Raw genomic sequence first — 53063 nt, 5'->3', positions numbered from 1 at the left:
CACACGGGGATGCCGGTCGCCATGCCGGCCGCAACGCTGAGCAGGCCGACCACGACGGCGGGCCACCGCGACCCCGCGGGGAACACCAACCACACCGACAGCAGCATCACGAGGGCCGTCGCGATCGCGAAGCCGCTGAAGACCGAGAGACCCACCGCCGCGGAGTGATCGGACGAGAACGTGATCATGAGGGCGGCGACGGCGGCGAACAGCGCGCGCAGCAGTTGCACGTTGCGCACGGTGAAGGTGCGGGAAGGGGCAGACATGAAGATCCAGAGTCCTCCGGGGTTGTGCTCCCAGTCTACGCGGGGGCGCCGGGGCGGAAGGACGGGGGCTGTTCGCGGGGCCCGATGGATCTCCCCAGATCGATCATCGGGCCCCACGACTACGCAGCACGGGGGCATCGCTGCGCCCGATCATCCTCCGCAAGGTCGGGCACCCTGCCTGCGTCGAGACGATCACGTCGACCCCACTTCGTCACCCAGGTCCCCAGGGGTGGCCTCGTGCGGTCGTAAGCTCACTCTAAACAGCAGTTCTTCACATACCGGAGGGGGTCTGTGATGGAGAGTGAAGATTTTCTGAAGCCCTCGAACGGGCCCGGCTTCCCCGCCGCGTTCAGGGATGCGATCAACGCGCGCCGCGTGACGCTGTCGTGGGTGCAGGAGCGTCTGCGCGCCCGCGGAAACCAGGTGTCGATGGCGACGTTGAGCTACTGGCGCTCGGGGGCGCGGCATCCGGAGGGCGCACAGTCGCTGGCCGCGGTCGCCGATATCGAGGAGCTCCTGCACCTCGACCGCGGTGCGCTGACCGGGCTGCTGCGGTCGTCGCGAACGGGGCCGCTCGGACCGAACCTCTTCCCGATCGACGAGCACGCCATCGAAGAAGCCGTGAAGGAGGCCTTCGCGGCGCTCGGTGCCGAGTACCCCGACACCTCGCGCGAGCTGACGACGCACTCGGTGACGGACGTCGGGATCGAGGGGCACGTCGTGCAGAGTCGCACGCGCAGCATCGTGCAGTCGACGATCGGCACCATCACGGCGATCCCGTTCCTCGAGCTCACCCCCGGCATCCCCACTCCGGCGCCGGAGTTCGCCGCCGACTTCGGGGGTCGCATCGCGAATCGCTACTCGCACCCCAACGGCGAGGTGCACGGCGTGCTGTTCGAGCTCGACGCACCGCTCACGGCGCCGAACACGGCGATGGTCGAGTGGTCGGTGTCGTATCCGCCGGGGTACCCGCCGCAGCTCGAGACCGGGCACGCCGTCGCGCGCCAGTGCCGCGAACTGCTGGTGTGGACGAGGTTCCATCCCGAAGCGCTGCCGGACTGGTTCGAGGAGCAGGTCGACACTCCGCAGAGTCAGACGGCGACGCCGGTGACGCTGGAGTCGGGCACATCGATCCACCAGGTGCGCCGCGCGTTCGGGCCGGGCGCGCTGCTGCTGCGCTGGGGCTTCGGCGAGCGCGAACCCGAATCGGATCCGTCGGGTCAGCCGGGCTGATCGCCCGTCGCGACCGGACGCCCCGGCGTGTTCGACCACTGGCTCCACGAACCGGGGAAGACCTTCGCATCGATGCCGACCTCGTCGAGCACGAGCGCCGTGTGCGCGGCGGTGACGCCCGAGCCGCAGTACGCCGCGACGCGGGTGCCCTCGGCGATGCCGACGGTGGCCAGGTTCGCGCGCACGGTCGCGGCGTCGAGGATGCGTCCGTCGGCGTCGAGGTGCAGCATCGTGGGGAGGTTGACGGCGCCGGGGATGTGCCCGGCGATCGGGTCGAGGGGCTCGGTCTCACCGCGGTAGCGCTCGGGAGCGCGCACGTCGAGCAGCACCCCGGATGCCGGGAACGCCGCCGCCTCGTCGATCGACAGGGCGTCGTCGCCGATCTCGCGGAGCTCCGCGGTGCCCTCCTCGGGCGACTCATCGGCCGTGTCGACGTCGTGCCCGGCGGCGATCCATCCGCGGATGCCGCCCTCGAGCACGTGCACGTCGACGCCCGCCTGGCGCAGCAGCCACCACGCCCGCGCAGCGGCGAGGCCCTTCGCATCGTCGTAGGCGACGACCAGATCGCCGTCGTGCACACCCCAGCGGCGCACCGCCCGCTGCAGGGTCTCGGTCGACGGCAGCGGGTGCCGCCCCTCGGAGGCCTCGCCGTGCGTCGCGAGCTCGGAGTCGAGCGGCACGTACACGGCGCCCGGGATGTGGCCCTCGAGATACTCCGCGTGCCCGTCGGGGCGGTCGAGCCGCCAGCGCACGTCGATCACGCGCACGGGGGCACCCTGCTCGCGCAGGTCGCTCAGTTCGTCGGGGCTCACGAAGTTGCTCATGCAGCGAGGCTACCGACGCGTTCGATGCATCCGCTCGGAGCCGACATTCTTCGTGATCTTCCGGCATCCCGCTCGGCGCTATCCTCGATGAGGCAGCCGTCGAGAAAGGGCCCCGCGATGCCCACTCGTCTGCGCTGGATGCGCTTCCGCCCGCAGGAGGCCGCCCTCATCGCGATCACCGCAGTTTGGGGCAGCACCTTCCTGCTCGTTCACTGGGCGATGCAGCACTCCGGCCCGTGGTTCTTCGTGGGGCTGCGCTTCCTCGTGGCGGGACTGATCAGCGTCGTCATCTTCCACCGTGTGCTGCGCGGCATCCGCTGGCGGGACATCGGCGCCGGCGTCGCGATCGGCATCATGATCTATCTCGGCTACGGCCTGCAGACCGTCGGACTGCAGACGATCGACTCCAGCACCTCCGCCTTCATCACCGCGATGTACGTGCCGCTGGTGCCGCTCGCGCAGTGGGCGGTGTTCCGCAAACGCCCGCCCGCGATGGCGTTCGTCGGGGCGGCGCTCGCGTTCGTCGGGCTCGTGCTGATCGCCGGACCCGACGCGTTCTCTCTCACCCTCGGCGCCGGCGAGATCGCCACGATGATCAGCACTCTGCCGATCGCGGCCGAGATCATCCTCATCAGCGTGTTCGCCGGGCGCATCGACCTCGGACGCATCACGATCGTGCAGCTGCTGACGGCGGGCGTGCTCGGACTGCTGACGATGCCTCTGGTCGGCGAGGGGTTCCCTGCGTTCTCGTGGGTGTGGGTCGTGTGCGCGGTCGGGCTGGGCGCGGCGAGCTGCCTCATCCAGCTCACGATGAACTGGGCGCAGAAGTCGGTCTCCCCCACGCGCGCGACGATCATCTACGCGGGTGAACCGGTCTGGGCGGGCGTGATCGGGCGCATTGCCGGTGAGCGCCTGCCCGCCCTCGCCCTGGTCGGCGGCGGACTCGTGGTGCTCGGCATCCTCGCGAGCGAGCTGAAGTTCGTGCGGCGGCGGGACCGGGCGCCGTCACCCGAGGAGTCCCGGGAATAGACCCGGCCGCGCCGCGTTCTACCCCACATGATTGAAAGTTCAACCGTGGTTCCTCTCGCCTCCGAGCGGACCCGCGTGCGCGTACCGATGGCCTTCGCCGACGGGTACTCCACCACCGCCGACGTCGTCACCTTCGACGGCCTCGTCGACGGACGCGAGCACCTGCTCCTCGGTCTCGGCGACTGGCGCGCGGCACTCGACCGTGCAGCCGACGGCGGACCCGCCCCCCTCGTGCGCCCGCACAGCGAGTGCCTCACCGGAGACGTCTTCGGTTCGCAGCGCTGCGACTGCGGCCCCCAGCTGCGCGAGGCCGTCGAACGCATCGCCGACGAGGGCGGCTTCCTTCTGTACCTCCGCCAGGAGGGTCGCGGCATCGGCCTCTACGCCAAGCTCGACGCCTACGCGCTGCAGGACTCCGGCCTCGACACCTACGAGGCGAACGTCGCCCTCGGTCGCGGTGAGGACGAGCGCGACTACACCGTCGCCGCTCAGATGCTCGCGGCGGTCGGCGTCGACGGCATCCGCCTGCTCAGCAACAACCCCGACAAGGCGCGCCAGCTCGAGGACCTCGGCATCCGCGTGACCGAGCACGTGCCCACCGGGGTGCACCTCTCGGAGGCGAACACCCGCTACCTCGAGGCCAAGCGCGACCACACCGCGCACACCATCGACCTCTCGGCGGCGTGAGCATGGACGCGCGGATCGACGGACAGACGGATGCCGTGCGGCACCCGCGCCGGCTCGACGACGCCGAGATGCAGACGTGGCTGCCGGTCATCCGCTTCGTGCAGCTGCTGCCGCAGGTGCTCGATCGCGCGCTGAAGGACGAGGTCGGGCTCAACCACGCGCGGTACGCGATCCTCATCATGCTCGCCGGGCAGATCGATGGCGGGGCGACCACCATGACCGAGCTCGCCCGCATCGCAGGGCTCAGCCGGTCGCGCCTGAGCCACGCGATCGACTCTCTCGAGGAGCGCGGCTGGGTCGAACGCACGTCGTGCGGCGCCGACAAGCGCACGCTCTCCGCAGCCCTCACCCCTGCCGGGCGCGACCTGTTGCGCGAGGCGGCCCCCGTGCACGTCGAGCAGATCCGCGAACTCGTGCTCGACCCGCTCACCGACGAGGAACGCGGTCAGCTCGCCGGCATCCTCACGAAGCTGCTGCCCGGGGTGACGGCGGCGCTGTAGGGCACCGCGTCGCCGCGGCGAGCCACCTCCGGCGAGTTCTGCTCTGAGCAGAAACGATGGATGCCCGGGAACCGTGCGTCGTACCGTGAGGCATGGCCGACATCGTCCCCTTCCCACGCACGCCCCGCCCGAGCGACCCCGAGCCGCTGTGGCGCCACCTTCTCGGCGAGCAGTTGCGCCGACGCCGCCACGACCGCGGTGAGACCCTCACCGAGACCGCCGACACCGCGGGCGTCTCACCCCAGTACCTCTCGGAGGTCGAGCGCGGGCGCAAGGAGCCGTCGAGCGAGATGATCGCGGCGATCGCCGGCGCACTCGACACCAGCCTCATCGAGCTCACCAGCGCGGTGGCCGATGAGCTGCGCACGGCGTCGGTGCCGGCATCCGCTCGTGCATCGGTCTTCGCCCTCGCGGCCTGACTTTCCCGGGGGCTGGGGCGCTTCGACAAGCTCAGCGACCCAGGGTGGTGGCCCAACAAGCCTGGGTCCCTGAGCCTGTCGAAGGGCCCGCCCTACCCCCTTACCCCCGTTCCCCCAGCACCGTGTCGATCAGTCCGTAGGCCTGGGCGGCGGATGCCGTGAACACGCGGTCGCGGTCGGTGTCGGCACGCAGCTCCCGGGCCGTGCGGCCGCTGTGCCGGGCGAGGATCTCCTCCATGTCGGAGCGCACCCGCACGACCTCGTCGGCCGCGAGGATCAGGTCGGGGATCGCCCCGCGCGACCGCCCTGCCGGCTGGTGCAGCACCAGTCGGGCGTGCGCGAGTGCGGCACGCTCCCCCGGTGCTCCGGCGGCGACGAGCAGGGCGGCGGGTCCGATCGCCTGGCCCACGCACGTCGTCGCGATGCTCGGGCGGATGTGCTGCATGGTGTCGTATATCGCGAGCGCCGCCCCCGGATCGCCGCCTTCGCTGTTGATGTAGAACTGGATCGCGCTCTCGGGGCTGTCGGCGTCGAGGTGCAGCAGCTGGGCGATCAGCGCGTTCGCGACGCCCGCGTCGATGCCGGTGCCGAGGTAGATGACGCGCTCGGCGAGCAGGTGCGAGTACACGTCCATGACGCGCTCGCCCCGCGGATGCTGCGCGATCACGTTCGGGATCGTGTAGCCGCTCATGCGCCCGCCCCCAGTCCGACCCGCGCACGTCGACGCGGCATCACGTCGGTGAGCGATGACACGATCTCGTCGATGAAGCCGTAGCCGCGCGCCTGCTCGGCCGTGTACCAGCGGTCGTGCAGCGAGTCCTCGAAGATGCGCTCGCGGGTCTGCCCGGTGTCGTCGGAGATGAGTCCGAGCACCGTGTCGCGCATGTGGCGGAGGTCGTCGGCCTGCGTCTCGATCTCACCCGCCGATCCGCCGATCCCCGCCGAACCCTGATGCATGAGGATGCGCGCGTGCGGCAGCGCCCGACGCTTGCCCGCGGCACCCGCCGAGAGCAGGAACTGCCCGGCGCTGCACGCCAGCCCGAGCGCGAGGGTCGAGACGTCGTTGGGGATGAGCCGCATGATGTCGCGGATCGCGAGCATCGACGGCACGGAGCCGCCGGGCGAGTGGATCCAGAGGGCGATGTCGGTCGCGGCGTCCTCGGCCGAGAGGGTGAGCAGCTGCGTCATCAGCAGCGTGCCGTTGTCGTCGTCGAGGGCGCCGTCGAGCACCAGGACGCGTTCGTGGAACAGGGCGCGTCGGGCCTCGGGCCCGAACTGCGGGAGGGGGTTCTCTTCGCTCATGCCCCCAGCATCCGCCGGTCGCCCCTCGCGCACGCCGGAATCTGCCCTCGGCCGATCCGCCCTGGGCAGAGGGCCCCTTCACGGCGCGTAACACCGCCGACTCACGCGGTTCCTAGGCTGGAGGCATGGCCAAGCATGAAGCGAACTCGTGGTCCGAGGACGGCATCAACTTCCGCACCCGCAAGTGGGTGCGCCCGGAGGACCTCAACGCCAACGGGTCTCTGTTCGGCGGGAGCCTGCTGAAGTGGATCGATGAGGAGGCAGCGATCTACGCGATCGTGCAGCTCGGCAACTACCGGGCGGTGACGAAGCTGATCTCGGAGATCAACTTCGAGGCCTCCGCCGTGCAGGGCGACCTGATCGAGATCGGCCTGACGGCCACGCACTTCGGCCGCACCTCGCTGACCATGCGGGCCGTCGCGCGCAACATGATCACGCGCAAGCGCATCCTCACGATCGAGAAGATCGTGTTCGTGAGCCTCGACGAGGACGGCAACCCGACCCCGCACGGCTACCGCGACATCACCTACAACCGCGACCGGATGCCCACCGAGCGGCTCTCGACCGGAACGGTCATCCTGCCCAAGCTCTGAGCGGCGGGCGCGAGCCCGGCGAACGCGGTCGCGAGGTCGGCGATCAGGTCGTCGGCATCCTCGAGTCCGATCGACAGGCGCAGCACGTCGGCGGCAGGGCGCGCCTCGGCCGGCACCGGTCGGTGCGTGAGCGCGGCGGGGTGCTGGATGAGCGAGTCGACACCGCCGAGCGAAACCGCGTGGGTGAAGAGCGTGGTGCCCGAGGCGACGGCGGATGCCGCGGCATACCCGCCCTGCATCCGCATCGCGATCATCGCCCCGGTGCCGCGCATCTGACGGTCGAGGATGCCGTGCGGGTCGCCGTCGAGCCCGGGGTAGAAGACCTCGGCGATCTCGGGCCGGTCGAGCAGCCACGACACGATGCGGCGGGCGTTCTCCTGCTGGCGCTGCATGCGCACGGGCAGTGTCGCGAGCCCGCGGTGCAGCAGGTACGCGCCGAGCGGGTGGAGCAGGCCACCCGTCACGGCGCGTACGCGTCGCAGCGCTTCGGCGGTCTCCTCGCCGCAGGCCACGACTCCGGCGATCACATCGCCGTGCCCTCCCAGGTACTTGGTCGCGCTGTGCAGCGACATCGCCGCACCGAGATCGATCGGGTTCTGCAGGATCGGTGTCGCGAACGTGTTGTCGACGACGACCGGCACCTCGCCCGCCTGCCCCACGACCTCGGCGATGTCGGCGATGTCGAGCGTGGGATTGGCGGGTGTCTCGAGCACCACGAGGCCGGTGTCGGGACGGATGCTGCCCGCCACCTCGTGCGGATGGCAGTAGGTGACCTCGGCGCCGAGCAGCCCCGAGCCGAGCAGATGGTCGGTGCCGCCGTAGAGCGGGCGCACCGCGACGACGTGGCGCTTGCCGACCGCATTGGTGTGCGCGAGGATCACGGCGGTCATCGCCGCCATGCCCGACCCGAAGGCGACGGACGCCTCGGCGTGCTCCATCTCGGCGAGCGCCTCTTCGAAGCGGGCGACGGTCGGGTTCCACAGGCGCGCGTAGACGAGGCTGCCGTCGGCGGGCGGGCGCCCACCGGTCGCCATCGCCTCGTAGGAGTCGCCGCCGCGCTCGACGTCGGGCAGTGGGTTCGTGGTCGACAGGTCGATCGGCAGCGCGTGCACTCCGAGATCCGCGAGGTCGGAGCGGCCGCTGTGGACGGCGACGGTGTCGGGATGCAGCGGGGCGGTCATCCCTCCATGTTGCGCGAATCGCGGCGTGGACGGTGAGAATCGACAGCATCCGCCGCAGATCATGCTGATCTCGCTATTCTGAGCAACAACGGATGCCGAGGAGGACCCGACGTTGCCCAAACCCCCAGGATCGCCGCTCGACGAGACCGACCTCGCGTTGCTCGCCGTGCTCACCCGCGAGGCCGACATCACGAACAAGGCGCTCGCCCACCGCCTGAACCTCGCCGAGTCGACCTGCGCGCACCGCGTGCGGGCGCTGCGCGAGCGCGGGATCATCCGCGACACCCGGATCCGCCTCGACGAGGCATCCGTCGGCTATCCGTTGCAGGCGATCATCAAGGTGCGCCTCGCCAACCACACCGGCCCCACCGTCACCGCGCTGTTCGATGCGCTCGCGAGCGTGCCGCGCGTGCTCCAGGTCTTCCACGTCGCCGGGGTCGACGACTTCCTCGTGCACGTCGCCGTCGAGGACGCGACGGCGCTGCGCGACATCGTGCTCGAGCACATCACCGTGCATCCGGTCGTGCGCGGCACCGAGACGCAGTTGGTGTTCGAGCTACGCGACGGCGCCGGGCTGCTCGCGCGCTAGCGGCGGCATCGGCTCGTTCCGGAATCAGCCATTCGCGCGACGAGACCGACGCACCTGCGCGAGGATGGAACGCATGACCCGCAGTGCCACCGCCGCCACGCAGACCATCCGCGAGATGCGCGACTTCCTGTTCGCGAACGCGACCGACTACGACGCCGCCCGCGCAGGGTTCGCGTGGCCGCAGGTCGACGAGTTCAACTTCGCGCTCGAGTGGTTCGACGTCGTCGCCGGCGAGGCGCCCGACCGCCCCGCGGTTCAGATCGTCGAGGCCGACCTCTCGCTGCGCTCGTGGACCTACGGCGAACTCTCCCGCCGGTCCGACCAGGTCGCCGCGTGGCTGACCGGTCTCGGCATCCGTCGCGGCGACCACCTGATCGTGATGCTCGGCAACACGATCGAGCTGTGGGAGGTGATGCTCGCGATCACCAAGATCGGCGCGGTGTCGATCCCGACCTCGACGCTGCTGTCCGCATCCGACCTCGCCTACCGGATCGATCACGGCCGCGCCCGCGCGGTCGTCACGCTCGGCACCCTCGGCGACCGTCTCGCAGACATCGACGACGGCATCCTGCGCATCGGCATCGGCGACGGCATCCCGGCGGGCTGGGAGCCATTCGCCGACTCGGCGGATGCCCCGACGGTCTTCGAGCCCGACGGCCCGACGCCCGCCACCGACACCTCGCTGCTGTACTTCACCTCGGGCACCACCAACCGTCCGAAGCTCGTGCAGCACACCCACGTCTCGTACCCGATCGGGCACCTGTCGACCATGTGGTGGCTGGGCGTGCGCCCCGACGACGTGCACCTCAACATCTCGTCGCCGGGCTGGGCGAAGCACGCGTGGTCGAGCTTCTACTCGCCGTTCCTCGCCGAGGCGACCGTGTTCGTCTACAACTACGCGCGCTTCGATGCGAACACCCTCATGCAGGTCATGGACACCCACCACGTGAGCACGTTCTGCGCGCCGCCGACGGTGTGGCGGATGCTCATCCAGGCCGACCTCGCCCGCCTCACCCACCCGCCGCGCGAGCTCGTCGGCGCCGGAGAACCGCTCAACCCCGAGGTCATCGACCGCGTGCGCGACGCGTGGGGGGGAACCATCCGCGACGGCTTCGGGCAGACCGAGATGACCTGCTGCGTGGGCAACTCGCCCGGCCAGCCCGTGAAGGTCGGCTCGATGGGGCGGCCGCTGCCCGGGTACCCGGTGGTGCTGCTCGACCCGGTGACCGGCGAGGTCGTCGACGGGGCGAGCGAGGGCGAGATCGCGCTCGACCTGTCGCAGCCGCCGCTGGGGCTCATGGCCGGGTACTACGACGACCCCGAGAAGACCGCGGAAACCCGCGTCGGCGGCTACCACCACACCGGCGACATCGCCGTGCGCGACGACGAGGGGTATCTCACCTACATCGGGCGCGCCGACGACGTGTTCAAGGCATCCGATTACAAGATCTCCCCGTTCGAACTCGAGTCGGTGCTGCTCGAGCACGACCTCGTGATCGAGGCGGCGGTCGTGCCCAGCCCCGACCCGACGCGCCTGTCGGTGCCGAAGGCGTACGTCTGCCTGACGGCGGATGCCGCGGCCGACGGCGAGGCCGCGCGCTCGATCTTCGCCTACGCGAACGAGCGTCTGTCGTCGCACCTCTGGGTGCGGGTCATCGAGTTCGTGGACGAGCTGCCCAAGACGATCTCGGGCAAGATCCGCCGCGTCGAACTGCGGGCCCGCGAGGCCGCGCGCGTCGAGGCCGGAGATTCGGCCGGGCAGCACTGGGAGCGCGACTACCGCTGAGACCGGTGAACTGCCGGAACTCAGCGCACGGGACTCAGCGCACGACGGCGATCGCGCCGGTCGCGGTGCTCGGCGCACGCGCCGGAACCCGGATCGTGGTCGTGGCCGGGGCGGGCTGCGCCGCCTCGACCACCGCTGCCGCTCGTGCCGCGCTGCGCGTCATGCGCCCGTTGTCGGCGGCGCTGATGATCGCGCGCACGATGCCGCCGAGCACGAGCATCGCCCCCAGGGCCGCGCCCGAGATGATGAGGGGCAGCCACTGGTGGGCGAACGATGCCGTGGAGCTCAGGAGCGCCGCGGGAATCCACACCCCGACCGCTCCGCCGCTGAGCCCACCGGCACCGCGAGCGATCGCGGCCCCCGCCACGATCGCGCAGACGACGGCGATCGCCGCGCCGATCCATCCGATCGGAACCAGAAATCCGGCCAGGTCCCTGGCAATGGCAGCTGTCGTCATGATGACCCCCCGGTCTGCGGAATCTCCGCACTCTCCACAGTAGAAAAGCGTACGCGGATCCCCATCCGTCTCACGCATGATCTTTGTCATCCTTTCGGAGGACAGCGATCGGAACCCTTCTTCTACTAGACGACCGAAGTGCTCATTTCTGACGCGGTTTCCGCGTTCGATTCGCGTGGGGTCCGGATGCCTCAGCGGCGCGCCGTGCGGCGCGACGGGCGCAGGGTCAGCCGACGCAGGCCGCGCTTGCGCACGACGGGGATCGGCTGGGTGACGACCGCGTCGACCACCATCGATCCGTCGGTCGGGCCGACGATCGCCATCGCCGAGGTCTCTGTCGCCTCGGCGGGCGCGACGGGCAGCTTCGCGAGCGCGCGATGCGCCTTCACGTACGCGGGCACCAGCAGCACGATCGCGCCGACCCAGGCGAGCGGGTTGCTCAACGCGACGCCCGCGAACCCGATGACCGCGCCGAGTGCGACCGCCGCGACGACGCGCATGACCAGCTCGATCACGCCGGTGACCGTCGGAACGAGCGTGTGGCCCAGCCCCTGCAGGGCGCCGCGCAGCACGAACAGGATGCCGAGCGCCCAGTAGCCCGCACCGTTGATGATGAGCATGAGGTGCGCGAGATCGACGACCTCGTCCGACCCCTCGCCGACGAACAGGCGCACCATCGGCGCACCGAAGGCGACGAGCAGTCCGCCGAGCACGAGGCCCGCGGCGATCGCCATCCACGTCGCCTCCTTGACCCCGCGGCGGATGCGGTCGGGGCGGCGTCCGCCGTGGTTCTGCGCCGCGTACATCGAGGTCGCCAGCCCCAGCGACGAGAGCAGGGCGACGGCGAGACCGTCGACGCGCGAGGCGGTGGTGTAGGCGGCGACGGCATCCGATCCCAGTGTGTTCAACGCGACCTGCACGGTCAGCGTGCCGATCGCGATGATCGAGGCCTGGAAGCCCATCGGCAGGCCGAGGCGCAGGTGCTCGGCGATGTCGGCGCGGGTGACGCGCCAGTCGCTGCGACGCAGGTGCAGCATCGGCAGGCGACGGCGCACGAACTCGAGGCACAGGGCGACCGAGATGGCCTGGGCGATGACGGTGGCGAGGGCCGCTCCGCCGACGCCCCACTCGAGCGGGCCGACCATGAGCACGACGAGTCCGACGTTGAGCGCGCACGAGATCGTGAGGAAGACGAGCGGGGTGCGCGAGTCGCCGATCGCGCGGATGATCGCCGACAGGTAGTTGAAGAACATCGTGGCGCTCGCGCCGAGGAAGCTGATCTGCGTGAACGTCGTCGCCTCGGGCATGAGCTCGGTCGGCGTCTGCAGAAGGGCGAGCAGAGGGCCGGCGATCAGCGGCGCGCACGCCGTGAGGATCACGCTCGTCGCTCCGCTGAGCAGCACGCCGGTCGCGACCGAGCGACGGACGGCCGCGTTGTCCCGGGCGCCGAACGCCTGGGCGATCGGGATCGCGAATCCGCTCGTCAGTCCCCACGCGAAGCCGAGGAGCAGGAACAGCAGGGGTCCGGTCGCACCGACCGCGGCGAGCGAGGTCACGCCGAGGTGCCGCCCGACGACGATCGCGTCGGCGAACTGGTAGAGCTGCTGCACGACGTTGCCGAGCAGCAGGGGGATCGAGAAGGCGAGGATGACGCGCCACGGACGGCCCGTCGTGAGGGAGGTTGCCATGAGGGAGGACTCGCAGGGCTGGAGTACGGATGCGGGGATGGCGGCACTGCTCCGTGTCGCGGGAAAGAGTCTATCGAATCGATTCGGTGAAGTGCACGCGAATCCGTGGATAGGGTGGGCGGATGAGCAGGTATCCGGCGACGATCGCGGGTGCCGTCGACCACGAGCTCGTCATCAAGAAGTCGCGGTTCCTCACGCACATCGCGCCGGTCGGGTCGGTCGAGGAGGCCGAGGCGGTGATCGCCGGCATCCGCAAACGGGCGTGGGATGCCGCGCACAACTGCACCGCGATGGTGACCGGTCTGCTCGGCGATCAGGCCCGCTCGTCGGACGATGGAGAGCCGTCGGGCACCGCGGGGATCCCGATGCTCGAGGTGCTGCGCCGCCGCGAGCTGACCGATGTCGTCGCCGTCGTCACCCGCTACTTCGGCGGCGTGAAACTCGGCGCCGGCGGGCTCGTGCGGGCCTATTCGACCGCGACCTCGGAGGCGCTCGACCTCGCCCGGCTGGTGCGGCGCGAGGCCCTCACCCAGGTGCGGATCGAGGTCGCGCACGCCGACGCCGGGCGCTTCGACAACCTGCTGCGCGACTGGGCCGGCCACCACGGCGCCACGCTCGGCGAGCCCGCGTACGGCGCGGCGGCCACGCTCGAGGTCTGGGCGCCGGCGCTCGAGATCGCGCACCTGACGGATGCCGTGGCCGCGGCATCCGGCGGGGACGTCGTGCCCGTGGTCGGTGTCGAGCGGGTGGTCGACGTTCCGGAGTGAGGGCGTTTCTCGGGGCGGGCCCTTCGACAGGCTCAGGGACTCACTCCGCACAACTGGGTCGCTGAGCCTGTCGAAGCGTCCCCCACCCACGCGGATATTCTGAGGGGATGTTCGACAGCCCGCTCTCGGCCTCGGCGTACGAGGTCCTCGGGGTGACGCCGGGCACCGACGACGACGAGCTGCGGCGCGCGTACCGCGCCCGCCTGCGCGAGGCGCATCCCGACACGGGCGGCGATGCGGCGGTGTTCATCCGGGTGCAGCGGGCATGGGAACTCATCGGCACCCCCGCGGGCCGCGCGAGCTACGACCGCACGCGCAGCGGCGGAGACGAATGGCGCGCGCCCGAGCCCGCCCGCACCGACACACGCCCGCGACCGAAGACCTCCGGCGAGGCCGGCGCCTGGCGCCGTGCACGCTACGTGGCACTGCTCGAGGAGTGGGCGGGCGAGAGCATCCCCGATCCGTACGCCCCGAGCCTCGTGCGCGCCGCACCCCGCGCCCTGCGCCGCCTGCTCGCCGACGCCCTCGCCGAAGAGGGCACCGCCCACGCGGTGGCGGGGCTGGGCATGGGCTTCACGCTCTGGCACGGGATCGCGACCGGGCCCGCGAGCGCCGGCGACGACCCGGATGCCGAGCACCGCCTCGACCACGTGATCCTCGGACCGTCGGGCCTGTACGGGGTGATGTCGGCCGACTTCGGCGGCGTCGTGGGGTTCCGCCGCGGCGAGATCACGGGCCCCAGCCTCGGGCACCGCGCCCCCGTGACCGACCTGCTCGCGCAGATCCGCTCCGTCGCCCGGGCGGCCCGCGTGACCTTCAGCGGCGCGATCGTGGTGCTGCCCGACGACGACCTGTCGATGCCCTCGACGCCTCTCGGGAGCATCCGCGGTCTGCCCGTCTTCGTCGTGCGCCGCAGCATCCTGCCCACTCTCCTGCGCCAGGGCCTGCCGGGCACACGGGTGATCGGCGGCAACGAGCTGTTCGACATCCGCACGCGGTTGCGGCACAGCATCCGCCACCTCTGACGCACTCCGCACCTCTGACGCACGCGATCGGGCGACACGCGGGCCGACACGCCGCACTTTTGAATCACTAAAAAGAGCGGGTAGGGTCGAAGACATGGAGACCACACTCGATCAGGCGCTTCGCGGCGCCGGACTGAGGGCGACCGCGGGCCGCGTCGCCGTTCTCGAGGCGCTGGACTCCATGGCCCATACGGATGCCGAACGCCTCTACCGGGCGATCTCGGAGGTGCTGCCGACCACGTCGATCCAATCGGTGCACAACATCCTCGCGGACCTGACGACGGCGGGCCTCGTCCGCCGGATCGAACCGGCAGGCTCCGCAGCGCTCTACGAACGGCGCATCGGCGACAACCATCACCACATCGTCTGCACCTCCTGCGGGGCGGTCGGCGATGTGGACTGCGTCGTCGGCGAAGCGCCGTGCCTCACCCCGTCGTCTTCGGGGGGATTCACCGTCCAGACAGCAGAAGTCACCTTCTGGGGCCTGTGCCCCAGCTGCCAGAACGCCGCGCAGTAGTCCGACGCATCCGCCACCGACCCGCCACCCGCGGAGAAGGGCTGTTCGCCGTACCCGCGCGCAGAAGGAGAACACCATGACGAAACCCGCCACCACCACCCAGACCGGCACCCCGGTCGCGAGCGACGCGCACTCGCTCACCGTCGGAGCCGACGGCCCCACCGTCCTGCACGACCGCTACCTCGTCGAGAAGCTCGCCTCCTTCAACCGCGAGCGGGTGCCGGAGCGCAACCCGCACGCAAAGGGCGGCGGCGCGTTCGGCGAGTTCGTCGTCACCGAAGACGTCTCGGCCTACACCCGCGCGGCCGTCTTCCAGCCGGGCGCCACCAGCGAGACGCTGCTGCGCTTCTCCTCCGTCGCCGGCGAGCAGGGCTCCCCCGACACCTGGCGCGACGTGCGCGGCTTCTCGCTGCGCTTCTACACGTCCGACGGCAACCTCGACATCGTCGGCAACAACACCCCCACCTTCTTCATCCGCGACGCGATGAAGTTCCCCGACTTCATCCACTCGCAGAAGCGCCTCGGCGATTCGGGGCTGCGCGATGCCGACATGCAGTGGGACTTCTGGACGCTCTCGCCCGAGACGTCCCACCAGGTCACCTACCTCATGGGCGACCGCGGCCTGCCGCGCAGCTGGCGCCACATGAACGGCTACGGATCGCACACCTACCAGTGGGTCAACGCCGCAGGCGAGCGCTTCTGGGTGCAGTACCACTTCCTGTCGAAGCAGGGCGTCGAGGCGATGGGAGCCGACGAGGCCGAGCGCCTGGCCGGATCGGATGCCGACTTCTACCGCCGCGACCTGTTCGACTCGATCGCCGCGGGCGACTTCCCGGAGTGGGACGTCTACGTGCAGATCATGCCGTACGACGAGGCCAAGGCGTACCGCTTCAACCCGTTCGACCTCACCAAGACGTGGTCGAAGAAGGACTACCCGCGCATCAAGGTGGGAACGTTCACCCTGAACCGCAACCCGGAGAACTTCTTCGCGCAGATCGAGCAGGCGGCGTTCTCGCCCGGCAACCAGGTGCCCGGTACCGGCATCTCGCCGGACAAGATGCTCATGGCCCGCGTCTTCGCCTACCCCGATGCGCAGCGTCACCGGGTCGGCACGAACTACAACCAGCTGCCGGTCAACCAGCCGCATGCCGCAGAGACCCGCAACTACATGCACGAAGGCAACATGCAGTATCGGTTCAACCCCGCCGAGCACCGCGTCTACACCCCGAACTCCTACGGTGCGGCCGGCGGCCCCGAGGCCGACCCGCAGGCGGGTGTCGAGGCGAGCTGGGAGTCCGACGGCGAGCTGATCCGCTCGGCGGCGACCCTGCATCTCGACGACGACGACTTCGGTCAGGCCGGCACGCTGTACCGCACGGTCTTCGACGACGAGCAGCGCGCACGCTTCCTCGAGACCCTGACCGGTCAGGGCAAGTCGATCACGGTCGACGGCATCCGCGAGCGCTTCTTCCAGTACTGGACGAACGTCGACGCCGCGCTCGGAGAGGCCCTGCGCAGCCGCGTCTGAGGTTAATCGGGTCGGCGACGGATTCGCGTCGAGACCCACCACCCCCGTCGAGACCCATCGCCCCGCACCTCGGGGGCGGTGGGTTTCGGCGTTCCCGGTGGGTCTCGACGCGCGCGCACGCCCTGCGCGGGAGGAGAATGGATGCCGTGGCTGTCCCTCTCTCCGACCTCACCCGCATGCCCGAACCCCAGCAGGTCTACGCCGCCGACGGCACTCGCCTCGCGACGTACACCTGGGGAGAACTCGACGCCCCGGTCGTCGTGATCGTGCACGGGTTCGCCTCGAACGCCCGCGACAACTGGGTCCTCACCGGCTGGGTGCGCGAGCTCACCAAGGCCGGGTACCGCGTGCTCGCCCTCGACCAGCGCGGTCACGGACTCAGCGAGAAGCCGCACCAGGCCGAGGACTACAGCATCCGCACCCTCGTCACCGACGTCGAAGCCGTGATGGACGCGTACCTCGTCGACGACGCCGTGTACGTCGGATACTCGTTGGGCGCGCGGGTGGGCTGGGAGGTCGTGAAGGAGCTCCCACACCGCATCGGCCGTGCCGTGCTCGGCGGGGTGCCCGACGGCATCCCCCTCGCGCGTCTCGACCTCGACCAGGTGCGCGCGTACATCGCCGACGGAACGCCGGTCGCCGACCCGACGACCCAGAACTACATCGCCCTCACCGAACGAGTGCCCGGCAACGACCTGCGCGCGCTCGTCGCGCTGGCCGAGGGCATGCGGGCGTCCGGGTCGATCGACCCCGACCCGGCGGATGCCCCCACCCGCCCGATCCTCTTCGCGACCGGGTCGAAGGACGCGATCATCGAGGGCTCGCGCGCCCTGGCATCGGCCGCCCCCGACGCCCGATTCTTCGAGATCCCCGACCGCAACCACTTCAACGCCCCTGGCTCGTCGGCGTTCAAGAGCGCCGCGGTGGAGTTCCTGCAGGGCTGAGTGCCGGCTCGGCCGGCCGCGCGCAGCGGAGGAGATCACACGCTCCGCAGGACCGGTTTCGGCATCCGCCCCTGCATTGCGCGAGATCTCCTGTGGACGTGATGCGGCGGGTACCCTGACGGCGTGACCACGAAGACAGAGCGCGGCTCACAGAGCGACGTCTTCCTGAGCGTCTACCTGACGTGGATGCTGACGGCGTTCGGCTTCGGGGCCTCGATCGTCGCCCTGTGGCTGATCGCGTTCAGCGGCTGGGGTGAGCGCGGATCCAGCCCGCAGATCGTGTCCGCCCTCACCGTCGCGCACCTGATCGTCGGAGTGGGCGCGATCGCAGCCGGAATCGTGTTGTCGCTGGCGCTCCGCGAACACGCACGTCTCATCGCGCTCACCGTCTTCTGCACCGTGGGGCTATCGGCCGCGGGATCCATCGTCGGCGCGTGGATGGTCGCTTCCGGCTGAGCGCCGATCCGGCCGCGCGCAGCGGAGGAGATCACACGCTCTGCAGGACCGTTTTCGGCATCCGCTCCTGCATTGCGCGAGATCTCCTGCCGGGGGCGTGTTCACGCCGACACGAAAAAGCGCCCCCGTCGTGAAACGGGGGCGCTTCGGCCGGACGCGAACGTCAGACCGCGGTCTCGGCGCGCTTCGGCAGCACCCATCCCGCGCGCGGGAAGTGGCAGGTGTAGCCGTTCGGGTACTTGATCAGGTAGTCCTGGTGCTCGGGCTCGGCCTCCCAGAACGGGCCCTCGGCCTCGATCGTGGTGACGGCCTTGCCCGGCCAGAGGCCCGAGGCGTCGACGTCGGCGATGGTGTCGCGGGCGACCTGCTGCTGCTCGGGGCTCAGCGGGAAGATGGCCGAGCGGTAGCTCGACCCGATGTCGTTGCCCTGACGGTCACGCGTCGACGGGTCGTGGATCTGGAAGAAGAACGCCAGGATGTCGCGATAGGTCGTCTTGGTCGGGTCGAACACGATCTCGACCGCCTCGGCGTGACCGGGGTGGTTGCGGTAGGTGGCGTGGTCGTTCTGGCCGCCCGTGTAACCGACCCGGGTGTCGAGCACGCCGGGCTGGCGGCGGATCAGGTCTTCCATGCCCCAGAAACAACCGCCGGCGAGCACCGCCGTCTCGGTGCCGGGGGTGCGGGTGATGGTTCCGGTGTCATCGGTCATGACTGCTCCTCGGAGTCGTGGGTGGTGGTGCCGGTGCCGTCGGCGGAGAAGAGGCCGCTGTAGCGACCGTACCCCTCTTCGACGAGCTGGTCGGCGGGGATGAAACGCAGGGCCGCGGAATTCATGCAGTAGCGCAGGCCTCCGGCGTCGCGCGGGCCGTCGTCGAAGACGTGCCCGAGGTGGCTGTCGGCCCCGCTGGATCGCGCCTCGGTGCGCTTCATGAACAGCGAGCGGTCGGTGCGGGTGGTCACGGCATCCGCCTCGATGGGCTTCGTGAAACTCGGCCATCCCGTGCCGCTGTCGAACTTGTCGGTGGAGCTGAACAGGGGCTGGCCCGAGACGACGTCGACGTAGATACCGGCGTCGTGGTTGTTCCAGTAGGCGTTGCGGAAGGGCGGCTCGGTGGCATCCTCCTGCGTGACCTCGTACTGCAGGTGCGTGAGGTCGCTGACGGCCTCGGGCGTCTTGCGGAAGTCGTTCGACATGGTCTGTGTCTCCTTTGTCCGACGCCGCTGGCTGCGACGTCTCTGATCACAACCAGCGAGCGACCCGTTTTGGTCCCGCAGGGCTGAGAGCGGGCTGTGAGTTTTTCCTCGTCACGCGAGCACGCGGACATGAGACGATTCCGAGGATGGATGCCGCCAACGATGCCGAACTGCGGGAACTCCGCGCCCGCGCCTACGGCCCGAGGGCCGACATCACGAACGACCGCGCCGCGATGCGACGTCTGCGCGAACTCGAAGCGGCCCGACGTGCCGAGCTGAGCGCCGCGACAGCTCCCGCAGGACCGCCGGTCGGCGCGGAAGAACCGGATGCCGCGCCCGCCGAGCAGCTCCCCACCGAGGAGGCGGCGGCGGTCGCCGCCCGCACCGCCGCCCCCACCGCCGACGACGGCGAGCCCGAGTGGTGGCAACCGGGCGAGGAACCCGACGATGACGCTCGCGTCGGGGCGACGGCATTCGTTCCTCCTCGGCGACGCGTGCTCTGGGCGCTCTCGGTGATCGCTTCGGCCGCCGTGGCTGCCGGCGTGACCTACGCGCTCACCGGGGTTGCACCGGTGTCGGCATCGTCGGGTGTGCCGCTGACGACGACCCTGCATCCGACCTCGGCGACCCTCGTGCCGCAGGGCTTCGTGGGCGCCATCGAGAGCACTCCCGTGTACGACTTCTACGGCCTCACACTCTTCCTCGGTGAGGGCGGCTTCGGCGGCCCCATCGGGCCCGACGGCGCCTGCATCATCGCCGTCTCGACCACCGACGTCCCCGCGATCGAGTCCTTCGACGGGTCGTCGTGGTCGATCGACGGACCCGTCTACTCCGGCTGCAGCGCAGGGGCGTTCCCCGCGACCATCGAGATCCCGCTCCGCGCCGATGTGCCCGCCGCGCTCGGCGCGCGCTTCTCCGGCAGTCGAGCGATCCAGTTCGTGCTCGACGGCGACCGCATCGGGGTGTTCGTCGACGGCGGCTGAACGATGACGATCGGCGTCTCCGCGACTCGATAGAGTGTCTCGTCTGCACACACACCCTGGGGGACGCACATGTCGGTTGGTCTGCTCGCCGTCGTCGACGACATCCTGAGCGCGGCGATGAAGGCTTCGGCCAAGGCCGCGGGCGTCGTGATCGACGACGCCGCCGTCACGCCGCAGTACGTGCAGGGCATCACGCCCGCGCGCGAGCTGCCGGTCGTCGCGAAGATCGCCGTCGGGTCGCTGGCGAACAAGTTCGTCATCATCATCCCGGTCGCGCTGCTGCTCACCGCCTTCGCACCGTTCGTGCTGCCGTACCTGCTGATCCTCGGCGGCGCGTACCTCTGCTTCGAGGGTGCCGAGAAGGTGCTCGAGTGGTTCGGGGTGCAGCACGGTCACGCCGACGAGGGCGCCCGCAACGAGAACAAGCTCGTGTGGGGCGCCGTGCGCACCGACCTGATCCTCTCGACCGAGATCATGCTCATCTCGCTGTCGAACCTCGAGGCGGGCCTCGACATCTGGACCACCCTCGCGATCCTGGCCGTGATCGCGCTCATCATGACCGGCGTCGTCTACGGCGCGGTCGCGCTGCTGGTGAAGATCGACGACATCGGCCTCAAGATGGCGAAGAGCCGCGAGAAGCGCGTGCGCCACACCGGCATGCGGATCGTGCGATCGATGCCCGGAGTGTTCCGCTTCATCAGCATCCTCGGCACGGTCGCCATGCTCTGGGTCGGCGGGCACCTGCTGCTGGTCAACCTCGGCGAGGTCGGCGTGCACTTCGGCGCCGACATCCTGCACGGGATCGAGCACATCCTCGAACCCGCGGGCGCCGTCATCGTCTGGATCGGCGACACCCTCTTCTCGGCGATCGCCGGCCTCGCCGCCGGCCTCATCATCGTCGGGATCGTGCTCGGGATCGCGAAGGTCTTCGGCAAGAAGCCGAACTTCCACGAGGGTGAGGAATCCCCCGCCGACGTCCACGCCTGACGCTGCGGCGACTCAGCCGCGCCGACGGCGAACGACGATGCGCTTCTCGTCGGCGGGGTTCATCCGGTCGAACCAGACGTCGACGGATTCGCCCTCGACGAGCGGATCGGCGACGTCGATGACCGCGCCGCGACGAACGAAGCGCTGCGTGCCCTGGCCGTCGACGAAGGAGTAGGTGACAGCGGTGAGGATGCGCGTCGACTCACCGAAGTGCGTGTAGCCCTGATTCGTCACCGTTCCGTCGACCGGATCGGAACCGCGCACGATCTCTTCCTCGGTACTCGCCTGCGTCGTACGACGACGCAGACCCACGACGGCGAGCAGGGCGAACAGCGCGCTCACTCCGAGGAGGGAGACGCCGAGAACGATCGGTCCGGCGTTCAGCAGGCAACCGGCTCCCGCGCCCGCGGTCACGAGCGCGATCGGCGCGGCCCACCCCGGGAGACGGAGGTTCTTGACCGAGAGCCGTACCCAGAAGATCAGACCGACGATCGCCGCGAGACCGCCGATCAGGGCGCCCGTCATCGCCACCAGCAGCCACCCGGTGTGCGCCGACACCTCGTCGGCCGCGGGCTCACGCGCCATCATGAGCACGCACGTCATCAGACCGCCCGCGCCGGCGAAGGCGAGGATGCCGGGGACGAAGAGATCCTTGATGGTCGGAACTCGAGCGGCTCGTGCGCGGCGGGCCGCATCGGGGTCGACGGTGCTCATGCCTCCATCTGAGCACATTCTGCGCGTGCGCTCCAGAGAGGTCCGCCCGACCTCAGCCGCGCGTGTGATCGGGGCTGCGCAGCCATTCGTCGAAGGTGATCGCGCCCTGGAGCGCGTCGGGTCCGCCGCGCAGCGCGCCGGAGGCCAGGCCGCGACCGTAGGCGCCGGGCAGCTTCACGTCGAGCACCCGCCGACGGATGCCATCGAAGGCGAGCTGCCGTCGGGCGACGTCGACGAGCGTCTCGTCGCGCGGACCCACGAGATCCTGCGCGCGCCCCACCGGCCCCGCCTCGGCCACCCGCACCACGTGCGCGGCCACCTCGCGGGCGGCGACCGGGCGCATGAGCGTGCGCGGCGCGACCGCGAAGGGCCCGGCGATCTGCGCGAGCACCTGCCCCGCGAACTCGTGGAACTGCGCCGCCCGCACGATCGTGTGCGGGATCGCGCCCGCCGCGACCGCCCGTTCCTGGGCGAGTTTCGCCGCGTAGTACGCGGTGTCGATGCCGTCGATCCCCACGATCGAGAGCGCCACGTGGTGCGCCACCCCGACCTGCGCCCCCGCCGCGAGCAGGGTGCGCGTGCCGGTCTCGAAGAAGTCCCGCGCCTTCTTCTCCGACAGCGTCATGATGCTGGTGACGTCGATGACGGCATCCGCTCCGGCGAGCGCCTCGGTCACCCCTTCACCGGTGAGCACGTTCGCCCCGCTCGCGCGCGAGAGCACGACGACATCGTGCCCGGCCTCGCGGGCGGTGCGGCTGACGTGGCGTCCGACGGTTCCGGTGCCTCCGGCGACGGCGATCCTCATGGGTCTTCCTCTCGTTCGGGGTGCCCTGCGCGTCACCCTGTCACAGGTCCGACGATGCAGTGGGCGCGAGTGTGAGGTCGGTAGTCTTCGAGAGCACCCGTCTTCGAGAGTGCCCCGACGAGGAGAACCCGTGGACGACGACCAGGACGACGTGTTCGGCGAACGGCGCCGTCTCACCTCCCTCGCCTATCGCATGACGGGAACTCTGGCCGATGCCGAAGACGTCGTGCAGGAGACGTACGTGCGCTGGTATCGCCTGACGGATGCCGAGCGCTCCGGCACCCTCAACCCGCCCGGGTGGCTCACCACGGTCGCGAGCCGCATCTCGCTCGACCTGCTGACCTCGGCGCGGCGACGACGCGAGCAGTACGTCGGGCAGTGGCTGCCCGAACCGGTGCCGCTCGATCTGTTCGTGGGCGGGGAGCGGATCGCCCCGGCATCCGTCGCCCTCGACGACCCGTTGGAACGGGTCGCGCTCGATGAGTCGGTGTCGACCGCGCTGCTCGTGGTGCTGGAGTCGATGACGCCGGCCGAGCGGGTCGCATTCGTGCTGCACGACATCTTCGAGGTGCCGTTCCCCGAGATCGCCGAGATCCTCGGGCGCTCGGCGGCGGCCGTGCGTCAGCTCGCGACCTCGGCCCGGCGCCACGTGCGCGAGAACCGCACGAGCGCGGTGCCGCGCGCCGAGCACGACCGGGTGGTGCGGGCGTTCCAGCACGCGAGCCGTTCGGGCGGTATCGAGCAGTTGCTGCGGGTGCTCGCCCCCGACGTCGAGCTGCACAGCGACGGCGGCGGGGTCGTGCGCGCGGCGCTCAACGTCGTGTCCGGCGCCGATCGCGTGGCCCGGTTCCTGCTCGGGATCGCGGCGAAGCGCCCCGATATGCAGCTGGAGGAGATCGAGACCGGCGACGGGATCGCGCTGCTGTTCCGCGAGTACGGCGAGGTCGTCAGCGTCGTGAACCTCGGCGTCACCGACGGGGCGGTGACCCGCGTGTGGATCATGATGAACCCGCACAAGCTGTCGCACTGGCGCACCGACATCGCCGCATCTCAGTAGGGCGGCGCGAGTCCCTCGAACATCGGGAAGTGCTTGACGTTGCGGGTGAGAAGCTCGGCTCCGAGGAGATCTGCTGTGGCCGCGACGATGAAGTCGGCGGCATCGATCCCCGAGTATGCGGGAAGCCACCGACGGCCGAGCTCACCGGCGCGCTCCGCGACGGGCCGATCGACCGGGTGCCAGATGATCTGGTCGATCAGCGGCTCGATACGGGCCAGCTCATGATCGCGGATCAGGACGAGGAGCTCGGTACGCACGATCTCACTCGAATGCAGAGCTCCTCTCTCGACCGCAGAGAGGAGCGCCTGGTGCGCGCCGAGGACCCCCCGCGTGTGATCGATCAGTACGGACGTATCGATGAGGCTGATCATGAAAGTCAAGTGAGACGTCGCCCGGAGCGGATGCCGTCGACGAGCTGATCCCCCGAGATGTCAGAGGTCACAGCGCCGAAGGTCGCCGCGAGGGCGCGCCGCGTTGCGTCTTCGTCGTCGACGTGGCCGTACGTCGAGTGGATCGCCTGACGGATGAGACTGCTCATCGACAGGCCTGTACGGGTCGCGACGGCGTCGAGCACGCGACGGTCGTCGTCGCTCAGGGAGATCTGCGTGCGCTTGAGGCTCATGATGTAAGGACTATACATCGCAACTCATTCGCGCGACAGAGATGAGAGAGGAAGCATCCACCCATTCTGTCGAGCTCAGCGCGTCGATCGATGGCGAGCAGACCCGCCCGCACCGACCGACGCGAAAGCGACAGAAACGGGTCGCTGTGCAGGAGCGCTGGCGCACCGACGTCGCCGCATCCTGATACCGTCGGCGATGCGCTTCCCGCAGCGCAGACCCAGGAGAACCCCGTGCAGATCAGGGATGCCGGAGTCGCCGACCTCGAGGCGCTCACCGAGATACACAACCACGCCGTCGTGCACACGACCGCGATCTGGAACGAGGACTCCGTCGACGTCGACGACCGGGCCGCGTGGCTGGGCGAGCGTTCGTGCGACGGATTCCCGGTGATCGTCGCCACGGATGACACGGGCGTGCTCGGCTACGCGTCGTTCGGTCGGTGGCGCCCGCACAGCGGTTATCGGCACACGGTCGAGCACTCGGTCTACGTGCGCGAGGAGCAGCACGGACGCGGCATCGGACGCGCCCTGCTGACCGCGCTGATCGAACGGGCCCGCGCGCAGGGCGTGCACGTGATGGTCGCCGCCATCGAGAGCGGCAACGCCGCCTCGATCGCCCTGCACGAGAAGCTCGGCTTCGTCGAGGTCGGACGGATGCCGCAGGTCGGCGCCAAATTCGGACGCTGGCTCGACCTCACCTTCCTGCAGCTCACGCTCGACGAGCGGGCCACCCCCGCACCGGCATCCTGAGCATGGATCCCCTGAACTGGCTCGTCGAGGCGTTCAACTCGAACTGGGTGCTGCCCGGCGGGCAGACGCTCCTCGTGCGCGAGGTCGTCGGAAACGCCTTCGGTCTCGCGAGCGCGATCGGCGGGATGCGCCGGCGCATCTGGGCCTGGCCCGTCGGCATCATCGGCAACGTGCTGCTGCTGACCGTCTTCCTCGGCTCAGTGCTCAGCCCCGACCACTCGCTGCCGCACCTGCTCGGGCAGGCCGGACGCCAGGTGATGTTCATCGCCGTCGCGATCTACGGGTGGGTGCGCTGGCGTCAGGCCGAGGGCGGTCGGATCCAGCCGCGGTGGGCGCCGACCGGAGCGCGCATCGGACTGGTACTCGCCCTGGTGATCGGCACCGTCGCGCTGACCCCGCTCTTCCGGGCGCTCGGTTCGTGGGAGCCCGTCTGGGCCGACACCTGGACCTTCGTCGGGTCGCTGCTCGCGACCTACGGCATGGCCAAGGGCTGGACCGAGTTCTGGCTGATCTGGATCGCCGTCGACGTGGTGGGCGTGCCGCTGCTGTTCAGCTCGGGCTACTACGCCACCGGACTCATGTACGTGTTCTACGGCGGGTTCACCGCGGTCGGTTTCATCGTGTGGATGCGAACGCAGCGGCGGGCGGTCGAGCCGATCCTCACCGCGCAGACCGGGCTGATCCCTGTGCAGAAGAGTGTGCAGAAGAAGAGCGCTCGGGGATCAGCAGCACGACCCCCAGCAGCAGACTGATCCCGAGCGCCACCATCTCGCCGATCGCCGATGCGAGCGGCATGTGCGCGAGGTGGAACGCGTGGTACGCGAAATGCAGCGTGCCGAAAACCGTCCAGGCGAGACCGAGCACCCGGTACGCGATCGGGTGACGCCAGATCAGCCCGCCGATGCTCGCCGCTCCGAGCGCCAGGTACATGGCGCCGACATCGCGGATGAGGTGCTCGTTGAACGGACCGTCGACCGAGACCCACGAGCCGAGCACTCCGGGGAACGAGTCGTAGAAGCTCTGCGCCGCGAAGTACGCCCAGCCGCCGACGAACAGCGCGAGCAGGGCGGAGAACGCGAGGGCGAGGAAATGGAGTCGTCTCATGCTCGTGATGACGACGCGGGTGGGGCGGGTGTGAGGTCGGGGGTCGCCCGTCGCACCGCGGCCCCGTACCCAACTCAGGAAGATCGGGGCGAAACCGGCTGAATCCAGGCCAGATCGGCACCGAGGCGACCGATCTTCCTGCGTTAGGTACGCCCGCCCCGCTTCACCCGCGCTCGCGCCGCCGCAGCACCCCGGCGAAGAGCACCACGGCGACGCCGACCGCGGGGATCAGCAGCAGCCCCGCGCGCAGGCTCGTCGCGTCGGCGATCAGCCCCACGACGGGCGGAGACAGCAGGAACCCGAGGCGCATGAGCCACGAGACGACCGTGAGACCGGTGCCGTGGCGCAGGCCCGGCAGCACATCCGCCTCGTTCATCGCGGCGGGAACCAGGGTCGCCACACCGAACCCGGCGGCGGCGAAGCCGATGATCGTGCCGGGGATCGTGGGGAACGCGAGCGCGACACCCATGCCCACCACCACGATCACGCCACCGGCGCGCGCGACGAGTCGCTGGCCGAAGCGGTCGACGAGGCCGTCGCCGAGCAGGCGCCCGATGAACTGCGCGCCGACGAGCGCGATGAACCCGGTCGCCGCGATCGCCGCGGGGGCGCCGAGCGAGCCCAGGTACAGGGTCGCCCACGAGTTGCCCGCGTCTTCGACGATCGTTCCGGCCATCGCGATGATCACCAGGGCGATCAGCATCAGGACCACGCGAGGACGGATGCCGGCACGCACCGCCGCGCGCACATCAGTGGGGTCGGCCACCGCGTCTTCGTCGGCGGCCGCACCCGCCGCATCGAGTCCGGGGAGGCAGAACCGCAGCGCCGTCAGGGACACGGCCGAGAACAGCACCGCCGAGATCGCGAGGTGCACACCGATCGGCAGGCCGAGGGCGATCGCCGCGGCGGCCATCGATCCGCCGAGCACCGCACCGATCGACCAGACCGCGTGGAAGGAGTTGAGGATCGAGCGGCCGTACCCGCGCTGCACGCGCAGACCGTGCGCGTTCTGGGCGACGTCGGTGATGGCATCCATCGCGCCGCCGATGAAGAGGCCCAGCGCGAACAGCAGCACGCTGGGAGCGAGACCGGCGGCGAGTACGCCCACGCTCGTGAGCACGGTGCCGACGACCGCGACCTTCGCCGACCCGAAGCGCCGGATCAGGGCCGCGGCAGCGAGACCCGCGACGATCGCACCGACCGGGAACGAGGCGACGGCGAGACCGTAGACGGTGTTGTCGAGCCCGAGCTGCTCCTTGATCTCGGGGTAGCGCGGCAGGATGTTGGCGAACAGCGCCCCGTTGGTGAGGAAGAGCGCGGCGACGGCGCCGCGGGCGCGACGATCGGCACGCGTGGGTGCGGTGGTGGTGGTCATGATCTTCCGAGGTCAGCGAGTGGTGATGCGCTCGACGGCGATGGCGACCTCGGCCGGGTCGCGCTCGTCGTCATCGAGGGCGCGGTGGATCGAGAGGCCCTCGATCAGGGCGTCGAGCATCCGGGCGGTCTGCGGGTCGAAGTGTCGTTCGAGGGCCACGCGGCTCCGGGCCATCCATGCCGTCGTGATCGCCCGGTAAGCGGGATCGCGGGCGGCGAGCGTGTAGATCTCATGCGAGAGAACGAGCTCGCGCGCGTCGCCGAACACGTCGCGCAGGATCAGTTCGACCACCGCGGCGCGCGCCTCGGCGGGGTCGGATGCCGCCGCCATCCGCTTCTCGAACCGCTCGCTGATCTCGGTGCCGAAGCGCGTGAACGCCTCCCGCAGCAGGTCGTCGATGCCGTCGAAGTAGTAGGTCATCGACCCGAGGGGCACACCGGCGGCCTCGGCGATGCGACGGTGCGACGCCCCCGCGACGCCGGACTCGGCGACGACGTCGAGGCAGGCGTCGATGATGCGGTCGCGGCGCGCGGGATCGTTCTGGCGCCCGCGGCGACTGCCCGGTTCAGGCGCCATCGGCCGTGTCGATCTCGCGGATCACGCGTGCCGGGTTGCCGACGGCGACGACGTTCGCCGGGATGTCGCGGGTGACGACGGCGCCCGCGCCGATCACGGAGTTCTCGCCGATGGTCACGCCGGGGCACACGATCACTCCCCCGCCGAGCCACACGTTGTCGCCGATGACGATGGGTTCGGCGGCCTCGAGCTTGTCGCGCCTCATCGTCGGGTCGATCGGATGCGTGGGCGTGAGCAGCTGCACGTTCGGGCCGATCTGGCAGTCGGCACCGATCGTGATCGTGGCGACGTCGAGTGCCGTGAGGTTGAAGTTCACGAAGGTGCGCGCGCCGATCGAGATGTGATCGCCGTAGTCGACGTGCAGGGGCGGACGGATCGCGACGTCGTCGCCGAGGTCGCCGATGAGGTCCTGCAGCCAGCCGCGCGCGGCCGGGTCGCCCGAGATCGTCTGCCGGTGGTAGAGGTCGGCCAGGCGCGCGGCGCGGGCCGTGCGGGCGGCGAGCTCGGGGTCGTCGCCGATGTACAGGTCGCCGGCGAGCATCCGCTCCCGCTGCGTGCGGGGGTCGCCCGCGAAGTAGTCGGTCATGGATCGAGGGTATCACCGTGTGCGTACGATCGTACGCACTATCTCACACGGCGACGCGAGGGGCCAGGGCCGACAGCATCCGCAGCTTCTCGTGGCTCTCGCTCCCGGGGATCGCCGTGTACACGAGCAGCGCCTGCGACTGCTCCGGATCGAGCAGGCTCTGACAGGTGAGTTCGAGCGCCCCGAGATCCGGGTGCACGAAGCGCTTCGTCTCGTGCGGGCGGAGCCCGACCTCGTGCGTCTCCCAGATCTCCCGGAACTCGGCGCTCTGCGCGTGCAGATCGTCGGCGATCGCCGCCGCCCGCGACCGGGGACCGCGCCGTGCGATCACCTCGCGCAGCCCCGACACCCAGAGCCGCGAGAGGTAGTCGTGCTCGTCTTCGGCGTACAGCTCGCGCGTGCGCGGGTCGCTGAACCAGCGATAACCGATGCTGCGCTCGGGACCGCGCAACGATGCCGTATCGCCCGTCAGCGCGATCCCGAGCGGCGTCTGCCGCAGCGTCTCGCCGAGCTCGCTGACGATCTCGGCCGGAGTGTCGCCCAGGCGGTCGAAGATGCGCAGCATGCCCGGGCCGATGTGGTCGCCCGCTCCCCCGCGCGGTGGCGGTTCGTGCCCCGCGAGGCGGAAGAGGTGGTCGCGCTCGTCGATCGTGAGGTGCAGGCCCTGCGCGATCGCGGCGATCATCTGCTCCGAGGGCAACGGCCCGTCGCCGCGTTCGAGACGGGCGTAGTAGTCGGCCGACATATGGCTGAGCGCCGCGACCTCCTCCCGGCGCAGCCCCTCGGTGCGGCGGCGCTGACCCCGGTGCAGCCCGACGTCCTCCGGCTGCAGGCTGTCTCGGCGCAGTCGCAGGAACCCCGCCAGCGCCTCTCTGTCGATCGCCATCCGGCACCGTCCTTTCGCCGCACCGATCCTCGCACCCGCGGCCGAGGCGTATCCACTGCATGACGTGTCCTGGATGCGCGGGGCCGACGACCGCACGCTGGAAGCAGACCACGAAGGAGCACACCATGACCCGCAGAAGCATCGACATCGAGATCCCCGACCTCACCGGCCACCGCGCCGTCGTCACGGGAGGCAGCGACGGCATCGGCCTGCGCATCGCGACCCGCCTCGCCGCCGCCGGCGCCGAGCTGGTGCTGCCCGTTCGCAATCCGGCGAAGGGCGAGGCGGCGGCATCCGTCATCCGCGCCGTCGCGCCCGACGCCCGCGTGCAGATCGCCGCGCTCGACCTCTCGTCACTGGCATCCGTCGCCGCACTCGGCGAGAACCTGCTGTCGGACGGACGACCGATCCACCTGCTCGTGAACAACGCCGGTGTCATGACTCCACCCGATCGCCAGACCACCGCCGACGGCTTCGAGCTGCAGTTCGGCACCAACCATCTCGGCCACTTCGCCCTCGTCGGGCACCTGCTTCCGCTGCTGCGGGCCGGGCGAGCACGCGTCACCTCGCAGGTGAGCGTCGCCGCGAACCAGGGCGCCATCAATTGGGACGACCTCGGGTGGGAGCGTTCGTACAGCGGCGGGCGCGCCTACAGCCAGTCCAAGATCGCGTTCGGGATGTTCGGGCTCGAGCTCGACCGTCGCAGCGCGGCCCACGGCTGGGGCATCACGAGCAATCTGTCGCACCCGGGTGTCGCCCCGACGAACCTGCTCGCGGCGCGACCCGAACTCGGGCGATCCCGCGACACCGTGGGTGTGCGCGTGATCCGCTGGGCGTCGGCGCGCGGCATCCTGCTGGGCACACCCGAGACCGCCGCGCTGCCCGCGCTGTACGCGGCGACGTCATCGGATGCCCGGGCCCGCCGCCTCTACGGCCCGAAGGGACCCGGGCACCTCGGCGGTGCACCGGCCGAGCAGCCGCTCTACTCCCGGCTGCGCAGCGAGGCGGATGCCGCGCGCATCTGGCGGCTGTCGGAGGAGCTGACCGGCGTCGCGTTCCCTGACGCTTCGGTCAGTCGGTCGACCGCGAGCTGAACAGCCCGCGCAGCACGAGGAAGACCACGACCGCGACGACCAGCACGATCGCGAGCTTGGCGACGAACCAGAGGATCGAGAACAGCGCGCTCACGATCCACCAGGCGATCACGATCGCCACGATGACGCCGAGGATGGTCCAGAGGTTCTTGGTCATGCCTCCAGCCTAGGTTCCCGCGGGGCGTTCGAATCGCTCAGGCCGCCGGGATCTCGTCGATCGAGAAGTACACCGGCAGGCCGCGCTCGCGGGCGATCTCGACGTCCGTGTCGGCGCCGGCGGATGCCCCGGGCAGACGCAGCACCGCATCGCAGTGCTGCAGCAGTCGGTGCGCGGTCTCGTACATGACGTCGCCGTCGGCATCCGCGGCGCCCGTCGCGCCGCGTGTGCGCAGGATCGGCAGCGCGACCCATTCGCCGATCATCGGCACGTGCCCGAGGCGGAAGATCGGAGCGGATGCCTCTTCGAGCCGCTCGAGGTTGGCGGCGATGCGCGCGGGGTCGCCGTCGGTTCCGGAGCGGTAGGGACCGGCGATCAGGATCAGCAGTGGAGTTCTCATGCCGAAGACTGTAGCGTTAACCGTGCAAGAACGTGCAACTTCATGAAGGAACGCAAATGCTCGGTGCGCAGCGCAAGACCCATCTGCTCGAGATCCTCGCCCGCGACGGCCGGGTCGTCGCGAAGGACGTCGCCGCCGAACTCGCGCTCTCCGAGGACTCCATCCGCCGCGACCTGCGCGAACTCGCCGACGAGGGCAAGGCCATCCGTGTCTACGGCGGCGCCCTCCCCGTGCCCGCCGCCGACCGCCCCGTCGACGAGCGGTCGGACCTCGCGACGGCGAGCAAGGAGCGGGTCGCGCGGCGTGCGGCCGACGGCATCCGTCCGGGCTCGACCATCGTGCTCGACGCCGGCACGACCACCCTCGCCCTCGCCCGTCTGCTGCCGTCCGGCGCCGATCTCACCGTCATCACCCCGAGCCCCGCGATCGCTCTCGCGGTCGCCGCGCACTCCGATGCGCGGGTCGTCATGATCGGCGGCGAGCTGTCGCGGCACTCGATGGTCGCCGGCGGTGCCCTCGCGATGGAGGCGATCCGTCACCTGGCCGCCGACACGTTCTACCTCGGCGCCACCGGCATCCACCCCGAGCACGGCCTCACCACCGGCAGCCTCGACGACGCCGTCACCAAGCGCGCCATCGCCGAGCGCTGCGCCGAGACGATCGTGCTCGCGAGCGAGGAGAAGATCGGCGCGGTCTCGCGCTTCCCCGTGCTCGATCTCGCCGTCGCGACCGCCGTGATCACCGATCCGCTCGACGAGAATCCGCTGATCGCGGGGCTGGTCTCAGCGGTCGCGCGTTCATAACTCCGGAAGAACATCGGCGAACCGCCAAGTTCGCACCGCTTTCGGACTCCGCAGACTCGTTTTCGAGGAGTTATGAACCGCCACCGCCTCAGACCGGTACCGGAGCTGTACCCAACTCAGGAACAACGGGCGAAACCGCACCGAGAACAGTCGATTCGGACCGCCCGAGCCCTGATCTTCCTGAGTTGGGGACGCGGGGTGCGCGTGACTCCGGAGAATCGGAGGGTTCGGGCCGGATTCGACCGAATCGGGGCCGGCGGCACAAGGTCTTCCGGAGTCACGCGCACCGTCCGTCACACTTCCCCCGCCTACGGCGTCAACACTTCGACGGCGCACCCCGCGCCGACGAAGGAGACAACGTGTCGCACGTCAACATCGGCAAGACCTACCCCGCTCCCTACCAGGCGATGCTCGCGTTCGCGGGCACGGCCGCCGAGGCCGGAACGGATGCCGGGCTCTCGCCGCTGCTCGTCGAACTGGTGAAGGTGCGGGCCTCGCAGCTCAACGGCTGCGCGTTCTGCCTGCGCATGCACGCCGCGGATGCCGTGAAGCACGGCGAGACCGCCGACCGACTGGCCGTGCTCGCCGGCTGGTGGGAGTCGCAGTACTTCAGCCCCGAGGAGCAGGCCGCCCTCGTCATCGCCGAGCGGGTGACGCTGATCGGCGACCACGGGCGCCTGCCCGATCGCGGCATCACGCCCGAAGACGTGCTGACCGAGAAGCAGATCGCCGCGGTCACCTGGCTCGTCGTCGTGATCAACAGCTGGAACCGGATCGCGATCACGAGCCACTACCCCGTCGCGCCCTGACCGCGCGCGGGCCCGAACGGAGAGGGAGGGGAGGACGCTCCCCAGCCTCCTCCCCTCCGTGATGCCCCGGTCCGACGGGGAGACGGACCGAAGACGTGGCGCGCGATGAGGGAACGGCGCCATCTAACACGACGAGACAGGTGCGATTTTCTTACGCAGATTCGGTGGCGACTTCGACGGGAGGATGCTCCGCCGCCCACGAGGCGAGCAGACGCAGCCGCTCGGCCGACGGCGATCCGGGTTCGGCGGTGTAGATCATGAGCACGTTGCCGGGCTCGGCGGTGATCGCCAGTTCCTCGTAGGCGAGCGTCAGCTCACCGACGACCGGGTGCCGGAACCGCTTCGTGCCGGTGCCGTGGATCCGCACATCGTGCGCCGCCCACAGCGCGCGGAAGACCTCGCTGCGGGTCGACAGCTCGCCCACCAGATCCTGCATGCCCTTGTCGTGCGGGTCGCGACCCGCCTCGGCGCGCATGATGCCGACGCACATGCTCGCGAAGAGGTCCCAGTCCGGATAGAAGTCCCGCGACGCGGGGTCGAGGAACTGGAAGCGCGCGAGATTCGGGGTGCGCCCGCCATCGCCGATCACGGGCGAGTAGAAGGCGCGGCCCAGCTCGTTGGTCGCGAGCAGGTTCTGGTTCGCGTCGCGCACGAAGGCCACGGCATCCGTCATCGCGGCGAGCGCCCACGTCAGACTCGGGCGCGGGGCGCTCTGCTTCGTCGCCCGGCGGCGCGCACGCCCGCTGGCGGGCACGCCGTCGGCGGCGCGCGCCAGGTCGAGCAGATGCGCCCGCTCGGCCTCGTCGAGCAGCAGAGCCCGCGACAGCGCATCGAGAACGGATGCCGACGCCCCGGCGAGCGCGCCCCGTTCGAGTTTCGCGTAGTACTCCACGCTCACCCCGGCGATCGCTGCGACCTCACTGCGCCGCAGCCCGGCGACACGACGGTTGGTGCCGGCGGTGAGTCCCACCGCCTCGGGGGTGAGCCGTGCGCGGCGGGTCATCAGGAACTCGCGCACCTCGGATCGGTTGTCCATGACTTCAGGGTAGGTCGCAGGTCGCCTCTGCGGGAGGCGTGAGGGGTGCCCTGCCGGTACACCCCTTCACAGGGACTCCCTCCCCCGTCGCGCGAGGCGCACAGTGGGAGGCATCCACTCAGAGAAGGAGACCACCCACATGCGTGGAGTCGTCATGCACGCCCCCGGCGATGTCCGGACCGAAGACCTCGAGATGCCCGTCATCGTCGAGCCGACCGACGCGATCATCCGCGTCACCGCGACCTGCATCTGCGGGTCGGACCTCTGGCCGTACCGCGGCCTCGAGCCCCTCGCCCCGCACGGACAGCGGATGGGCCACGAGTACATCGGTGTCGTCGAGACCGTCGGCGATTCCGTGACCTCCGTCGCGCCCGGAGACTACGTCGTCGGCTCGTTCGTCGCCTCCGACAACACCTGCGAGATCTGCCGGGCGGGCTACCAGTCGCGCTGCGTGCACCAGGTGATGATGGGATCCGTCGGCACCCAGGCGCAGTACGCGCGCATCCCCCTCGCCGACGGCACCCTCGTGAAGACGCCGGGCGAGCCCTCCGCCGACCTCGTGCCGTCGCTGCTCGCGGCATCCGATGTGCTCGGCACCGGCTGGTACGCGGCCATCGCCGCCGAAGCCGGCCCCGGCAAGACCGTCGCGGTCGTCGGTGACGGCGCCGTCGGACTGCTCGGCATCCTCGCCGCGAAGCAGCTCGGTGCGGAGCGCATCATCGCGATGTCGCGTCACGCCGACCGCCAGGCGCTCGCGCGCCGCTTCGGTGCGACCGACATCGTCGAGGAGCGCGGGGATGCCGGCGTCGCCGCGATCAAGGAGCTGACCGGCGGGCTCGGCGCGCACAGCACCATCGAGGCCGTCGGCACGCAGGAGTCGATGGAGCAGGCGATCCGCGCGACCCGGGCCGGCGGGCACGTCGGATACGTCGGCGTCTCGCACGACGTGTCGCTCGACGGCTTCGAGCTGTTCTTCTCGAGCGTGCACCTGCACGGCGGGCCTGCTCCCGTGCGCGCCTACCTGCCCGAGCTGATCCAGCTCATCTGGGACCGCGAGATCGACCCCGGCGTCGTCTTCGACCTCACGCTGCCCCTCGACGAGGCATCCGAGGGGTACCGGGCGATGGACGAGCGCCGTGCGACCAAGGTGCTGCTGACGACGGACTGACCGTCGACATTCGAGAGGAGACACCATGCACATCGAAGCATCCGTTCCCACCACGAAGAACCCGCCGGAGCAGTTCGCCGGCGACGTCTGGCTCGACGTGATCGCCGCCCCGCACGAGGCGGGCCAGCGCGCGACCGTCGCCCTCGTGCGCTTCGCGCCCGGCGCCCGCACCGCCTGGCACTCGCATGCGCGCGGCCAGTACCTGCGCGTGACCTCGGGGGTCGCCCGGTTCGGCGACCGCGACGGCAACATCATCGAGGTGCATCCGGGGCAGACGCTCTACACGCCGCCCGGCCAGGACCACTGGCACGCGGCGGCGCCCGGCTGCTTCATGGAGCACATCGCGATCCTCGAAGCGGGCGACGACCCGGCGGCGACCACGACGTGGAAAGAGCACGTGACGGATGCCGAGTTCGACGGGGCGGTCGGCGCATGACCGGCTGGACGGGCGGGCAGCGTTCCGTCGGCGACATCGCCCCGGCCCTCGCCCACTACACGGATGCCGTGCTTTTCGACGAGGTCTGGGCCCGGCCCGAACTCTCGCCGCGCGACCGCAGTCTCGTCACGGTGTCGGCGCTCGTCACGCTCGGGGCCGTCGACCAGCTCGAGTTCCACCTGGGCTTCGCCCGCGACAACGGCGTGACCGAGGAGGAGCTGGTCGAGGCGATCACGCACTTGGCGTTCTACGTGGGTTGGCCCCGGGCGATGGGCGCGATCGCGGCGGCGCGGAAGGCGTTCGCGGCGTCCTGAGTGACGGCATCCGGCTGTTCTCCTGCACGACTTCGGAGTTCTCGGGCGACACACCGGGGGACGGATGCCGCGACGCGGCGTGTCTCGTCGGATCTCCGAAGTCGTGCGGCAGCTGACCCGCGCCTACGCGTAGACCGCGGCACGAGCCCGGGTACCGTGGGCAGGTGTTCGAAGAGACCGTGACCGACCGCCTGATCCTCACTCCCATCGCCTCGGCGGATGCTCGGACCGTCGACGCGATCTTCGCGCTGCAGTCCGATCCCGCGACGTGGGCGCATCTGCCGGAGGCCGTCGAGACCGACATCTCCCAGAGCCGGGCGCGCGCGGCCGATCATGGAAAGTCGTGGGCGGAGTTCGGCCTCGGCTGGTGGTTGCTGCGACTGCGCGTGCCCCTCGGAGACCTCGACACCGAAACGGTCATCGGGATCGGCGGGGCTGCGATCCGACCGCATCAGGCCGCCGCGTGGAACCTCGGTTACCGGCTCACTCCGGGCGCCTGGGGACACGGGCTCGCGACCGAGGTCGGCCGTGCGGGCCTGGCCGCGGCGACCGCCGCCCGCCCCGATCTGCCCGTCACCGCCCGCGTGCTCGCCCACAACCGCGCGTCGTGGCGCACGCTCGAGCGGGTGGGTCTCGCACAGGTCTGGGAGGGAGACGCGCCCGCCGACTACGCCCTCACGTCGGGCATGCAGCGACGTGTCTATGCCGATCGAGCTCTGTCCCCGGAACTCTGCGACCGTCTCATCGCCCTGGGCTGATCCGGTCGCCCCCCGCACGACTTCGGAGTTCTCGGGCGACGCGCCGGGGGACGGATGCCGCGACGCGGCGTGCCTCGTCGGATCTCCGAATTCTTGCGGGGCGGGGGTGCTTCGGCGGGCTCTGCGACCCGGAAGGGGCGCGGACCCTCAGACGTACAGGAGGTCGTCGGCGACAGCATCCGCCCAGTCCGGCACCGCCAGGCGCGCGGGGTCGTCCCACTCGCCCGCGACGATCTGCGCGAAGGCGCCGCGCACACCGAAGAGCTTCTCGAGCGGGCTCCAGTCCGACTCCCCCGGCATCGGCACGAGCGAGCGCTCGACGAGCGCGCCCGGCTGCAGCTCCTCGATCAGCGACAGCAACCGCACGCCCGCCGACACGGGGCGCACCGCCTCGGCATCCGTCACGTGCAGGATGATGCCCTCGCACGCCTCGCCCGCGTGGTCGCGCACGAGCGGAGTGAACCCGTAGGGCACGGCGGCCAGTCCCGGCAGGCCCGCGGCGTTGACGGCGAAGGCGTAGCGTTCCCCGTCGATGAACGGCGCCGCGATCACGCGGAACGGCACGGCGGTGCTGCGACCTTCCGACACGTTCACGCCCTCGGCGAGACAGGTTCCGGGGTACAGCAGCGTCGTGGTGGGGCTCGGCAGGTTCGGCGACGGCGGCATCCAGGTGCCCTCCCCTCCACCGATCGCCGCATCACGGGTGAGACCCGCCACCTCGACGACCTCGAGCTCGACGTCGATGCCGCGCGTGCGCACCCAGTGCCGGGCGAGTTCGCCGATCGTGAGGCCGTGGCGGATCGGCATCGTCCAGCGGCCGACGAGGGACTGCGCGCCCTCGTCGAGCATCGGCCCCTCCGCGCGATCGAGCCGCCCGCCGAGCGGATTCGGGCGGTCGAGCACGACGACCGCGACGCCCGCATCGGCGCAGGCCTCGAGCAGGTGGCTCATCGTCCAGATGTACGTGTAGAAGCGGGCGCCGACGTCGGGCAGGTCGACGAGGACGACGTCGAGATCGTCGAGATCGGATGCCGACGGCCGCACCGCGTCGCCGTAGAGGCTGCGCACCTCGACGCCGGTGACGGGATCGCGCAGGTCGCCGACGTGTTCTCCCTCGCGCGCCCGCCCGCTCAACCCGTGCTCGGGTCCGAACAGCCGCGTGAACGAGAAGCCCGTCGCGGCGAGCGCCTCCCTCCCCCGCAGCAGCCCGGAGGTGAGTGCGAGGTCGTTCGTCAGCATCCCGATCCTGCCGCCGGTGAGGCGGGCGAGCAGATCGGGGCGGATGTCGCGGCGGATCAGTCGGTCGATACCGAGGTGCAGGGCGGGCATGTGATCAGTCGATTCTGTGGTCGGTGACGGCGTTGAAGGTGCGCTGGAGGTTGTCGGCGATGGTGTCGTAGTCGGCCTGGGCGATGCGGGTGAACAGGAAGTCGAGCACTGCGAGCTGCGCGATGCGGCTGGCCATCGCGCCCGAGCGGAAGGTCGACTCGGAGACGGCGGTGAACAGCACGAGATCGCAGACCCGCGCGAGCGGCGAGCGCGGGTTGTTGGTGATCGCGATGGTGGTGGCGCCTGCACGGGCGGCGACCTCGGCCGACTGCACGATCTCGAGCGTGCGCCCGGAGTGCGAGATCGCGATGGCGACGTCGCGCTCGTCGAGCAGGGCGGCGCCGGTGAGCGCGAGATGCAGATCGGTGCGTGCCTGGGCCACGAGTCCGGCGCGGTGCAGTTTCTGCTCGAGGTCTTGAGCGGCGAGTCCGCTCGATGCGGCGCCGTAGATGTCGATGCGGCGAGCGCCGCGCACGGCGCCGACGCACGTCTCGAGCACGTCGATGTCGATCTGGCGCGCGGTGCGCTCGATGGCGGATGCCTCGGCGAAGGCGATCTTGCGCACGGTCGTGAGGGCGTCGTCGTGGCGACTGACATCGCTCTCGGACACTTGGAATCGCTCACGTTCGGAGGCCGTGCGGTCGAGTTCGGTGGCGAGGGCGAGGCGCAGATCGGGGTAGCCGGAGAAGCCGAGGCTCTGCGTGAATCGGGCGATGCTGGCGACCGAGGTGCCCACGGCGAGCGCCAGCTGGGTGATGGAGTTGTCGACCGCGCTCTGCGGATCGGCGAGCACGTGGGAGGCGATCCGGCGCTCGGTGGGCGTGAGCACGGAGAGCCTCTGGTGGATGGCGGTCATCGCGCTGGTGGTCACGCCAAAAGGATTGCAGATTCGAATCAATAAGTGAAAGGAATTTTCAGAAAGCCCTTGATCTTCTGTAACTCATTGCCCAAAGTAGGGCAGAGGCATTCACAGCAGAGCGCCCCGGTCCCGTCCGACGGCTCTCATCAACCGAGAGGATTCCCATGCGACACCGCACCACCCGACTCGCGTTCACCGCGGGCCTTCTCGTCACCGGGCTCGCCGTCGCGGGCTGCGCTCCCGCCGCGTCCAGCGGTGACGGGGATGGCGAAGAGGTCACCCTCAAGATCTGGTCCTGGCAGGCATCCTCGTCGCCGAAGTGGGAAGCCGTCTTCGACAAGTACGAGGAATCGCACCCCGGCGTGACCATCGAGTTCGAGGGCTACCAGCCCACCGAGTACAACCAGATCCTCGCCACCGGCCTCGAGGGCAGCGACGGACCCGACATCGCCATGCTGCGCGCCTACGGCGGCATCCAGCCCGCGATCCAGTCGGAGCAGATCGTGCCGATCGACGACATCGTCGACGGTCTCGACCAGTTCGACCCGACCGTGCTGCGCGCCGCTCAGGGCAAGGACGACGGGGCCACCTACGGCGTGCCCTTCGCGTACCAGACCATGCAGATGTTCTACAACAAGACGATGTTCGACGAGATGGGCCTCGAGGAGCCCACCGACTGGGACGAGTTCATCGAGCTGCAGGACACCCTGCTCGACGAGGGCGTGACGCCGATGGCGCTCGGCGCCCGCGAGGACTGGGTGCTGCCGATGTTCCACGACATCGTGGGCTCGGCCAACTACGGCGGCGCCGACTTCGAGGAGAAGGTGCTCGCCGGCGAGACCGATTTCACCGACCCCGCCTACGTGTCGTCGCTGCAGATCGTGCAGGACATGCAGAAGTACCTCGACAAGAACGTCAACGCGATCGCCGTCGCCGACGCCGTGCTGCAGTTCACCTCGGGCCAGGCCGCGCAGTGGCCCGGCGGCTCGTTCGACCTGCCGACGTTCCAGAACTCGGCTCCCGACACCGAGTGGGGCGTGTACGAGGTGCCGCCGGCCCCCGGCAGCGCCCTCGACCACGCGGTCACCCCGGGCTACGCCGACGGCAGCTTCGGCATCAACGCCGCGAGCGAGAACCAGGATGCCGCGACCGAGCTGCTCAACTGGATGACCACGACGGAGTTCGGCCAGCTCGTCGCCGACGAGGTCGACCAGTTCTCGGCGCTCCCGGGCGTGACCTACTCCGACCCGCTCATGCAGGAGATGAACGAGGCGTACACCGCCAACCCGGCGCCGTACCTGCTGCTCGTCGACTTCCGCTACGGCGACCCGACCGGCACCGCAGTGCTCGGCCCGGACATCCAGGCGATGTTCCTCGGCGACAAGACGCCCGAGCAGCTCGGCGCCGACCTGCAGTCCGGGGTCTCCACCTGGTTCACCCCGGGTTCCTGATCCGAACACGAGGGGGCGTCGATCCGGCGCCCCCTCGCGGAGCGAAAGACACACCATGGCCCTGACCCTCCCCCTCCGGCGCGACCCCGCCACCTCGGGCGCCCCGAAGCGCCGCACCCGCGCGGGCATCGCGCTGAGCACCCCCACGGCGGCGCTGTTCGTGCTGCCCGCGGCCGTGCTCTTCGCGGTGCTGATCCTCTACCCGATGCTCGCCGCGCTCAGCTACTCGTTCTTCGACTGGCAGGGCACCAAGCAGGGCGGCTTCGCCGGCGTCGCCAACTACATCACGCTCCTCACGAAGGAGCCGTACGCCTCCGAGCTGTGGAACGCGTTCGGGCACAACCTGCTGCTGTTCGCCGGGGCGCTCGTCTTCCAGAACTCGCTCGGCCTCGGCATCGCGACGCTGCTGCACCGCCGCAAGCGCACCAAGCGCTTCTTCCAGACGATCTTCGCGCTCCCCTACCTCGTGAGCCCGATGGTCATCGGCTACCTGTGGTCGCTCATGCTGTCTCCGCTGTTCGGTCCGGTCAACGCGATCCTGCGCGGGGTGGGCCTCGAGAGCCTTGCCCTGCCGTGGCTCGGCGACCCGCAGCTCGCGATCTGGGTGATCGTGCTCGTGAGCGCCTGGCAGTGGCTCGGGTTCCCGATCCTGCTCTACGGCGCGGCGCTCGGCGGCATCCCCGAGGAGATCGAGGAGGCCGCGTCACTCGACGGCGCGACCGCCGCCAAGCGCTTCCGCTACATCACCCTGCCGATGCTCACGCCCACGATCGGCATCATCACCGTGCTCACCTTCATCGGCAGCATGGAGGCGATGGCGATCCCGTTCGCCCTCGCCGGATCCAACGGCGCCCCCGCCGGGTCGACCGACGTGATGATGCTGCTCTTCTACCGCACCGCCTTCGAGTCGGGCAACCCGAACTCGATCGGCGTCTCCTCCGCGCTCGCGACGGTCCTCTTCATCTTCATCATGGTGATCTCGGTCGTGATCACCTCGACGATGCGTCGCGCCGAACGAAAGCTGTTCTGATGAGCACCGCCACCGAAACCCGCCCGGAGCCGACCACCGAGGCCATCGTCTCGGGCCGTCGCCCCGCCGCGCCCCGACGCCGGTCGAGCCGCACGAACGACACCCCGTTCATCGGACGCCTGTTCGCGAACGTGTTCCTGTGGGGATACGCACTCGTCGCGATCGGCCCGCTGCTGCTCATGGTCAACAACTCGCTGCGCACCCAGCAGCAGATCGCGACCGAGCCGCTCGGGCTGCCCGTGCCGCCGACGTTCACGAGCTTCCAGAACGCGTGGATCACGGCATCCTTCGACACCTACTTCGTCAACTCGATCACCGTCACCGTCGGCTCGGTCATCGTGACCACCGCCGTGTCGGTGCTCGCCGCCTATGCGTTCGCCCGGGCGCGGGCGAAGTTCTTCCGGGGCATCGAGGCGGTGTTCCTCTCGGGCCTCATGCTGCCGGTGCACCTCGCGATCCTGCCGCTGTTCTACCTGCTCGACTCGCTCAAGATGACCAGCAACGTGTTCAGCCTGATCCTCGTGTACGGCGCCCTCGGCATCCCGTTCACGACCTTCGTGCTGACGGTCTTCTTCCGCGCCCTGCCGATCGAGCTCGAAGAGGCGGCGCGCATCGACGGCGCGGGTCCGTTCCGCACCTTCGTGCAGATCCTGCTGCCGCTCGTGCGTCCGGCGCTCGCGACCGTGATCGTCTTCCGCTTCGTGCCCGTGTGGAACGACTTCTTCTACCCGCTGATCCTGCTGCGCGACCGCGACTCGTACACGCTGCCCGTCGGGCTCACCCGCTTCTTCGGCGAGTACTCCACCGACTGGCCGCAGCTGTTCGCGGGTCTCACGATCGCCACGATCCCGCTGGTCGTGCTGTTCCTGCTGGCCACGAAGCAGATCATCAACGGCCTCACCTCCGGCATGAGCAAGTGAGTCGCGCGTGGTGAACGGCGCTCCGGGGTCGGCGTGGGCATCGCTGCGGTCGATCGACGACGGTGCGGTGGTGCTCGGCTCCGCCGCCGATGACGAGCGGATGCCGTTGACCCCGGCGCACCTGTTCGACCTCGCGTCGCTCACCAAGACGTTCACGACCGTCGCCGTGCTGCGGCTCGTCGACGCCGGGATGCTGGGGCTGGACGAGCCCGTGCGGTCGTTCGTTCCCGTCGGCTCGGAGGCCGATGGCGTGACGCTGCGGCAACTGCTCACGCATACGTCCGGATTGCCGGCCGAGGGGCGGATGTGGCGGACCGGACTCACCGGGGAGGAGCTGCGCTCGGCGGTGCTCCGATCGCCGCTCGTCGCGTCACCGGGCTCGGTGCACCGCTACTCGGACGTCGGGTTCATCGCGATCGGCGAGGTCGTGGAGCGGGTCTCGGGGCGGGCGTTGGACGCGCACGTGGCCGAGATCACGGGGTTGCTCAGCGCATCGTCAGTGACCTGGCAGCCTTCGGCGGACCTCGCGGTGGCGACCGAGGTGCAGCCTCATCGCGGGCTCGTGCGCGGCGAGGTGCACGACGAGTTGGCTCACGCCCTCGGCCGCCCCGCGGGGCACGCCGGGCTGTTCGGGACGGTCGAAGACGTGGCGGCGCTCGCGCGCATGATCCGCGACGACGGGGTCGGCGCCGGCGGACGCGTGCTGTCGGCCGACGGCATCCGTCTGATGACGACGCCCGCCGCGACCGCCGATGCCGGGTACGGTCAGGCGGTCGGCCTGCGCGTGCGCGACGCGGCCTGGATGGGCGGGGCGGATGCCGTCGGCCACACCGGCTTCACGGGCACCGCGTTCGCGGTCTCGCGCTCGGGCGCCTTCGGCGTGCTGCTCACCAACCGCGTGCACCCGACTCGCGAGGGCACGGATCTCAGCGCCGCGCGCCGGGAGTTCTTCTCGTTCCTCGGGTGAGGTGGGTGCGTCGAGACCCATCATTCGCGTCGAAACCCACCGGAGACCGCGTCAATTGCGGTGGGTCTCGGCGCTCCTGGTGGGTCTCGACGCTCGGTTCAGCGCTCGTCGATCAGCCCTCGCGCTCCGACTTCAGCCGCGCTTCAGCAGAAAGGCAGCACACTGGAGGCATGCGCATTCTGGTGGTCGACGACGAGGTGCGTCTCGCCGACGCCGTGCGCCGCGGGCTCGAAGCCGAAGGGTTCGCGGTCGACGTCGCCCACAACGGGGTCGATGGGCTCTGGCGCGCCCGCGAGACCCGCTACGACGCGATCGTGCTCGACCTGATGATGCCGGGCATGAGCGGGTGGAAGGTGTGCGAGGCGCTGCGCGCCGAAGAGAACTGGACGCCCGTGCTCATGCTCACCGCCAAGGACGGCGAGTGGGACCAGGTCGAGGCCCTCGAGACCGGTGCCGACGACTACGTCACGAAGCCGTTCTCGTTCGCGATCCTCGTCGCCCGGATCCGCGCCCTCGTGCGCCGCGGGGCGGTCGCGCGCCCGGCCGTGCTCGAAGCCGGAGATCTGCGCCTCGACCCCGCCGCCCACGACGTCTGGCGCGGCGAGACGCCGATCACCCTCACCGCCCGCGAGTTCTCGGTGCTCGAGTACCTCATGCGCCACCGCGGGCAGGTGATCTCGAAGCGCACCCTCATCGAGGGGGTGTGGGACGACGACTTCGACGGCGACCCGAACATCGTCGAGGTCTACGTCGGCCACCTGCGGCGCAAGGTCGACAAGCCCTTCGACCGCGAGGCGATCGAGACCATCCGCGGCGCCGGATACCGATTGGCGGCCGACGGTGGCTAGGCGCGGCTGGCGGTCGGTGCGCGGCCGCACCACGCTCGGTGCGACGGTCGTCGTGGCGGTGGCGCTGGCGATCGGCGCGGTGTCGTTCTACGGCATCCTGAGCGGGAGCATCCATTCGGCGACCGAGCGCTCCGCCGAGCAGCGCCTCGACGAGCTCGCCGAGCGGCTCGACCAGCCGGGCGGTCGCGGGCCCGACGGCGCCGACGGTCTCGGCGGGCTCGACGACGAGATCGTGCAGATCATCGCCGACGACGGATCGGTACGCGCCGCCAGCGAAGAGGCGCGGGATGCCCTCGGCTCGACCGCTCTGCCCGTCACCGACGACGCCGTCACGATGACCATCGACGACGAACCGATGCTCGTGCTCTCGGACGACCTCGACGACGACCGGACCCTCGTGCTCGCCGTCTCGGTCGAGAACGACGCCGAGACACTGTCGACCGTCGCGGTTCTGCTCACCGTCGCCGTTCCGCTGCTGCTGCTGCTCGTCGCCGTGACGACGTGGCTCGTGACCGGACGCGCGCTGCGGCCGGTCAGTCGCATCCGCGAGGAGGTCGACGGCATCACCGCCGAGCGCCTGCACCACCGGGTGGCGGTGCCCGACTCCGCCGACGAGATCGCGGCACTCGCGTCGACCATGAACGGGATGCTCGATCGGCTCGACGCGTCGGCGACGGCTCAGCGCAGATTCGTGTCGGATGCCTCGCACGAACTGCGATCGCCCCTCGCCGTGATCCGCCAGCACGCCGAGCTCGCCCAGGCCCACCCCTCGACCACGAGCATCGGCGAACTGGCCGAGGTCGTGTCGGACGAGGGGCTGCGGCTGCAGGGCATCGTGGAGTCGCTGCTGCTGCTCGCCCGCCTCGACGAGGGTGCCGGCTCGGTGCACGAGCCGGTCGACCTCGACGACATCGCGCTCGGCGAAGTGCGGCGACTGCGCTCCTCGGGGGTGGAGGTCGACGGGTCCGGCATCCGCGCCGCCCGCGTCGAGGGTGACCCGCGCCTGCTCGGGCAGTTGCTGCGCAACCTCGCCGACAACGCAGCCCGGCACGCGCAGGGCCGCGTGGCGATCGGAGTCGCACCCGCCGACGGCTACGTGTTCGTCACCGTCGAGGACGACGGCGCGGGTGTGCCGGTCGACGAGCGGGAGCGGGTGTTCGAACGCTTCGTGCGCCTCGACGAGGCGCGCAGCCGCGACGCCGGCGGCAGCGGACTCGGGCTCGCGATCGTGCGGGGTATCGCCGCGGCCTCGGGTGGAACGGTCGCCGTCGACGACTCCCGCTGGGGCGGCGCTCGGTTCGTCGTGACGCTGCCGCTCGCGCGATAGTGGCGGGGTTTGTCGGGACGGGACGCTTCGACAGGCTCAGCGACCCAGCGCGACTGGGTCCCTGAGCCTGTCGAAGGGCCCACCGCACGGAGCCGCGTTCCTGAAGACCGCTTCAGGACGCTTCAGGGTGGCTTCAGCGGTGTCGCGGGAGCATGAAGCCATGAACGACAAGACCCCGAACCCCGACCAGACGCCCGAGTCCACGCCCGACGCTCCGACGGTCCCCGTGACCCCGACGACGGATGCCGCGACGCCCGCACCGACCGTACCCTCGGCCGAAGCATCCGCCGCCCCCGCCGCTCCCGCCCCGAAGCCGGGACGCAAGCGCGCCCTGCTCATCGGCGGAGGAATCGCCGCGGCCGTGGTGCTCGCCGGCGGCGGCGTCGCCCTCGGAGCGGCGATCGGCGACGACCTCGGTGACGACGACGACCGCCCCTCGATGTCGGACGGCCAGCGCCACGACGGCGACCGCGGAGACGACCGCGGACAGGACGACCGCGGCGACGACCGCTCCGACGACGGCGCACCGCAGCAGGGCGGCCCCGTGACCGGCATCGGTTCGGACTCCGCCGACGAGATCGTCGAGATCGCGGATGCCGCCCGCGGCGCCGCCGACGGCGAGGTCACCTCGATCGACGCGAAGCGCGACGGCTCGTGGGAGGTCACGCTCGAGACGGCATCCGGTGACGAGTCCGAGGTGCGCGTCACCGCCGACCTCGCGACCGGCATCGTGTCGACGGATGCCGCCGACGGTGACGACACCGGCCCATCGCTGACCCTCGATGAGGCGACCATCCGCTCGCTCGTCGCCGCGGCGCTCGACGAGGCCGAGGGGCTCATCACCGACCTCGACGTCGACGACGACAGCGTCAGCCCCTACGACGTGTCGGTGCTCACGAGCGACAACCGCTCGATCGACATCGACCTCGACAGCGCCTTCGCCGTCGTCGGCACCGACCTCGACGACTGAGGCCCGCGCCGGGGCGGATACGATGCAGGGATGAGCGCTATCGACGACGTCTCCATCGGCGGTGAGGTGATCCGCCTCGGCCAGTTCCTGAAGTTCGCGGGACTCATCGACTCCGGCGGCGACGCGAAAGAGGCGATCATCGACGGCTTCGTGAAGGTCAACGGCGAGGTCGACCGCCGCCGCGGGCGCCAGCTGCACGACAGCGACCTGGTGTCGTTCGAGGCCCGCACGGTGCGCGTACGCCCCTGACCCCGATCCGCCGTCAGGCGCCGGCGACCTGATACCTCAGGTACATCAGCCCTCCGTCGAATCGGTGCTCGTCGATCAGGTCGAGATCGAGGCGAACCCCGTCGGGGAAGAACCGCAGCCCGCCGCCCACGATGCCGGGCCCGATGAACATCTGGAACTCGTCGACCAGGCCCGCGCGGATCGCCTCGGCCGCGATCGTGGGGCCGTCGATCGTGAGGTCGTGCGGTAGTTCGTCCTTCCACCGCGCGACCGCCTCCGGGTCGAACTCGCGCTCGATGCGGGTGCGGGCGCTCGACACCTCGGCCAGCGTGCGCGAGAAGACGATCTTGTCGGCCTTCTGCCAGCTCAGGGCGTAGTCGATGCCCTCCTGCGGCTGGTCGGGCTGGAGGTGCGCGGTCTCCCAGTACGACATCGTCTCGTACATGCGCCGGCCGTACAGGTAGGTGCCGACGTCGTCGAACCGTTCGGTGATGAAGGCGTGCACGCCCGGGTCGAGCGCCCAGTCGAATCCGCCGTCCGGACCGCTCGCGTAGCCGTCGAGCGACGTGATCATGGAGTAGATGAGGCGTCCCATGGGGCGACGGTACCCCGCCCGCTCGGGCGGCGATAGGGGGTGCGCAGGGTCTGCGGCAGGAGGTCGCTCGCCGATCCCCGCAGGTACGTGCCCGAGCCCGGGCGCACGTCGACGATGCCGAGGATCTCGAGCGCCGCGAGCGCTTCGCGCACCGCCGAACGCCCCACCTCGAGCGTCGCGGCGAGCTGGCGCTCGGGAGGCAGACGCGTGCCCGGGGCGATGCCGCCCCCGGTGAAGAGGTCGAGCAGCCGCCGTGCCACTTCGGTCACCGGCGACCCCGCGGGCAGCGCGTTGAGCGAATCCGCGATGTTCACCGTGCGGTTCTCGGGGTAGGCGGGCATGGGTTCGAGAATAGCCGTCGCCGTGGCGTTACCCGGTCGACGGCGTCCGCCGCAACCCCGCTCCCCTTTCGCCCGGTCCCTGGCAGGCTGACGCCATGAAACTCGTCTCCTACGCCGCTCAGCAGCTCGTCACCACCGACGACGTCGCGGACGCTCTGGTCGTCCTCGCCGCCGAGATCGCGAACGAGGGAGGATCGCAGGCCCTGCAGATCCCGATCCTCGTCGAGGACGAAGAGGAACTGGCCGAGCTCGTGGTCGGCGTGGGCAACGACGTCCTGGTCGGACCGCACGCCTCCACGGGCGCCGATCCGGACTTCTCGGAGCACGCCGCGCGTTTGCGCTCGCACCCCTCCTACCCGAAGCGGTGGGCCGCAGACGGCGGTGCCGACGAGGAGGCCGGTGCCTGGGTCGTCGACTTCGATCTCGACGCCGGGACGAATCGACTCTGATCGCCCCAGGGAGGAAGACTGTCCGGTCCTCCGTCGCCCGAGACGGAGGACCGGCGAAGTCGACGAGAGGTGCGCAGAGCGCTCCGCCCCCCGGGGCGTCGCTCCTGACCGAGAGAGAACAGGAAGCGCGCCGTCCGGTTCGACCGACGCAGAACCGGCAGTGCCGACTCGTTGTCCTCCGAGCCTAGGAGCCACGCCCGAATCGACCTCATCGGCCCTCGACCGTTGACGCGCGATACGCGCTGCTGCTAAGCGATCGCGAGAGCGGACGCCGCCCCCGCGCGATAGCGAGTGCGCGGCCGTCGCGCAAGGCTTTTGCCCCATCCGCCCGACGCGCGCACGATGGCGATATGCCCACCCCCATCGGTCGCCCCCTGGAGACCTACGCTCCGATCGGCGACGGTCGCACGGTCGCCTTGATCGGCTCGGATGGCTGCATCGACTGGCTCCCCTTGCCTGATCTCACCGATCTTCCGGTCTTCGCGCGCCTCCTCGACGAGGAGACGGGCGGATGCTTCGAGCTGCGGCCCGTCGCCGAGTTCCGCACCGAGCGACTCTATGTTCCCGAGACGAACGTGCTCGAGACGACCTTCGTGACGGATGCCGGACGCGTCCGCGTCACGGACGCCCTGGTGTCGGGTGTCGCCGGACGACTGCCGTGGGCCGAGCTCGCCCGGCGGATCGACGGCATCGAGGGTTCCGTGGAGATGCGCTGGTGCGTGCGTCCCGGCACGTCGCTGCGCACGGCGGCACCCTGGATCGAGAACACCGACCACGGCCCGGTGGTGCGCAGCGGCGCCACGGCGTTCGCCATCGTGGGCTTCGATCACGGGCCACGGCATCCCGATCCCGACGGAGCCGACGGGCCGCGTCTCGACGGTGCATTCTCGGCAACGGCGGGCTCACGCCACCTGATCGCCCTCGCGGCCACGCACGACGAACCCCTCCACATCCCCGATCCGCACAACGTGGATGACGGCATCGATCGCACGATCGAGAACTGGCGGCACTGGTCTCGCGTCTTCTCGAACGAGGGTCCCTGGAGCGAGCAGGTGCAGCGCAGCGCCCTCGCCCTGAAACTGCTCATCTACAGTCCGTCGGGCGCCATCGCCGCTGCCGCCACCACATCGCTGCCCGAGAATCCGGCCGGCGGCAAGAACTGGGACTACCGTTACGCCTGGGTGCGCGACCTCGCCTACACGGCGCACGCGCTGGTGCGCTTCGGCCTGCGGGAGGAGACCCAGGCCGCGCTGTCGTGGATGCTCCGCACGATCCGCGAGCACGGCCCCGAGCTCCACGTCATGTACACGCTCGACGGCGGGCTCGTGCCCGAGCCCCACGAGTACGACGTCGAGGGCTGGCGAGGTATCGGGCCGGTCGTGACGGGAAACCCCGCGGGCGACCAGCTGCAGCTCGGCGTCTACGGCGACCTGCTCGCGATCTGCCGCACCTACGTCGATGCGGGCAACGTGCTCGACATCGGCACGGCGCGGATGCTCGCGGGAGTCGCCGACCGTACGTGCGATCTGTGGCGCAATCCGGACTCGGGCATGTGGGAACTCCCCGAGGAGCGGCACTACGTCTCGTCGAAGATGGGCTGCTGGAAGGCCCTCGACGACGCCGTCGCGCTGGCCGACGCCGGTGCGATCCCCGGGAGCGCCGATCGCTGGCGGGCCGAGCGCGAGCGCATCCGCGGGTGGATCGACGAGAACGGCTGGTCCGCCGAGCGCTCGGCGTACGTCTTCTACGCCGGCTCGGAGGAGCTCGACGCCTCGGTGCTGCTGCACGCGCCGTCGGGCTTCGACCGCGGGGAGCGCATGTCGTCGACGATCGACGCCCTGGCCGACGAGCTCGGCGCGGGTCCGCTCCTCTACCGCTACAGCGGGGCGGATGCCGAGGAGAAGACGTTCGTGGCGTGCGCGTTCTGGCGTGCCGAGGCGCTCGCCTGCGTCGGCCGGCACGACGAGGCCCTCACCCTCATGGACGAACTCATCGCCCAGGCCAACGACGTGGGCATCTACGCCGAGATGATCGACGCCGACGACGGCTCGGCCTGGGGCAACACCCCGCAGGCACTCAGCCACCTCGCGTTCCTCACCGCCGCCATGACCATCCGCGACGTCGTCCCCGACGAGCTGTTGCGCGACCGCACCTGAAAGACCGACACGAAAACAAGGAAGGGGAACACCATGTCCCGTGACCAGTACACCTTCACCAACCCCGCCGAGCTCTACGCCGACATCGAACCGCAGAAGCAGCACATGCCCGAACCGGGCCTCGACGCGGACCTCGCCCCGAAGGCCGACCTCGGCGAGGAGAGCTACCGCGGCTCCGGCCGCCTGACCGGCCGCAAGGCCCTCATCACCGGTGGCGACTCCGGCATCGGTGCCGCCACCGCGATCGCCTTCGCCCGCGAAGGCGCCGACGTCGCGCTCTCCTACCTCCCCGAGGAGCAGGAGGACGCGGACCGGATCGCCGGCATCGTGCGCGAAGCGGGCGTCAAGGTTGCGACCTTCCCCGGAGACCTGCGCGATCCCGAGTACTGCCGCACGCTCGTCGCCGAGACGGTCGGAGCCCTCGGCGGCCTCGACATCCTGGTGAACAACGGTGGCAAGCAGATCTACCAGGAGTCGCTGACCGACATCACCGACGAGCAGTTCGACGACACGTTCAAGACGAACGTGTACGCGATGTTCTGGATCACGAAGGCCGCGCTCCCCCACCTCCCGGCGGGCTCCGCGATCATCAACACCACGTCGATCCAGGCGTACTCGCCGTCCGACATCCTGGTCGACTACGCGTCGACCAAGGCGACGATCAACGCCTTCACGAAGGGCCTCGCCCAGCAGCTCGCGCCGAAGGGCATCCGCGTGAACGCCGTCGCCCCGGGGCCGATCTGGACCCCGCTGCAGCCGAGCGACGGACAGCCGCAGGAGAAGATCGACCAGTTCGGTGAAGACACCCCGCTGGGCCGCATGGGCCAGCCGGCCGAGCTCGCCCCGGCCTACGTCTTCCTCGCATCGGCCGAATCGAGCTATGTCGCCGGTGAGACGCTCAACGTGAACGGCGGCATGCCGACTCCCTGATCGCCGCGGCCCTTCGTCTCGTCGCTACGCTCCTCGCTCAGGAACCGCGCAGCGAACACCGGTTCCTGAGCGAGCGAAGCGAGACGAAGGGCCGGTACCCCGCACGGCTCGCGCCCGTCAAGCCCGTCGCGCCACGGCATCCGCCCCGGCACGCTGGAAGCACTCAGACCACCGCCCCCCAGGAGGACTCCATGAACACCGACTCCAGCGACAGCCGTATCGACGAGACCCCCGAGAACGTCCAGGGCGACCTCTCGCCCAACGATCTCTGACCGCCGGTGGCCACGCGACTGCTGCTGCTTGCCGACACGCACGTGCCCGCGCGGGCGAAGCGCCTGCCCGACGCCGTGTGGCGCGAGGTCGACCGCGCCGATGTCATCATCCACGCCGGCGACTGGGTCGACCTCGCGACCTTCGAGACGCTCGATGCCCGCGCCGCCCGGTTGATCGGGGTGTGGGGCAACAACGACGGTGCCGACCTGCGAGAGCGGATGCCGGAGTTCGCCGTCGAGGCGATCGAAGGTCTCACCGTGGGCGTGGTGCACGAGACCGGTGCGGCCACGGGCCGTGAGCGGCGCATGGACCTCGCATACCCGGACGCCGCACTCGACGTTCTGGTGTTCGGGCACAGCCACATCCCGTGGGACTCGCGCACGCCCCGCGGCATCCGCCTGCTCAATCCCGGGTCGCCGACCGATCGTCGGCGCCAGCCCGTCTGCACGCTCATGACCGCGGTCGTCGACGGGGACGAGTTGCGCGACGTCGAGCTGGTGCCGGTCGAGCGGAGTTGACGCCGCTCCTCAGGCGGCGAGCGCCGACTGCTCGCGCCGCGTCTTCGCCTCGCCCCGGAGCACGGCCGCGACACCGAGACCGCAGAGTGCGAAACCGACGAACGTGACGATGGTGAGGGGTTCGCCGAGCAGGATGCCCCCGGCGATGGCCGTCGCCGGCGCGATGAGGAACAGCAGCGCCTGCAGGGCGGTGATCCCCACCCGTCGCAGCAGCCACCAGTAGAGGCCGTAGGCGGCGAGCGTCGGGAACAGGGCGGTGAGCACGACGGCGAGCCAGAACGATGCGGATGCCGGGGGCACGAGCGACCCGGTGGCCGCCGACACCGCGAGCAGCAGGACGGCGGTCACGGTGACGTGGATGGCGAGCGTCACGAGCACGCCCGTCTGCACCGCGGATCGCCGCTGCAGGAACGTGCCGACGATGAGGCACACCATCGCGGTGGCCGGCAGGAGGTAGGCGATCGGGGGTGCGGCCGACGACCCGAACTGCGAGCGCACGACGAGCAGCACTCCGACGGCGCCGAGGGCGAGGCCGACCCACTGCGATCCCCGCACGCGCAGTCCGAGGATCGGTCCGACGAGCACGGCGACGATGAGGGGCTGCACCGCATCGATGAGCGCGACCGTGCCCGTGGCGATGCCGGTCGCGACGGCTCCGTAGACGGCAGCGCAGTATCCGAACTGCGCGAAGAGCCCGATCAGCGCCTGCGTGCGCACGTCACGACGGGTGACGCCCTTCGCGGCTCCCGAGACGCGGACGATGAGCAGCAGCACGATCGCCAGGGGCACGAACCGCCAGACGAGCAGCGTGAGCGGTGCGACGTCGACCGTGGCGAAGGCCGGGATGATGAAGCCCGAACTCCACGTGACGATGAAGGCGGCTGCCGCTGCGGCCGTGAGCAGCCCGCGAAGTACACCGATCTGTTTACTCATGCGTCCGACTATACAGGTTGGTATAGTTTTTGCATGACCTCGTCCGTTCCCGAGCTCGCACCCCTCACCCCCGGAGCACGCCGCGTGCTCGACGCCGCCTCGCAGCTCTTCTACGAGCGCGGCATCCACGCGGTCGGGGTCGACACGATCGCCGAGGTCGCCGGCGTCACCAAGAAGACCCTCTACGACCGGTTCGGCTCGAAGGAGGCGCTCGTCGTCGTCTACCTGCAGCACCGCGACGCGCGCTGGCGCGAGCACGTGGCCGCGCACCTCACCCGGGTTCCCGAGCCGGGCATCGACCGCGTGCTCGCGATCTTCGACGCCGCGATCACCTGGTCCGACGACAACAGCCCCAAGGGCTGCAGCGCCATCAACGCCCGCGCCGAGATCGGCGAGGGCAACGACGACCACCCCGTCTTCCCCGAGGTCTCTCGCCAGAAGGTGTGGCTGTTCGACCTGTTCGACGAGCTCTGCGCCGAAGCCGGCATCCGCGATCACCGCGCCGTGGCGCAGGCGATGATGCTCCTCTACGAA

At 70.2% G+C, this 53063-nt stretch carries 64 protein-coding genes and 1 pseudogene (2 of these 65 only partly in view); 39 read left to right on the top strand and 26 right to left on the bottom strand.

The window, feature by feature from the left end; genetic code table 11:
- Positions 1 to 266: the start of an acyl-CoA synthetase gene (locus tag WFJ97_RS10880; RefSeq protein ID WP_336641494.1), read on the bottom strand. 370 nt of this gene lie to the left of the window's left edge; 266 of the gene's 636 nt are visible here — the first part of the coding sequence; its start codon is at positions 264 to 266; its stop codon lies off the left edge, out of view.
- A gap of 294 nt (positions 267 to 560) precedes the next feature.
- On the opposite strand from WFJ97_RS10880, the gene WFJ97_RS10875 reads away from it, so the two are divergent.
- Positions 561 to 1499, top strand: a complete 939-nt coding sequence (locus tag WFJ97_RS10875; protein ID WP_281731256.1) for a hypothetical protein — start codon at positions 561 to 563, stop codon at positions 1497 to 1499.
- Here WFJ97_RS10875 and WFJ97_RS10870 read toward each other — a convergent pair.
- Positions 1487 to 2323: a sulfurtransferase gene (locus tag WFJ97_RS10870; protein WP_336641493.1), complete on the bottom strand. Its 837-nt coding sequence runs from the start codon at positions 2321 to 2323 to the stop codon at positions 1487 to 1489. The genes WFJ97_RS10875 and WFJ97_RS10870 overlap by 13 nt on opposite strands.
- A gap of 117 nt (positions 2324 to 2440) precedes the next feature.
- Here WFJ97_RS10870 and WFJ97_RS10865 point away from each other — a divergent pair, with 117 nt between their 5' ends.
- The 4 genes from WFJ97_RS10865 (at position 2441) to WFJ97_RS10850 (ending at position 4958) form a co-directional block, all read left to right on the top strand.
- The gene (locus WFJ97_RS10865; RefSeq protein ID WP_336641492.1) at positions 2441 to 3352 is read left to right on the top strand and encodes a DMT family transporter; all 912 of its coding nucleotides are present in this window, start codon (positions 2441 to 2443) and stop codon (positions 3350 to 3352) included.
- Positions 3353 to 3379: 27 nt separating this feature from the next.
- Complete coding sequence (locus WFJ97_RS10860; protein WP_247633531.1) at positions 3380 to 4039, top strand: GTP cyclohydrolase II; 660 nt, start codon at positions 3380 to 3382, stop codon at positions 4037 to 4039.
- A gap of 2 nt (positions 4040 to 4041) precedes the next feature.
- A complete protein-coding gene (locus WFJ97_RS10855) occupies positions 4042 to 4539 on the top strand; it encodes a MarR family winged helix-turn-helix transcriptional regulator (RefSeq protein ID WP_247957171.1) in 498 nt (165 codons plus the stop codon).
- A gap of 92 nt (positions 4540 to 4631) precedes the next feature.
- Entirely contained in the window at positions 4632 to 4958 is a 327-nt protein-coding gene (locus tag WFJ97_RS10850; RefSeq protein ID WP_247624183.1) for a helix-turn-helix domain-containing protein, read from the top strand.
- A 100-nt stretch (positions 4959 to 5058) separates the two neighbouring features.
- Here the strand turns inward: WFJ97_RS10850 and WFJ97_RS10845 are convergent, their stop codons facing one another.
- Positions 5059 to 5649 carry a ClpP family protease gene (locus tag WFJ97_RS10845; protein ID WP_336641491.1) on the bottom strand — a complete coding sequence of 197 codons (591 nt, stop codon included), beginning with the start codon at positions 5647 to 5649 and terminating at the stop codon, positions 5059 to 5061.
- Positions 5646 to 6260, bottom strand: coding sequence for a ClpP family protease (locus WFJ97_RS10840; RefSeq protein WP_336641490.1), 615 nt, complete (start codon positions 6258 to 6260; stop codon positions 5646 to 5648). The genes WFJ97_RS10845 and WFJ97_RS10840 overlap by 4 nt, the downstream gene beginning before the upstream one ends.
- A 125-nt stretch (positions 6261 to 6385) precedes the next feature.
- Between WFJ97_RS10840 and WFJ97_RS10835 the strand changes: the two genes are divergently transcribed.
- Positions 6386 to 6853 (top strand): acyl-CoA thioesterase, encoded by a 468-nt coding sequence (locus WFJ97_RS10835; protein WP_247633526.1) that lies wholly within the window; start codon positions 6386 to 6388, stop codon positions 6851 to 6853.
- On the opposite strand, the gene WFJ97_RS10830 is transcribed toward WFJ97_RS10835, so the two are convergent.
- Positions 6787 to 8034, bottom strand: coding sequence for a trans-sulfuration enzyme family protein (locus tag WFJ97_RS10830; protein ID WP_247633525.1), 1248 nt, complete (start codon positions 8032 to 8034; stop codon positions 6787 to 6789). The two genes, WFJ97_RS10835 and WFJ97_RS10830, sit on opposite strands and share 67 nt — an antisense overlap.
- Positions 8035 to 8146: 112 nt before the next feature.
- Here WFJ97_RS10830 and WFJ97_RS10825 point away from each other — a divergent pair, with 112 nt between their 5' ends.
- Complete coding sequence (locus tag WFJ97_RS10825; protein WP_247633524.1) at positions 8147 to 8623, top strand: Lrp/AsnC family transcriptional regulator; 477 nt, start codon at positions 8147 to 8149, stop codon at positions 8621 to 8623.
- A 73-nt stretch (positions 8624 to 8696) separates the two neighbouring features.
- Entirely contained in the window at positions 8697 to 10409 is a 1713-nt protein-coding gene (locus WFJ97_RS10820) for an AMP-binding protein (RefSeq protein WP_336641489.1), read from the top strand.
- 34 nt (positions 10410 to 10443) lie between these two features.
- Here the strand turns inward: WFJ97_RS10820 and WFJ97_RS10815 are convergent, their stop codons facing one another.
- Both WFJ97_RS10815 and WFJ97_RS10810 read right to left on the bottom strand, forming a co-directional pair.
- On the bottom strand, positions 10444 to 10866 hold the full coding sequence (locus tag WFJ97_RS10815; protein ID WP_247624176.1) for a hypothetical protein: 423 nt from the start codon (positions 10864 to 10866) through the stop codon (positions 10444 to 10446).
- A 191-nt stretch (positions 10867 to 11057) separates the two neighbouring features.
- Positions 11058 to 12554, bottom strand: coding sequence for an MATE family efflux transporter (locus WFJ97_RS10810; protein WP_336641488.1), 1497 nt, complete (start codon positions 12552 to 12554; stop codon positions 11058 to 11060).
- Between the two features lie 122 nt (positions 12555 to 12676).
- On the opposite strand from WFJ97_RS10810, the gene WFJ97_RS10805 reads away from it, so the two are divergent.
- The 6 genes from WFJ97_RS10805 (at position 12677) to WFJ97_RS10780 (ending at position 17791) form a co-directional block, all read left to right on the top strand.
- Positions 12677 to 13321 carry an IMPACT family protein gene (locus WFJ97_RS10805; protein ID WP_336641487.1) on the top strand — a complete coding sequence of 215 codons (645 nt, stop codon included), beginning with the start codon at positions 12677 to 12679 and terminating at the stop codon, positions 13319 to 13321.
- Positions 13322 to 13428: 107 nt separating this feature from the next.
- Complete coding sequence (locus WFJ97_RS10800) at positions 13429 to 14346, top strand: J domain-containing protein (RefSeq protein ID WP_336641486.1); 918 nt, start codon at positions 13429 to 13431, stop codon at positions 14344 to 14346.
- Between the two features lie 94 nt (positions 14347 to 14440).
- Positions 14441 to 14863, top strand: a complete 423-nt coding sequence (locus WFJ97_RS10795; RefSeq protein ID WP_247624170.1) for a Fur family transcriptional regulator — start codon at positions 14441 to 14443, stop codon at positions 14861 to 14863.
- A 76-nt stretch (positions 14864 to 14939) separates the two neighbouring features.
- Positions 14940 to 16391 (top strand): catalase, encoded by a 1452-nt coding sequence (locus WFJ97_RS10790; protein WP_336641485.1) that lies wholly within the window; start codon positions 14940 to 14942, stop codon positions 16389 to 16391.
- Positions 16392 to 16528: 137 nt separating this feature from the next.
- Complete coding sequence (locus tag WFJ97_RS10785) at positions 16529 to 17335, top strand: alpha/beta fold hydrolase (RefSeq protein ID WP_281731544.1); 807 nt, start codon at positions 16529 to 16531, stop codon at positions 17333 to 17335.
- A 123-nt stretch (positions 17336 to 17458) separates the two neighbouring features.
- Positions 17459 to 17791, top strand: a complete 333-nt coding sequence (locus WFJ97_RS10780) for a hypothetical protein (RefSeq protein WP_336641484.1) — start codon at positions 17459 to 17461, stop codon at positions 17789 to 17791.
- Positions 17792 to 17954: 163 nt separating this feature from the next.
- Here WFJ97_RS10780 and msrA read toward each other — a convergent pair whose 3' ends face one another.
- On the bottom strand, positions 17955 to 18500 hold the full coding sequence (gene msrA / locus WFJ97_RS10775) for a peptide-methionine (S)-S-oxide reductase MsrA (RefSeq protein WP_247624158.1): 546 nt from the start codon (positions 18498 to 18500) through the stop codon (positions 17955 to 17957).
- Positions 18497 to 18985, bottom strand: a complete 489-nt coding sequence (gene msrB / locus WFJ97_RS10770) for a peptide-methionine (R)-S-oxide reductase MsrB (protein ID WP_247624157.1) — start codon at positions 18983 to 18985, stop codon at positions 18497 to 18499. The genes msrA and msrB overlap by 4 nt, the downstream gene beginning before the upstream one ends.
- 146 nt (positions 18986 to 19131) lie before the next feature.
- Here msrB and WFJ97_RS10765 point away from each other — a divergent pair, with 146 nt between their 5' ends.
- Positions 19132 to 19968: a hypothetical protein gene (locus WFJ97_RS10765; protein WP_336641483.1), complete on the top strand. Its 837-nt coding sequence runs from the start codon at positions 19132 to 19134 to the stop codon at positions 19966 to 19968.
- Between the two features lie 69 nt (positions 19969 to 20037).
- Positions 20038 to 20955 (top strand): DUF808 domain-containing protein, encoded by a 918-nt coding sequence (locus tag WFJ97_RS10760; RefSeq protein WP_336641482.1) that lies wholly within the window; start codon positions 20038 to 20040, stop codon positions 20953 to 20955.
- Positions 20956 to 20967: 12 nt separating this feature from the next.
- On the opposite strand, the gene WFJ97_RS10755 is transcribed toward WFJ97_RS10760, so the two are convergent.
- Both WFJ97_RS10755 and WFJ97_RS10750 read right to left on the bottom strand, forming a co-directional pair.
- On the bottom strand, positions 20968 to 21669 hold the full coding sequence (locus WFJ97_RS10755; RefSeq protein WP_336641481.1) for a hypothetical protein: 702 nt from the start codon (positions 21667 to 21669) through the stop codon (positions 20968 to 20970).
- Positions 21670 to 21721: 52 nt separating this feature from the next.
- Positions 21722 to 22474 carry an SDR family oxidoreductase gene (locus WFJ97_RS10750; RefSeq protein WP_336641480.1) on the bottom strand — a complete coding sequence of 251 codons (753 nt, stop codon included), beginning with the start codon at positions 22472 to 22474 and terminating at the stop codon, positions 21722 to 21724.
- 130 nt (positions 22475 to 22604) lie between these two features.
- Here WFJ97_RS10750 and sigJ point away from each other — a divergent pair, with 130 nt between their 5' ends.
- Positions 22605 to 23531, top strand: coding sequence for an RNA polymerase sigma factor SigJ (gene sigJ / locus WFJ97_RS10745; protein WP_336641479.1), 927 nt, complete (start codon positions 22605 to 22607; stop codon positions 23529 to 23531).
- Here sigJ and WFJ97_RS10740 read toward each other — a convergent pair.
- Positions 23525 to 23902, bottom strand: a complete 378-nt coding sequence (locus WFJ97_RS10740; protein WP_336641478.1) for a type II toxin-antitoxin system VapC family toxin — start codon at positions 23900 to 23902, stop codon at positions 23525 to 23527. The genes sigJ and WFJ97_RS10740 overlap by 7 nt on opposite strands.
- 5 nt (positions 23903 to 23907) lie before the next feature.
- A complete protein-coding gene (locus WFJ97_RS10735) occupies positions 23908 to 24153 on the bottom strand; it encodes a ribbon-helix-helix protein, CopG family (RefSeq protein ID WP_336641477.1) in 246 nt (81 codons plus the stop codon).
- 231 nt (positions 24154 to 24384) lie between these two features.
- On the opposite strand from WFJ97_RS10735, the gene WFJ97_RS10730 reads away from it, so the two are divergent.
- Both WFJ97_RS10730 and pnuC read left to right on the top strand, forming a co-directional pair.
- Positions 24385 to 24903 (top strand): GNAT family N-acetyltransferase, encoded by a 519-nt coding sequence (locus WFJ97_RS10730; RefSeq protein WP_336641476.1) that lies wholly within the window; start codon positions 24385 to 24387, stop codon positions 24901 to 24903.
- A 2-nt stretch (positions 24904 to 24905) separates the two neighbouring features.
- A complete protein-coding gene (pnuC, locus tag WFJ97_RS10725; protein WP_336641475.1) occupies positions 24906 to 25655 on the top strand; it encodes a nicotinamide riboside transporter PnuC in 750 nt (249 codons plus the stop codon).
- Here the strand turns inward: pnuC and WFJ97_RS10720 are convergent.
- The 5 genes from WFJ97_RS10720 to WFJ97_RS10700 all read right to left on the bottom strand — a co-directional run bounded on the left by WFJ97_RS10720 (position 25564) and on the right by WFJ97_RS10700 (position 29430).
- Positions 25564 to 26007, bottom strand: coding sequence for a hypothetical protein (locus WFJ97_RS10720; protein ID WP_247633501.1), 444 nt, complete (start codon positions 26005 to 26007; stop codon positions 25564 to 25566). The genes pnuC and WFJ97_RS10720 overlap by 92 nt on opposite strands.
- A 163-nt stretch (positions 26008 to 26170) precedes the next feature.
- A complete protein-coding gene (locus tag WFJ97_RS10715; RefSeq protein ID WP_336641474.1) occupies positions 26171 to 27382 on the bottom strand; it encodes an MFS transporter in 1212 nt (403 codons plus the stop codon).
- Between the two features lie 12 nt (positions 27383 to 27394).
- A complete protein-coding gene (locus WFJ97_RS10710; RefSeq protein ID WP_247624145.1) occupies positions 27395 to 27958 on the bottom strand; it encodes a TetR/AcrR family transcriptional regulator in 564 nt (187 codons plus the stop codon).
- Positions 27948 to 28544: a sugar O-acetyltransferase gene (locus tag WFJ97_RS10705; protein ID WP_247633499.1), complete on the bottom strand. Its 597-nt coding sequence runs from the start codon at positions 28542 to 28544 to the stop codon at positions 27948 to 27950. Before WFJ97_RS10705 ends, WFJ97_RS10710 begins: the two co-directional genes overlap by 11 nt.
- 43 nt (positions 28545 to 28587) lie before the next feature.
- Positions 28588 to 29430, bottom strand: a complete 843-nt coding sequence (locus tag WFJ97_RS10700; RefSeq protein ID WP_336641473.1) for a helix-turn-helix transcriptional regulator — start codon at positions 29428 to 29430, stop codon at positions 28588 to 28590.
- A 125-nt stretch (positions 29431 to 29555) separates the two neighbouring features.
- Here WFJ97_RS10700 and WFJ97_RS10695 point away from each other — a divergent pair, with 125 nt between their 5' ends.
- The gene (locus WFJ97_RS10695; protein ID WP_336641472.1) at positions 29556 to 30524 is read left to right on the top strand and encodes an SDR family oxidoreductase; all 969 of its coding nucleotides are present in this window, start codon (positions 29556 to 29558) and stop codon (positions 30522 to 30524) included.
- Here WFJ97_RS10695 and WFJ97_RS10690 read toward each other — a convergent pair.
- A complete protein-coding gene (locus WFJ97_RS10690) occupies positions 30502 to 30681 on the bottom strand; it encodes a hypothetical protein (RefSeq protein ID WP_247633496.1) in 180 nt (59 codons plus the stop codon). The genes WFJ97_RS10695 and WFJ97_RS10690 overlap by 23 nt on opposite strands.
- 37 nt (positions 30682 to 30718) lie before the next feature.
- Positions 30719 to 31081, bottom strand: a complete 363-nt coding sequence (locus WFJ97_RS10685; protein WP_336641471.1) for a DUF4406 domain-containing protein — start codon at positions 31079 to 31081, stop codon at positions 30719 to 30721.
- A 56-nt stretch (positions 31082 to 31137) separates the two neighbouring features.
- Here WFJ97_RS10685 and WFJ97_RS10680 point away from each other — a divergent pair, with 56 nt between their 5' ends.
- Positions 31138 to 31884, top strand: coding sequence for a DeoR/GlpR family DNA-binding transcription regulator (locus tag WFJ97_RS10680; protein ID WP_336641470.1), 747 nt, complete (start codon positions 31138 to 31140; stop codon positions 31882 to 31884).
- Positions 31885 to 32243: 359 nt separating this feature from the next.
- Positions 32244 to 32693 carry a carboxymuconolactone decarboxylase family protein gene (locus WFJ97_RS10675; protein ID WP_247633493.1) on the top strand — a complete coding sequence of 150 codons (450 nt, stop codon included), beginning with the start codon at positions 32244 to 32246 and terminating at the stop codon, positions 32691 to 32693.
- A 151-nt stretch (positions 32694 to 32844) separates the two neighbouring features.
- Here the strand turns inward: WFJ97_RS10675 and WFJ97_RS10670 are convergent, their stop codons facing one another.
- Complete coding sequence (locus tag WFJ97_RS10670; RefSeq protein WP_336641469.1) at positions 32845 to 33729, bottom strand: helix-turn-helix domain-containing protein; 885 nt, start codon at positions 33727 to 33729, stop codon at positions 32845 to 32847.
- A 139-nt stretch (positions 33730 to 33868) separates the two neighbouring features.
- Here WFJ97_RS10670 and WFJ97_RS10665 point away from each other — a divergent pair, with 139 nt between their 5' ends.
- From WFJ97_RS10665 to WFJ97_RS10650, 4 genes are all read left to right on the top strand, one after another.
- Positions 33869 to 34897, top strand: a complete 1029-nt coding sequence (locus WFJ97_RS10665; protein WP_336641468.1) for a zinc-dependent alcohol dehydrogenase family protein — start codon at positions 33869 to 33871, stop codon at positions 34895 to 34897.
- Between the two features lie 25 nt (positions 34898 to 34922).
- On the top strand, positions 34923 to 35333 hold the full coding sequence (locus tag WFJ97_RS10660; RefSeq protein WP_336641467.1) for a (R)-mandelonitrile lyase: 411 nt from the start codon (positions 34923 to 34925) through the stop codon (positions 35331 to 35333).
- Complete coding sequence (locus tag WFJ97_RS10655; RefSeq protein ID WP_247633490.1) at positions 35330 to 35647, top strand: carboxymuconolactone decarboxylase family protein; 318 nt, start codon at positions 35330 to 35332, stop codon at positions 35645 to 35647. The genes WFJ97_RS10660 and WFJ97_RS10655 overlap by 4 nt, the downstream gene beginning before the upstream one ends.
- A gap of 164 nt (positions 35648 to 35811) precedes the next feature.
- Positions 35812 to 36405 (top strand): GNAT family N-acetyltransferase, encoded by a 594-nt coding sequence (locus WFJ97_RS10650; RefSeq protein ID WP_336641466.1) that lies wholly within the window; start codon positions 35812 to 35814, stop codon positions 36403 to 36405.
- A 147-nt stretch (positions 36406 to 36552) separates the two neighbouring features.
- On the opposite strand, the gene WFJ97_RS10645 is transcribed toward WFJ97_RS10650, so the two are convergent.
- Both WFJ97_RS10645 and WFJ97_RS10640 read right to left on the bottom strand, forming a co-directional pair.
- Positions 36553 to 37734: an exo-beta-N-acetylmuramidase NamZ family protein gene (locus WFJ97_RS10645; protein ID WP_336641465.1), complete on the bottom strand. Its 1182-nt coding sequence runs from the start codon at positions 37732 to 37734 to the stop codon at positions 36553 to 36555.
- Between the two features lie 4 nt (positions 37735 to 37738).
- Positions 37739 to 38605, bottom strand: coding sequence for a MurR/RpiR family transcriptional regulator (locus WFJ97_RS10640; RefSeq protein ID WP_336641464.1), 867 nt, complete (start codon positions 38603 to 38605; stop codon positions 37739 to 37741).
- Positions 38606 to 38757: 152 nt separating this feature from the next.
- Here WFJ97_RS10640 and WFJ97_RS10635 point away from each other — a divergent pair, with 152 nt between their 5' ends.
- The 8 genes from WFJ97_RS10635 (at position 38758) to WFJ97_RS10600 (ending at position 46355) form a co-directional block, all read left to right on the top strand.
- Entirely contained in the window at positions 38758 to 40044 is a 1287-nt protein-coding gene (locus WFJ97_RS10635) for an ABC transporter substrate-binding protein (RefSeq protein WP_247624130.1), read from the top strand.
- A gap of 55 nt (positions 40045 to 40099) precedes the next feature.
- Positions 40100 to 41074: a carbohydrate ABC transporter permease gene (locus WFJ97_RS10630; protein ID WP_247624129.1), complete on the top strand. Its 975-nt coding sequence runs from the start codon at positions 40100 to 40102 to the stop codon at positions 41072 to 41074.
- A complete protein-coding gene (locus WFJ97_RS10625; protein WP_336641463.1) occupies positions 41074 to 41994 on the top strand; it encodes a carbohydrate ABC transporter permease in 921 nt (306 codons plus the stop codon). Before WFJ97_RS10630 ends, WFJ97_RS10625 begins: the two co-directional genes overlap by 1 nt.
- 10 nt (positions 41995 to 42004) lie before the next feature.
- Positions 42005 to 42961, top strand: a complete 957-nt coding sequence (locus WFJ97_RS10620) for a serine hydrolase domain-containing protein (RefSeq protein ID WP_336641462.1) — start codon at positions 42005 to 42007, stop codon at positions 42959 to 42961.
- Positions 42962 to 43131: 170 nt separating this feature from the next.
- Positions 43132 to 43809, top strand: a complete 678-nt coding sequence (locus WFJ97_RS10615) for a response regulator transcription factor (protein WP_247624126.1) — start codon at positions 43132 to 43134, stop codon at positions 43807 to 43809.
- On the top strand, positions 43802 to 45136 hold the full coding sequence (locus WFJ97_RS10610; RefSeq protein ID WP_336641461.1) for a HAMP domain-containing sensor histidine kinase: 1335 nt from the start codon (positions 43802 to 43804) through the stop codon (positions 45134 to 45136). The genes WFJ97_RS10615 and WFJ97_RS10610 overlap by 8 nt, the downstream gene beginning before the upstream one ends.
- Positions 45137 to 45296: 160 nt before the next feature.
- Positions 45297 to 46106, top strand: coding sequence for a hypothetical protein (locus WFJ97_RS10605; RefSeq protein ID WP_336641460.1), 810 nt, complete (start codon positions 45297 to 45299; stop codon positions 46104 to 46106).
- 30 nt (positions 46107 to 46136) lie between these two features.
- Positions 46137 to 46355 carry an RNA-binding S4 domain-containing protein gene (locus tag WFJ97_RS10600; protein WP_336641459.1) on the top strand — a complete coding sequence of 73 codons (219 nt, stop codon included), beginning with the start codon at positions 46137 to 46139 and terminating at the stop codon, positions 46353 to 46355.
- 13 nt (positions 46356 to 46368) lie between these two features.
- On the opposite strand, the gene WFJ97_RS10595 is transcribed toward WFJ97_RS10600, so the two are convergent.
- Together WFJ97_RS10595 and WFJ97_RS10590 are read right to left on the bottom strand one after the other, a co-directional pair.
- Positions 46369 to 46929 carry a dihydrofolate reductase family protein gene (locus WFJ97_RS10595; RefSeq protein ID WP_336641458.1) on the bottom strand — a complete coding sequence of 187 codons (561 nt, stop codon included), beginning with the start codon at positions 46927 to 46929 and terminating at the stop codon, positions 46369 to 46371.
- Between the two features lie 41 nt (positions 46930 to 46970).
- Positions 46971 to 47270: pseudogene (locus WFJ97_RS10590) on the bottom strand (FadR/GntR family transcriptional regulator); the annotation flags it as partial.
- A gap of 95 nt (positions 47271 to 47365) precedes the next feature.
- Between WFJ97_RS10590 and WFJ97_RS10585 the strand changes: the two are divergent.
- The 4 genes from WFJ97_RS10585 to WFJ97_RS10570 all read left to right on the top strand — a co-directional run bounded on the left by WFJ97_RS10585 (position 47366) and on the right by WFJ97_RS10570 (position 51596).
- Positions 47366 to 47719: a hypothetical protein gene (locus tag WFJ97_RS10585; RefSeq protein ID WP_336641457.1), complete on the top strand. Its 354-nt coding sequence runs from the start codon at positions 47366 to 47368 to the stop codon at positions 47717 to 47719.
- 350 nt (positions 47720 to 48069) lie between these two features.
- Entirely contained in the window at positions 48070 to 49875 is a 1806-nt protein-coding gene (locus WFJ97_RS10580; RefSeq protein ID WP_336641456.1) for a glycoside hydrolase family 15 protein, read from the top strand.
- A 33-nt stretch (positions 49876 to 49908) separates the two neighbouring features.
- Positions 49909 to 50805, top strand: coding sequence for an SDR family oxidoreductase (locus tag WFJ97_RS10575; RefSeq protein ID WP_247624102.1), 897 nt, complete (start codon positions 49909 to 49911; stop codon positions 50803 to 50805).
- 278 nt (positions 50806 to 51083) lie between these two features.
- Complete coding sequence (locus WFJ97_RS10570; RefSeq protein ID WP_336641455.1) at positions 51084 to 51596, top strand: metallophosphoesterase family protein; 513 nt, start codon at positions 51084 to 51086, stop codon at positions 51594 to 51596.
- Between the two features lie 9 nt (positions 51597 to 51605).
- On the opposite strand, the gene WFJ97_RS10565 is transcribed toward WFJ97_RS10570, so the two are convergent.
- Entirely contained in the window at positions 51606 to 52529 is a 924-nt protein-coding gene (locus tag WFJ97_RS10565; protein ID WP_336641454.1) for a DMT family transporter, read from the bottom strand.
- A gap of 33 nt (positions 52530 to 52562) precedes the next feature.
- Here WFJ97_RS10565 and WFJ97_RS10560 point away from each other — a divergent pair, with 33 nt between their 5' ends.
- Positions 52563 to 53063: the 5' portion of a TetR/AcrR family transcriptional regulator gene (locus tag WFJ97_RS10560; protein WP_336641453.1), read on the top strand. The gene runs 90 nt beyond the window's last position; 501 of the gene's 591 nt are visible here — the first part of the coding sequence; its start codon is at positions 52563 to 52565; its stop codon lies off the right edge, out of view.

The organism is Microbacterium sp. USHLN272, from assembly GCF_037149655.1.
Lineage (GTDB): Bacteria > Actinomycetota > Actinomycetes > Actinomycetales > Microbacteriaceae > Microbacterium > Microbacterium galbinum.
This window is presented reverse-complemented; position numbering and strand designations above follow the sequence as displayed.

Bases quoted from the DNA above. Each gene is read 5' to 3' on its own strand.
- WFJ97_RS10665 (WP_336641468.1), top strand. From the start codon at position 33,869: ATGCGTGGAGTCGTCATGCACGCCCCCGGCGATGTCCGGACCGAAGAC.
- WFJ97_RS10840 (WP_336641490.1), bottom strand. From the start codon at position 6,260: ATGAGCGAAGAGAACCCCCTCCCGCAGTTCGGGCCCGAGGCCCGACGC.
- WFJ97_RS10795 (WP_247624170.1), top strand. From the start codon at position 14,441: ATGGAGACCACACTCGATCAGGCGCTTCGCGGCGCCGGACTGAGGGCG.
- WFJ97_RS10790 (WP_336641485.1), top strand. From the start codon at position 14,940: ATGACGAAACCCGCCACCACCACCCAGACCGGCACCCCGGTCGCGAGC.
- WFJ97_RS10600 (WP_336641459.1), top strand. From the start codon at position 46,137: ATGAGCGCTATCGACGACGTCTCCATCGGCGGTGAGGTGATCCGCCTC.
- WFJ97_RS10875 (WP_281731256.1), top strand. From the start codon at position 561: ATGGAGAGTGAAGATTTTCTGAAGCCCTCGAACGGGCCCGGCTTCCCC.
- msrB (WP_247624157.1), bottom strand. From the start codon at position 18,985: ATGTCGAACGACTTCCGCAAGACGCCCGAGGCCGTCAGCGACCTCACG.
- WFJ97_RS10580 (WP_336641456.1), top strand. From the start codon at position 48,070: ATGCCCACCCCCATCGGTCGCCCCCTGGAGACCTACGCTCCGATCGGC.
- WFJ97_RS10645 (WP_336641465.1), bottom strand. From the start codon at position 37,734: ATGCCCGCCCTGCACCTCGGTATCGACCGACTGATCCGCCGCGACATC.
- WFJ97_RS10805 (WP_336641487.1), top strand. From the start codon at position 12,677: ATGAGCAGGTATCCGGCGACGATCGCGGGTGCCGTCGACCACGAGCTC.
- WFJ97_RS10820 (WP_336641489.1), top strand. From the start codon at position 8,697: ATGACCCGCAGTGCCACCGCCGCCACGCAGACCATCCGCGAGATGCGC.
- WFJ97_RS10815 (WP_247624176.1), bottom strand. From the start codon at position 10,866: ATGACGACAGCTGCCATTGCCAGGGACCTGGCCGGATTTCTGGTTCCG.
- WFJ97_RS10565 (WP_336641454.1), bottom strand. From the start codon at position 52,529: ATGAGTAAACAGATCGGTGTACTTCGCGGGCTGCTCACGGCCGCAGCG.
- WFJ97_RS10720 (WP_247633501.1), bottom strand. From the start codon at position 26,007: ATGAGACGACTCCATTTCCTCGCCCTCGCGTTCTCCGCCCTGCTCGCG.
- pnuC (WP_336641475.1), top strand. From the start codon at position 24,906: ATGGATCCCCTGAACTGGCTCGTCGAGGCGTTCAACTCGAACTGGGTG.
- WFJ97_RS10690 (WP_247633496.1), bottom strand. From the start codon at position 30,681: ATGACCAAGAACCTCTGGACCATCCTCGGCGTCATCGTGGCGATCGTG.
- WFJ97_RS10870 (WP_336641493.1), bottom strand. From the start codon at position 2,323: ATGAGCAACTTCGTGAGCCCCGACGAACTGAGCGACCTGCGCGAGCAG.
- WFJ97_RS10710 (WP_247624145.1), bottom strand. From the start codon at position 27,958: ATGGCGCCTGAACCGGGCAGTCGCCGCGGGCGCCAGAACGATCCCGCG.
- WFJ97_RS10625 (WP_336641463.1), top strand. From the start codon at position 41,074: ATGAGCACCGCCACCGAAACCCGCCCGGAGCCGACCACCGAGGCCATC.
- WFJ97_RS10635 (WP_247624130.1), top strand. From the start codon at position 38,758: ATGCGACACCGCACCACCCGACTCGCGTTCACCGCGGGCCTTCTCGTC.
- WFJ97_RS10660 (WP_336641467.1), top strand. From the start codon at position 34,923: ATGCACATCGAAGCATCCGTTCCCACCACGAAGAACCCGCCGGAGCAG.
- WFJ97_RS10685 (WP_336641471.1), bottom strand. From the start codon at position 31,081: ATGAGAACTCCACTGCTGATCCTGATCGCCGGTCCCTACCGCTCCGGA.
- WFJ97_RS10865 (WP_336641492.1), top strand. From the start codon at position 2,441: ATGCCCACTCGTCTGCGCTGGATGCGCTTCCGCCCGCAGGAGGCCGCC.
- WFJ97_RS10760 (WP_336641482.1), top strand. From the start codon at position 20,038: ATGTCGGTTGGTCTGCTCGCCGTCGTCGACGACATCCTGAGCGCGGCG.
- WFJ97_RS10575 (WP_247624102.1), top strand. From the start codon at position 49,909: ATGTCCCGTGACCAGTACACCTTCACCAACCCCGCCGAGCTCTACGCC.
- WFJ97_RS10735 (WP_336641477.1), bottom strand. From the start codon at position 24,153: ATGAGCCTCAAGCGCACGCAGATCTCCCTGAGCGACGACGACCGTCGC.
- WFJ97_RS10605 (WP_336641460.1), top strand. From the start codon at position 45,297: ATGAACGACAAGACCCCGAACCCCGACCAGACGCCCGAGTCCACGCCC.
- WFJ97_RS10845 (WP_336641491.1), bottom strand. From the start codon at position 5,649: ATGAGCGGCTACACGATCCCGAACGTGATCGCGCAGCATCCGCGGGGC.
- WFJ97_RS10630 (WP_247624129.1), top strand. From the start codon at position 40,100: ATGGCCCTGACCCTCCCCCTCCGGCGCGACCCCGCCACCTCGGGCGCC.
- WFJ97_RS10585 (WP_336641457.1), top strand. From the start codon at position 47,366: ATGAAACTCGTCTCCTACGCCGCTCAGCAGCTCGTCACCACCGACGAC.
- WFJ97_RS10595 (WP_336641458.1), bottom strand. From the start codon at position 46,929: ATGGGACGCCTCATCTACTCCATGATCACGTCGCTCGACGGCTACGCG.
- WFJ97_RS10830 (WP_247633525.1), bottom strand. From the start codon at position 8,034: ATGACCGCCCCGCTGCATCCCGACACCGTCGCCGTCCACAGCGGCCGC.
- WFJ97_RS10785 (WP_281731544.1), top strand. From the start codon at position 16,529: ATGGATGCCGTGGCTGTCCCTCTCTCCGACCTCACCCGCATGCCCGAA.
- WFJ97_RS10810 (WP_336641488.1), bottom strand. From the start codon at position 12,554: ATGGCAACCTCCCTCACGACGGGCCGTCCGTGGCGCGTCATCCTCGCC.
- WFJ97_RS10800 (WP_336641486.1), top strand. From the start codon at position 13,429: ATGTTCGACAGCCCGCTCTCGGCCTCGGCGTACGAGGTCCTCGGGGTG.
- msrA (WP_247624158.1), bottom strand. From the start codon at position 18,500: ATGACCGATGACACCGGAACCATCACCCGCACCCCCGGCACCGAGACG.
- WFJ97_RS10860 (WP_247633531.1), top strand. From the start codon at position 3,380: ATGATTGAAAGTTCAACCGTGGTTCCTCTCGCCTCCGAGCGGACCCGC.
- WFJ97_RS10850 (WP_247624183.1), top strand. From the start codon at position 4,632: ATGGCCGACATCGTCCCCTTCCCACGCACGCCCCGCCCGAGCGACCCC.
- WFJ97_RS10705 (WP_247633499.1), bottom strand. From the start codon at position 28,544: ATGACCGACTACTTCGCGGGCGACCCCCGCACGCAGCGGGAGCGGATG.
- WFJ97_RS10750 (WP_336641480.1), bottom strand. From the start codon at position 22,474: ATGAGGATCGCCGTCGCCGGAGGCACCGGAACCGTCGGACGCCACGTC.
- WFJ97_RS10615 (WP_247624126.1), top strand. From the start codon at position 43,132: ATGCGCATTCTGGTGGTCGACGACGAGGTGCGTCTCGCCGACGCCGTG.
- WFJ97_RS10715 (WP_336641474.1), bottom strand. From the start codon at position 27,382: ATGACCACCACCACCGCACCCACGCGTGCCGATCGTCGCGCCCGCGGC.
- WFJ97_RS10855 (WP_247957171.1), top strand. From the start codon at position 4,042: ATGGACGCGCGGATCGACGGACAGACGGATGCCGTGCGGCACCCGCGC.
- WFJ97_RS10740 (WP_336641478.1), bottom strand. From the start codon at position 23,902: ATGATCAGCCTCATCGATACGTCCGTACTGATCGATCACACGCGGGGG.
- WFJ97_RS10655 (WP_247633490.1), top strand. From the start codon at position 35,330: ATGACCGGCTGGACGGGCGGGCAGCGTTCCGTCGGCGACATCGCCCCG.
- WFJ97_RS10755 (WP_336641481.1), bottom strand. From the start codon at position 21,669: ATGAGCACCGTCGACCCCGATGCGGCCCGCCGCGCACGAGCCGCTCGA.
- WFJ97_RS10765 (WP_336641483.1), top strand. From the start codon at position 19,132: ATGGATGCCGCCAACGATGCCGAACTGCGGGAACTCCGCGCCCGCGCC.
- WFJ97_RS10680 (WP_336641470.1), top strand. From the start codon at position 31,138: ATGCTCGGTGCGCAGCGCAAGACCCATCTGCTCGAGATCCTCGCCCGC.
- WFJ97_RS10700 (WP_336641473.1), bottom strand. From the start codon at position 29,430: ATGGCGATCGACAGAGAGGCGCTGGCGGGGTTCCTGCGACTGCGCCGA.
- WFJ97_RS10835 (WP_247633526.1), top strand. From the start codon at position 6,386: ATGGCCAAGCATGAAGCGAACTCGTGGTCCGAGGACGGCATCAACTTC.
- WFJ97_RS10670 (WP_336641469.1), bottom strand. From the start codon at position 33,729: ATGGACAACCGATCCGAGGTGCGCGAGTTCCTGATGACCCGCCGCGCA.
- WFJ97_RS10695 (WP_336641472.1), top strand. From the start codon at position 29,556: ATGACCCGCAGAAGCATCGACATCGAGATCCCCGACCTCACCGGCCAC.